The sequence below is a fragment of the Cupriavidus sp. UME77 genome, from assembly GCF_014170355.1.
Taxonomy (GTDB): Bacteria; Pseudomonadota; Gammaproteobacteria; order Burkholderiales; family Burkholderiaceae; genus Cupriavidus; species Cupriavidus basilensis.
On the sequence record NZ_LZZU01000058.1, the window covers coordinates 1 to 57136 of the forward strand.

Genomic DNA, 57136 nt, shown 5'->3' on the forward strand with positions numbered 1-57136 from the left:
CTCCGGCCCCGCCCCCTCCGGCTCCCACGGCGCCGCCGTTGCCGTTTGCCTATGTGGGCGCGCTGGGTGCGGACGCATCGAAGGAGCAAATGTTCCTGAGTAGTGGCGACCGTTTGTTGATCGTATCGCTGGGGGATGTGATTGACGGGCAATACCGCCTTGAGGCGATTACGGCAACAGGTGCGACCTTTACCTATCTGCCGCTTAACGTGAAACAGGTCATGTCCACCCAGGGCGAAGGAAAGTAAATGAAATCCCGGTGCAGATCGGACGCTGCCTGCAGAGTAGAGCGCTGCGACGCGTCCCTCAGGTCAATAGCCGCGTCAGGTTGCACGGCCCCTCGCGCGTGTTATGCCAGCTACCACGCGCGTCGATTCAGTGCGGCGCTGATCGCGATGGTCCTCGGTGGCTGCGCGGTGGAGCCAGGCGCGCTGCGTAACGCGAGCGTTCGCCACCCCACCGATGCGGAGATGCAGCTGAACTACATGCACGAACGCAATGGCCAGATGAACGCGATGCTGGATGAGGTGGATCGGCTGCGGGCCAGTTACCAGTTTCATGAAGCGGCGCTGAAGCTCGATGAGGCGAGCAGGATCGATCCCACCAGCGAGCGAGGGCGGAAGCTGGGCGCGGCGCTGCAGATCGATCTACGAGATCTTGTCATCCTGGCGGAGGTCCAGCGGATGCTTGAACGCGGCTCATATGACAGTGCGGCGGAACGTGTGCGCGACGTGCTTGCGGAGAATCCGACCAACGTCCAGGCACAGCAGATGATGAGGCTGATCGAAGACAAGCGGCGGCAGCTGCGGGCCGCGCGCGAGGAAAAGAGCGCGGCCGCGTCGATCATGCGCACGCCGGTGACGCTGCAGTTTCGCGACGCGAACGTGCGGATGGTCTTCGAAGCACTGTCGCGCACGTCGGGCTTGAATGTCATCTTTGACCGTGATGTGCGCACCGACCTCAAGACGACGATCTTCGTGACCAATGCCGCGATCGAGGATGCGGTCAATCTGATCTTGTTGCAAAACCAACTGGACAAGAAGGTCCTGAATGCGAACACGCTCTTCATCTATCCCGCCACGCCAAACAAGCAACTGGAGTACCAGGAGCTGAAGGTCCGAACCTTCCAGTTGTCGAACATCGACGCCAAACAGGTGCAGGCCTTGTTGAAGAGCTTGTTGAAGATCAAGGAGATCGTGATCGACGAACATGCCAACACCCTGTCGATTCGCGGAACGCCCGACACCATCCGGCTCGCGGAACAGCTGATCGCCGCACAGGATCTTCCCGAACCCGAGGTCATGCTGGAGGTTCAGGTCCTGGAGGTCTCGCATGAACGGCTGACGGACCTGGGAATTGCATGGCCCAACAGCTTCACGATGGCCACGCCAAGTACGGCGTCCACGTGGGGCGCCCTGCACACGCTGCCGATCAACCAGCTGGTGGTCAGCGGGCTGTCGGCAACCGCCAACTTCAAGCTGACGGATACCGATGCGAACCTGCTTGCGAGTCCTCGCATCCGCACCCGTAACAAGGAAAAGGCAAAGATCCTGATCGGCGACAAGGTGCCGGTGATATCGAGCTCGAGCACCCCGAGCACCAGTGGTCCTTCCTATGCGCAAAATATCCAGTACCTGGATGTCGGTATCAAGCTCGAGGTTGAACCGCAGGTCTACCGCGACGACGATGTCGGCATCAAGATCAGCCTCGAGGTCAGCAATATCACGAAGACAATATCGAGCAGCAACGCACAGACCGGCCTCAGCTCGCTGGCTTACCAGATCGGCACACGCAGCGCATCGACCAGTCTGCGTCTCAGGGACGGCGAGACACAGGTCCTCGGCGGGCTGATTTCGGATGCCGATCGCACCACGGCGGACAAGGTGCCTGGCTTGGGCCAGTTGCCGGTTCTCGGGCGCTTGTTTTCGGATCACAACGGCGACCACGTCAAGACGGAAATCGTCTTGCAGATTACCCCGCACATCATCCGTCCTCAACGCATCGCGGATGCCGATACGCGTGAAATCTGGTCCGGCACGGACACCAATGTGCGTACCGAGCAGTTGCGTCTCGATGCCACCAGCGCCGAAGCTCCGGTTGCCGCGCCCGGCACGCCTTTCAAGCCGGGCCGGGTTGGGGGCGGGACCGTCGCCCCGGTAGTTCCCGTGGCACCCGTCGCGCCGGCGAGTGTCGACGGGGCCGCCGTTGGAGGCAATGCAAAGGCTGCGGCGGCCGGTAGCGCGGTGCCGCCCGCACCCCTTGCAGTACCTCCGAGAGGCTCGCTGGGCCAGCCACCCGCGGCGCCGCGGACGACCCCGCCGCCCGATCCGTTCGCGGCGCGGTTCCCGGCCATCCAGTCCGCGCCGCCGGCGCCTGCCGCTTCCGCCGCGCCCGACACGGGCGCCGCAGCGCCGGACGCAACCGCCGCGGCTGTCGTGACGCCGGTGCCGGCGCCCTCGGTGGCGCCCGCACAGCCGCCCACGCCCATGGTGACGATGCCGTCGAACGGTATGGCAACCGAGAACCCGCTCTATCCGATCCCGGGAGCGCGCTGAGCTATGACGCCCACGATCAGGACAACGCATTGCCGCGGCCGCTGGAGCCTGTATGGCCGCGGCTTCACCCTGATAGAGCTGGTGGTGACGCTGGCGCTGGTGGGCATTGTTGCGCTGGCGATCGTGCCATTCTCCGAGTTGATGGTGCAGCGCGAAAAGGAGCAGGATCTGAGGCTGGCGCTGCGCCAGATCCGTACCGCCCTGGACGCCTACAAGGATGCCGGTGACTTCGGGTCGATCGAGAAGGAGGCGGGGGCATCGGGCTATCCGCCGTCGCTGACCGTGCTGGTAACCGGTGTCAAGGATGCCAAGGACCCGAAGGCCGGGCTGCTGATGTTCCTGCGTAGTGTGCCGCGCGATCCGTTCTTTACCGGCGACGCCACCACGCCGGCGGAGCAGACGTGGAACCTGCGTGCCTATGGCAGCACGCAGAGCAGTCCGCAAGGCGGTAATGACGTGTTTGACGTGTCTTCCAGGGCGGAACGCCTGGGTCTCAACGGCATTCCCTACAAAGAATGGTGAGGCGCATGAAAAAGCCCGCTCGCGGCCATTGGCTCCATGGGTTTACCTTGATCGAACTGGTGGTCGTGATGGCGATCATCGGTTTGCTGCTGACGATCGCGCTGCCGCGCTACCTGCGCAGCATCGACCACGGCAAGGAGCAGGTGCAGCGGCAGAACCTGGCCGTGATGCGGGACGCGATCGATAAATACTACGGCGACAACGGCCAGTATCCGGAGAGCCTGGACGAACTGGTGCAAAAGCACTATCTGCGTGGTGTTCCCGAAGATCCCGTCATGGGCGGTACCGCATGGACAGTGATTGCCTCGCCGGATGCTGACAAGACGGGGGTCTATGACGTTGCGCCGGCCAGCGAAGCGGCGGCTGTTCCGGTTGCTGCGGCGGCACCCGAAAAATGACCCGCGCCCGCCGGCAGCGTTGTCCGATCCGTCATCGCCAGGGCAATGGCGCCCATGGCTTGGTGTTGCTGGCATTGCTGATCGCCCTGATCCTTGTTTCGGTGGCATTGATGGGTGCGCTCGATGTCTGGTCATTGCAACGGCAGCGGCTGCAGGAAGAGGAGTTGCTGTTCGTCGGCAACCAGTACCGGCTGGCCATTCAGCGCTACTATCAGGCGGGCCGGACGCTGCCGGGATCGATCGATGATCTGTTGGAGGACAAGCGCTTCCCCGTGCCGCTGCACCATCTGCGGCGAGCCTATCCGGACCCGGTGACCGGCAAGAACGACTGGCTGCTCCTTCACGACGGCGACCGCATCTACGGTGTCTATAGCCGCTCCACGGCGCTGGCTATCAAGCACGCGAATTTTCCCAGGCTCTACGCGGATTTCGCCAATGCGAAAACCTACGCCGAGTGGCAATTCTATTATCTGCCTCCGGGTCGCCGAAGCCGCGCCAGCCTCGATCTTCCGACTACGCAAAGCCCGACCGCACCGGCCGACACGCCAGCCCGGCGCGCCGGCGTTGGCAACCTGTCGCCGAACACGTCCCCGAACACGTCCCCGTTCAGTCTCAATGGGCTGTCCAGATGATGCCGCCGGAGCTCGAGCGCTCTCGATGGATTGCCCTACCGCATCAGTAGGGTGTTGACCCATGCAAACCTGCATCGGCGTTCACCACAATACAAGCGTGGAGAGAGACGTGCCGAAGGGGTTCCGGAGCGAAGCGGACGAAGGGGCCATCGGGCTTCCCCGTTCAGCGGGCCGGGACCAGGGCAAGGGAGTTCGCGGGTCTTCGGGTATCCGGTTCTCCCAGCGCCGGTGGCGCGATGGCATGGCAGTGAGATGAGCGGCAGCGACGGGTGTGGCTGGCGCAGGCGTGGAACTTGATGTCCTACGGGTCGCGCTGATAGGCCCGCAGGAAGGAGGTCATATGTTCTGTACTCGCATATATCGCGGCGGCGTGTCTGCGCTGTTGTTGCTTCTCTTCGCGATGCCCGCGCTTGCCCAGTCCTTTCGGGTGCAATGCCCGGACAATACGGCGCTTCATCCGAAGTCGGCCACGGGCGTGGTCAGCGACGGCATCAAGTGCCAGCAGATCTCGGGTGGCGACGGCTACTCGACGATGGCCAACGGCACGCAGACGTATATGTTCTCCTTCGGTCCGCTGTCCGGGCTAGCGGATATCAAGCAAGGCCTTCCCGGCACGCAGCCGGCATCGGTATTCAATACGGTCTGGCCCTATCCGATCAATGACGGGCAACACGACGTCACCACCTTCAATGGCGCGATCGGCCTCGTCCCGGACCCGGAAGCGGGCAACGCGATCACGGGCCACGTCGATCCACGGCCGATCATGGATGTCGGTGTGATGAACGGCAATATACCGGCCCCCACCATGGCAATCGACGAGGATGACGAGTTCTTCCTCACCCTGACCAACGTCGGGATGATCATGCGGCCCGACCTGTTCGAGAAGCACACGGTGCACTTCCATGGCTACCCGAACGCCTCCTCGTTCTACGATGGCGTGCCGGACGCTTCCGTGGCCATCAATATCGGCGGCAGCTTCACCTACTACTACCTGGCGCCGGACGCCGGCACCTACTTCTGGCACTGCCACATCACCCCGCCCGAGCATCTGCAGATGGGCATGGTCGGCCAGATCTACGTGCGGCCGCGCCAGAACCGCGTCCCCAGCGGCGCGTCGCTGTACGCCGCCCTGCAGGCACAGCAGGCCGATCCGCGCACGCGGTGCGGCACCGACATCCTGTGCTCGACGCCGCTGCCGCGCGTGAACAATGGTGTCACCCATCAGCTCAACAAGAGCAACTCGCCGACGCTGTACGCGTACAACGACGGCGATGGCTCGACCGCCTACGACGTCGAGTATCCGATCCAGATCCACGGTTTCGATCCGAACTTCCACTTCGTCGGCATGACCTTCAACCCGGAGCCGTTCACCGACATGAGGGACAAGTACTTTCTGTTAAATGGGCGGAGCTATCCCGACACGGTGACGCAAGGGCCCATGAGTACGCAGGCGTCCGACGGTACCCCGCATTTCTCGCAGCCGCTGCCGACGCTGATCAACATCCCGCTGGGTGGCAAGGCGTTGCTGCGGATTTCGGATCTCGATGTCACCGAGTACCAGACCCTGGCCTCTCTCGGCATCCCGATGCACGTGGTCGGCATCAATGCGCGCTTGTTGCGCGACATGGCGGGCAACGACATGACCTACTACACGAACTCGATCACGCTGGCCGGCGGCGAGTCGATCGATGTGATTCTGGACGCAAGCGACATGAACCGCTACCCGGCGGGATCGACGTATTACCTGTACACGCCGAACCTGGATCACCTTTCGAACGACGCCGAGAACTTCGGTGGCTTGATGACCGAGGTCCACATCTGCAATACGGTGGACCCGATCACCAAGGTTTGCACCAACTAGTGGGAGAAGAGCCGTGGGCCACATCACCAGAAACACGTGGATCGCGAGCCTTGCGTGGCTTGCGGCGGTTGTCCTTGCCGCGTTGCTCTGCATGCCGGCCCGAGCCGCCGCGCCGGGCATTACCGGAACCAGTTTCGATCTGACCGCGGAGGCGGCCCGTATCAGCCAGCCCGATGGATCGAGCGTCTACTCCTGGGGATACGGCTGCCGGACTGGCGGCACCGCGCCGGCCGGCTTTTCGCCCGCGGCCATCCCCGGCGCCGCCTGTCCGAGCATGCAGATACCCGGGCCGACGCTGATCGTCAGGAAGGGCGACACCGTGACAGTAAAGCTCACCAACAATCTGCCCGCGGCCGCTGGCAATACGTCGATTCTCTTCCCCGGATTCCAGGTCGCCACGTCGAACGGCGCGCCGGGCCTGCTTGCCGGGGAAGCCACGCACGGCGGCTCGGTGACGTACACCTTCGTCGCGACGACGGAGGGTACCCATGGCTACTACAGCGGCACGCAGAGCGACCTGCAGATAGAAATGGGGCTGTATGGCGCGATCATTGTCCTGCCGGCCACCGTGCCGGCTGGGTGCCGTGCCGTCGGCAGCACGCTGCCGGACGGCCAGACTGACTTCCGCAATGCCGCGGCGGCATTTAGCAACAGTGCCGCGTGCTACGACCGCGAGTACCTGTTCCAGTTCTCCGAGATGGACCCGCGCATCCATTCCCAGGCGGAACAGCAGGTCGGCACGGCGGCAGGCAAGGCGTGCACACGGCCCACCGGGTGCATGACCGTCGAGACCGAGCCCTACCATCCGGCCTATTTCATGGTCAACGGCCGCTCGATGCCCGACGACATGGATTCGAACTACGCGGTGCAATATCCGCACCAGCCGTACAACGGCAATCCCCACATGCATCCGGGCGAACTCGTGCTGTTGAGAATCATCGGCACCGGCCGCTGGCAGCATCCCTTCCATGAGCACGGCAATCACGTTCGCGTGCTGGCCCGCGATGGCAATCTGCTGCTCAGCCAGACCGACAACACGTCGCCTGCCGGGCCGCTGCTGTTCACCACGACCACAACGCCCGGCGTGGCGATGGATGGCATCTTCTACTGGACGGGCAGGGGACTCAACTGGGACGTGTATGGCCATGTCGAAGGCGGCGTGTACACCGATCCGGCGTTCCCCGCCTACCTCGGCAAGCCGGTGGTCTGTACCCCGGATGCGAACGGCTACTACACGGCCGACCCAAAGGCGCCGAACTACTACGAATGGTGCCAGGACCATAACAAGGGCCTGGAAGCCCATCCGTTCGGTCAAGTCGCCAGCGGTGGCCCGGCAACGCTGCCGGACGCGAACATCCTGACGAAGGGTGTCTGGTACGGAGGCAGTCCTTATCTCGGGCCCGACGCGACCGTTCGTGCAGTCGGCCCCACGGGAACGATCCCGCCCTCGGGCACGGTTGCCAACCCCCCGACCAGCGAGGCAGGTTTTGCCTTCATGTGGCACTCGCACAATGAGCGGGAGATCACCACGAACAATATCTTCCCGGGCGGGATGATGATGATGATGCTTGTCGATCCGCAAGCCTTCACGATTAACGAATCCAATTAGAGGCCAGGGGAAACGCGATGAGATCCAATCAGTTGAGGGCGAGCCTCTTCGACCTGGTCAAGGCGGGCCTCGCGGCATCGATACTCTGCATGGCAAGCGGCGCGTCCTTCGCGCAGAGCGTCAGCCTGACTGCGAGCGCGACCAGCGCCGTGCTTCCCGACGGGCAGGCTGTGCCGATGTGGGGCTACACCTGCACGGGCGCGAGCAACGGCGCCACTTGCAAGGGCCTGAACCCGAATGCCGGAACCGGCTGGTCGCCGGTGGTGATCACCGTCCCGTCTTCCGGCAATCTGACAATCAACCTCAAGAACAATCTGCCGGTGCCTCCGGGTGCCACCTCGGGCATCCCTACGTCGCTGGTGATCGTTGGGCAACTGGGCGGCGGCCTGGGCACCATGCGCAAAACCGTGCCCAGCCCGGCTCATGCGGTCCAGAGCGTTACCTGGCCCGTCGCCGGGAACAGCAATGGCGCTACCTTCAATCCACCCGCGCAGGGGGACCGCGTCCAGTCGTTCGCAACCGAGGTGACGACTGGAAGCGGAAGCTCGACGGCGTTGACCTGGAACAACCTCAGGCCCGGGACCTACCTGATCGAATCGGGAACCCATCCCTCCATCCAGGGGCCAATGGGTCTGTATGGCGTCCTGGTCGTCACGGCCGCGCCGGCAGCGCCCTCGCTGGGCGTCGCCTATGCGGGCGTGACCTACAACGCGGAAGTCCCATTGCTGTTCAGTGAAATCGATGCCGTGCAGAATGCCGCCGTGGCGGCGGCTGTTTCGAGCGCGAACTTCAGCGAAACGTCCTCCCGCGTGCTCAGGGATGCGCTCAGCTCGGTGTCGCCGGCGCTCGACTCCGGCGGCAACGCGCTTGCTGGCACCGGCTATCACGTCAATGACCCTGTGACATTCTCCGGCGGCGGCGCTTCGGTGGCGGCGACCGCGCACGTCGCAAGCGTGGATGGCAACGGCGCAATCACCGCAATCGCGGTCGATAGCGGCGGTACCGGCTATTACTCCGTTCCTGCCGTAGCGGTGACGAGAACGTCGGGCACTGGCACCGACGCGCAGCTCGTGGCGGCATTGACGACCAAGGGCATGCTTTGCAGTGACGGCGCCGCGGCGTGTTATCCGCCGGCCGTCAATTATGATCCACGCTATTACATGATCAATGGCGTCGCCTTCGACAGGAGCAAGGCGGCAAACTCACTGTTCGCCACGACCCCTGCGTCGCCCACGGGCACTGTCCTGGTGCGCCTGGTGAATGCCGGCCTGCGCATGCATGTACCCTCCATCGTGGGAGCGCAGACCACCGACAGCAGCTCAGGGACGCCGAAGGTGACCTCGGGGCTTTCGCTGATCGCCGAAGACGGCAACCTCCTCCCCGGGAACCGGCGCATCCAGAATGAAGTTTTCCTGGCGGCGGGCAAGACCTACGATGTCATGATCAATGCGCCGGCACCCGTGGCGCCGGCGACCGCGCCCGCAGCCCTGGCGGTGTTCGACCGCCAGCTGAGCCTGTCCACCAACAACCAGCGCGATGGCGGCATGCTGGCCTACATCGGTGCCAGTGGCGCCACGCTGCCCGCAAGCGGCGTGACCGTGAAGGCCAACCCCGACTCCTACGCCCTGGTTGCGGGCAGCAACCTGATGGTCACGGACCCCGCCAAGGGCGTGATTGCCAACGATATCGGCGTCTACGGCGTCCAGCTGCTGATCGCGCCGACGGGCGGCACAGTGACCCTGAACGCTGATGGCACGTTTACCTATGCGCCGAATTCCGGCACGACGTCCGACACCTTTACCTATCAGGCGAACGGCAATCCCGCGCTCAAGGCGACGGTGACGTTGACCGCCTGTGGCAAAGGATGCATCGGGAAGGCGCCCACGGCTATCGCTGACAGCTACACCAGCAACGTGGCGTCGCAGTTGCACATTGCGCCTCCCGGCGTGCTCGCGAACGACAGGGACCCTTCCGGGCTTCCATTGACAGCCTCGCTGGTGGGCGGCAGCGTCAAGAACGGCACAGTCACGCTGAACGCGGACGGCTCGTTTACTGTCGTGCCGACGACTCCGCCGGGCGCGGGGGCAAGTGTCAATGTGAGTTTCCAGTATCGGGCGATGAATTCGCAGAAGACACCTAGCAACAGCGCGAGCGCCACGGTGACCTTCCGGGGCGGCAGCGGGCTGGTAGTCAACGTACTCGACGGGCCGAGCACCCTGCCGGGCATGAAGCCGGTGAAGATCACCGACTACCGCTGGATCATCGAGGAGGACCGTACCTTCCAGATCGACCCGGCATGCCAGGTGAACTCCGTCAAGCGGCCGGCCAATTGCCCGCCGCTGCCGGTGCCGAGCCTGGGCACGAGCTTCCATACCAGCTATATGCCGGTGGTTGCCTCGGGCTGTGTCGGCCGTGCCGCTTGCGAGGGCGGGCAGACCGTGTTCGACCCGGTGAGCCAGTCGCACATGCCGGCCGTATGCGATATCGGCAACGGTGTCTGCCGTACGGATGCCGTGCAACAATCTCCAGTCGACCCAAGCCAGGTAGCGCTCGACCCGACCAAGCACTACTACATTTCGATCTTGCCTGGCGATGCCGGCAATACATTCACTTCCGCCGCCGGCGCGCCCAAGCCCGATCCGACCAGCAAGACAGGGGCCAAGAGGCCCTTCAGCATTGCGCTGGATTGCCCGTCCGGCCCCGGCGGCCCGGACTTCGCGCCGGGAACGGGAACCTGCGGCCACACCATGGGCGGCGCACCGATCGCGCCGGCGCAGACGGCGGTCAACGTGCTGCTGCCGCAGACGCCGCTGCCCACGGCGAAGGTCTCCGTGTTCGTGTTCGAGGATGACGCGCCGCTCAATGGCGAGGTAGACGTCAGCGGTGGAACCGACACCTTCGGCACGGCCCGGGAGCCGGGACTGGGCGGATTTGAGATCAAGCTCTGGGACGACGCCGGCGGCACGGGCGATCCGACCGGCCAGATGAGCTACGACATGTTCAACATGCCGCTGTCCAATGCCTTGCAGGGGACGATCGATCCTGTCACGCACCTGAATGCGTGCCCGATTTCGACGACGACGAACGACGGGCTGGTCGGCATGATTCCCACCTGCCCGAAATATGAATCGGACGGCAAGACACCCTCGCCGCTGGTCGGCCAGGCCATCATTGCCAACCTGATGCCCGGCAGGTACGGGGTGGTGGCAACTCCGGCGGCCGACAGGATTGCCAAGGGTGAGGAGTGGCTGCAGACGAATACGCTGGATGGCCAGAAGGCGCATGACGCCTTCGTCAAGGTAGGCGGACCGGCCTACTTCCAGGAATTCGGGCCGGCTGGCTTCCACGTCTCGGTTGGCTTCGCCAATGCGAAGATCATCAATGACCGCAGGACCAATGCCTCGAAGTCGGGGCTGTGCGATCTGCCCGGCTCCTCGTGCCTCAACTCGGTCAGCGGCAGGATTACCAACTTGCACTACAGCCGCCCGCCCAACCAGCATCTCTATGGCAGCGGCTCGCGCGATTCCCTGGCCTTCACGCAGTGCTTCGTGAGCATGGGCGATCCGGACGGCGAGGATATCGCGTTCACCAAGTGCAATGACAAGGGTGAGTTCAGCTTTTCCAAACTTCCCGATGGCACGTTCAGGCTGACGGTCTTCGACCAGTGGAACGACCAGATCGTTGATGGCCTTGCCACGGCGGTAAAGCTTGGACCCAATGCAAGGAGTGTCAATGTCGGGGATCTTGCGGTCCTGCAATGGCACACGAATCTGTATACCCGGACCTTCATGGATCTGAACCGCGACGGTGTCTCGCAACCCGACGAGCCGGGCCTGACACTGGTGCCGACCAATATCCGCTTCCGTGACGGCAGCTATTCCAATTTCAACAACACAGACCTCAACGGCTACGCTCCCTTCAACGAGGTCTTCCCGCTGTTCAACTGGTATGTGGTGGATGCCGATACCACCCGCTTCAAGCAGACGGGCGTGCACGTAGTCTATGACGCAGGCGGCCCCCCGGACGGCACTCCCGGTGGAGGGAGCTCGACCATTGCCAAGAACTTCGCCAACACGACGGAATCGGCGACCGCGCATCTTCCGTCCAACCTGCGGGTACCCGGCGCGGTGTATTGCGACAATGCAGACTGCAAGGGCTTTTCGATCCTGAACGGCCCGGGCAGCAGCGCGTCAAATCCTTCGACCGGCCGGATTGATCCCCCGTCGGTCACCACGCTTGGCTGGCAAGGCTTCTCCGGCCAGAGCTCGTTCATCGAGTTCGGCAAGACGCCGTTTGCCACGAACGAGAATGGCGGCATCAGGGGGGAAGTGATCTATGCCTCCACACGCCCGTTCGACGATCCCGCGCTGCTCATCCACACGAAGTGGACGCCTAACGTGCCGAACGTGACCGTCAACCTGTATCAAGAAGGCACCGCTGCGGACGGAACCGCCAGCCTGACGCTGGTGGACACCACCAAGACCAGCAGCTGGGACGATTGGGCGCAGGGCTTCCGCTCCGACGGCATGCCCAATATGAACTGTCCGGGCCAGGAAACTTCCGATCCGTACTTCTTCACATTGCAGAAGAGCACCCAATGGCTCGATCCGCAACAGCGGGCGCTGCCGGCCAAATCCCAGTTCAAGTGCTACGACGGCATGCACGCGTTCAATCAAGTGCAACCGGCGCCCTATGACGGGATGTACCAGTTCCCCAGCGTAACCGGGACGAATCCGAGGACCGGGAAGCCCACGGGCACCAATTGCACCATCTGTGTGCGAAACCCCGCGACCGGCGGAGGCGAGGAGAGCGGCACTCCCATGCTGCCCCCTGGCAAGTACGTGGTCGAGGTGATCGTGCCGCCGGGCTACGAACTGGTGAAGGAGGAAGACAAGAACATCCTCATCGGCGACAACTACATCGCGCCCGTGACGCAGCAGTTCGGCGGCATCGGCAATATCTTCATCCTGCCCGACCAGGCAGCGGTGAACGCCACGTATAACCCGAACAACCCGCAGAACCCGACCACGGATCTGGGCTCCTCGCCCAGGCACGAGGGAGACACCGGCAGTATCGAATCGTTCTGGCCCTGCGTGGGTGCCTTGCGCATCGTTCCCGACTATATCAGCCTGTTCCCGGGCTCGCAGGAAGTGGCGCCGTTCGCCGGTGCGTCGCGGCACCTGTGCGATCGCAAGGAGGTTACGCTTACCGATCAGATGACGGTGCTGGCGAAATTCTGGGTGTTCAGCTCGACCCATGTCTCGGCGCATTACACCGGCTTCATGCTCGACGATTTCTCTTCGGAGTTCGACCCGTATTCGCCGCAGTTCGGCGAGAAGTTCGCCGTTCCCAACGTGCCGGTGTCGATGAAGGATTTCTCCGGCAACGAGGTCGCCCGCGTGTACACCGACCAGTGGGGCATCTTCAATGGCCTGAACTATTCGACCTGGCAGGTCAACCCGCCAAATCCGACCGGCTATGCGCCGACCATGATGGTCGCCTGCATGAACGACCCGGATATGCCGGATCCCGCGCACCCAGGGCAGACCATCAAGGATCCGCTGTACAACCCAGCGTACAGCCAGTTCTGCTATGAGATTCCCTTCATGCCGGGACAGACCCAGTACATGGACACGCCGGTGGTGCCGGTGCAGGCCTTCGCGGACGGCTACAACCAGCCTGACTGCGCGTATCCGGATGCCACTCCCGCGATCTCGATGGTGGTGGGCGATACCAGCAACGGTGGTGCCGGTCCTTGGGTCAGCGCCGCGGGCCACAGCCTGACCATCAGTGCGCTGGGCGACCAGCAGGTGATCAACCATGCCTACAGCGGGCCAGGGGCGACCAAGGCGCCGTACAACCAGAAGTTCATCCCGCGCCATTACGGTTTCGGTAGCCAGTGCACCACCGTCGGTGGCGCCTGCACCGTGCTGTCGAGCGTGAGCATCGGTGGCGTGCCGGCGCAGATCACGTCCTGGACCGACCAGTCGATCACGGTCACGGTGCCGACGCTGTCGACCGATCACGGCGAACTGGTGATCACGGCAGGCAATGGCAAGAAGTCCGTCGACACGGTCAGCGTCAGCATCGGCGGGAAGGCGCCGGCGTACGTCGCTGGCGAGAACGCCACCAGCAACGCCATCCAGACTGCGATCGACCGCGCTACCCCAGGCGACCTGATCATCGTGGGCCCGGGTGTCTACAAGGAGATGCTGCTGATGTGGAAACCGGTCCGGCTGCAAGGCGTTGGCGCTGCGTCGGTGACGGTCAATGCGAATACGCACCCTTCAGGCAAGATGGATCCGTGGCGTGCGCAGGTCAGCTGCCTGTTCGGCGTGTCCCGCAACGGTGGAGCGATCTCGTCGTCGAATCCCTTCGATCCCACCAACACCTACAGTTGCCCGTCAACCATGCAGCGGAAGATCGACCCCATACCATTGGAGCCGACCGTCGGGTGGGACAACACGCTCAACGGCAACCTGGGAGAGCTACTGATCGAGCCGACGCTGATGGGGGCGTACGAAGGTGCGGCGATTACGGTGCTGGCCAAAGGCGTGCAGGACGTCAACGGGCAGCCCGACCCCAACTGCGTCGCAAACGGCATCTGCACGCCGCTGACGGCAAGCGCCGCGGATTGCGCTAATAATCCCGGCAATTTCCTCTGCAACCCGTCGCGCATCGATGGCATTACCTTCACCAACAGCTCGCAAGGCGGTGGTGGCATCTTCCTGCACGGCTGGAACCACAACATGGAGGTCTCGAACAACCGGGTCTTCGGCAACGCCGGCACGCTCACGGGCGGGATCACGATCGGCCAGGTCGAGGTGCCGGACGGCACCATCGGCGCCGACGGCGTGACCCAGATTCCGTTCGGCTACAACATGAACGTGAATGTGCACCACAACTCGGTGACCGCCAACGCTTCCTACGGCGATGAGATCAATTCGACCACGCCGTCGTCGGCGGGTGGTGTGACCTTCTGTTCGGGGGCCGACAACTACCGTTTCAATTACAACTGGGTGTGCGGCAATATGAGCAGTGGCGACGGCGGCGGTGTTGCCCACTTCGGTTTCAGCTATAACGGCGATATCTCGCACAACGTGGTGCTGTTCAACCAGAGCAACAATCCGACGTTACCTACCTACGGGGGCGGCGTCATCGCCCAGGGGGTACCGCCGGACGGAACGTTCTGCGAGAACCAGACCGTCGACGTCGATTGCGCGCCGCAGCTGTCCGATGGCGTCGGCCCGGGCCTGACGATTGATGGCAACCTGCTTATCGGCAACACGGCGGAAAGCGGTAAAGGCGGTGGGCTGCGCCTGCAGAACGTCAATGGTACCGATGTACAGCGCAGTCCAAAGGACTCGTCGAAGTGGTACCGGGTCTCCGTCACCAACAACATCATCGCGAATAACGTCGCGGGCTGGGCAGGCGGTGGCGTATCCATCCAGGACGCGGTGGGGGTGAACTTCATCAACAACACGGTCGTTTCCAACGATGCGACTGCGTCGGCGGGCGTACTCTTCAATACGCCCGCGGCCACCCAGGCCAATGTGCCGCCGCCGACGAACTGCACCACGGTGGGCGCGGAGACCACCTGCGACCCGATCACGACCTCGGCCTACCAGCCGGCCGGACTGGAGACGGCGCGCCACACGCCGAACTTCATCGCCGCGTTCGGCAACGCCGCGGTGACTTGCCCGGCAGGGACGGACCCGGGTGCGACCCATGTATGTAAGACGTTCTCGAACCCGGTGCTGTCCAACAATCTTTTCTGGCAGAACCGCTCGTTCTACATCACGGTGGGTGGACCCAATGCCAAGATCCCCGGCTTGCAGAACCTGGTGACCCTGAACCCCACGCTGAGCCAGACGGGCAAGACAACAGGCTATTGCGATCCCAAGGCGGTCTACTGGGACGTCGGGGCCTTTGGCGACTCCGCTCCGAACAAGCATGAGTCGGGCCTGACGCTTACCCCTCTGTACTCGATCCTGACCGACGCCGGGGACTACCAGGGGGCAAACAACCAGGGCTCCGACCCAGCCGTGATCAGCCAGTACTGCAATGGCTCGCGCGTGCCGCCGGAAGGTGGCGGGATTGGGTTTGCCGTGCCTCCGGGCATTGCGGACGCGGTGCTCCCCAACCCGCTCTTCGGCCTGATGCCGACGGCGACCCCGGATGAAGGCAACCAGTGGATCAATATGTCCTACGGACCGCTCTCCCTGTTCAATGCCAGCATCTCGTCGGGCAGCCCGGGCTACAACGTGCCGCTTGGCAACTATGCGATCACGTCGGGGTCGCCGGCAATCGACACCGCCACTGACGCGAGTGCCCCGAATCACGACTTCTTCGGTACCGTCCGGCCGCAAGGCGCGAAGTTCGATATCGGCGCGGTCGAGTTCGTGGCAAGCGCCGCATCCGGCGTGACCCTGACGCCGCCAACCCAGGACTTCGGCAGCGTCGAGCGGGGCGAGGCAGGGCCGGTCCATGTCTTTACGCTGAAGAATACGGGAGGCGTACCGTTGACAGGCATTGCGAACCCGGCGATCACGGTGGATGGCGCGAACTTCGTCATCGTTGCACAGCAGACGACTTGCGGCACCGTCAACCCGAACGCGGGTAGCAGGATCACCAGCCTGGCTCCGAACGGCACCTGTGCCATCGCCGTGCGGTTCAGGCCTAGCGGCCGCGACACAGCGAACTCGGCGCAGAAGGGGACGCTCAGCATTTCCGATAGCGCCGGTACGCAGAGCGCGGCCTTGACTGGCGTGGCAACACGTTAGGAGAAGGGGGAGAGCGCGAGGTGGAAAAGGGGGGAGGGGAGCGGCTCTGGGCGCCCCCTCCGGCATCGAGGAGCCAGGAACAGGTGAGCGCCAGGGGTGACATAAGAAGATGTCCAGCCATGCCAGAATTTTGATGACGATCGCGATGTTGCTCGCCGGTGGCGTCTGGGCGGGTAGGGCCCTGGCGGACTCGGCCTTCCCGCAGGAAGCGCCTTCGGCGGCGCTGACACATGCGCCTTCGCCGTCCGCCAGGACCTCACCCTATACGCCGGTGAAGCTGCCAAAGCACGCGAAGGCCTACTACGATCTCTACGGCGGTGTCGAGGATCTGCACGTACGCCAGACCGCATCGGGCAACCTGATCCGCTTTAGCTATCGCGTGACCGACCCCAGGATCGCCCAGATGCTGGGCGACAAGAATGCGACGCCCTACCTGCTCGGGCAAAGGAGTCGGGCACTTCTGCAGATTCCGGTCATGGACAAGATCGGTCAGCTGCGGCAATCGGGCCCGCTGGCGGCTGGCCAGGAATACTGGATGGTGTTTTCCAACAAAGGCAACCTGATTAAAACCGGGGACCGCGTCAACGTGATGATCGGTTCCTTTCATTTCGACGGCCTGGTGGTTGAATGATCGCGCGTGGGCGCGATCTGTGAGGCATGGATTGAGGGGGGGTGTGCTCATGAACCGAATTCTCTTCCTGGCATTGGGGCTGGTGTCCCTGGCGGGGTCTGCCGGCGCGGCGACGGAAAGCGCATCGGGGAGCCGGCTGACGGCCGCTCAGATCGCCGACAGGAACGTGGCGGCTCGCGGCGGGCTTGAAGCCTGGCGGGCGGTAAGCAGTCTGACCATGTCGGGCCAGATCGATGTCGGCGGCAAGAAGGACGTGATGCTGCCGTACGTTGCCACGATGAAGCGGCCGCACAAGAGCCGCTTCGAGCTTCGCTTCCAGGACCAGACGGCCGTGCAGGTGTACGACGGGGCGCAAGGATGGAAGGTCAGGCCCTTCCTGGGGCGCGATGAGGTCGAGCCGTACAGCGCGGCCGAGGCCAAGATTGCCGCGCAAGCCGCGGAGCTGGATGGCCCGTTGGTCGACTACGCCAGGAAAGGCACCAAGGTCGAATTGCTGGGGATGGAGTCCGTGGAGGGGCACCAGGCCTACAAGCTCAAGCTGACGATGAAAGACCGCGTGGAGCGGCACTTGTGGGTGGACGCAACGAGTTTTCTCGAACTGAAGATGGAGGGCGAGCCGCGCAAGCTGGACGGCAGGATGCATGGCGTTGCCATCTACTACCGGGATTACAAGAGCGAGGGTGGCCTGAAGATGCCGCATGTCATGGAGACCGCCGTCGAAGGCGTCAAGAAGGCCCACCGGATGACCGTCGAGCACGTGGCGATGAACAAGCCGGTGGACGATGCAGTGTTTGCGAAACCGCAGTTGGCGTCGGCCAGGTTACCCGGCAAGTAAGGGGGGGCTATGACTACAAGACGGATCGCCCTCGGGGTTCTCGCCGCTTGTGTCTCACTGGCGGTGCTGCCGGCGCTGCCATCGACGTCGCCCGATCTGAGCGTGGCCCAGATTGTGGAGAAGAACGCCGTCGCACGGGGAGGGCTTGAGGCCTGGCGCAAGATCCAGACCGTGGTCTGGGTCGGACACGTGGAGAGCGCGAATGCGCCTGCACGTTTTTTGCTGGCAATGAAGCGTCCCAACAAGACACGCTTCGAGATCACCGCGCTCAATCAGATGGCTGTGCGCGTCTTTGATGGCAGCCATGGCTGGAAGCTTCACCCGACCCAGGGCGGCAAGCCGAATCTGCAGCCCTACTCGATGGAAGAGGTGAAGTTTGCGCATGACGAGCAGGTGATCGACGGGCCGCTCATGGACTACGAGGCCAAGGGTATCACCGTGACGCTCGATGGCGTCGATGAAGTCGAAGGGCACAAGGCATATCGCCTTGGCATCCGGCTACCCTCGGGCGGGAGCCGCCGCCTGTGGATCGACGCGAAGACATTCCTGGAACTCAAATACGACCGCGAATCTCGCAATGTCCTGGGACAGTCGCACACAGTCACGGTCTTCTATCGCGACTACAGGACAATCGACGGGCTCCAGATACCGTGCACGATCGAGAGCGGCGTTGCGACGGCTCAGGCAACGGACAAGCTCGTGATCGACGAAGTCTCGTTCAACCCCGCGCTGGGCGACTGGATGTTCGCCAAGCCCGGCACGCCGCGGCAGGACAAGCCGGTTTCGATCGATGCCCAGGCGCGGCCAGGGTCGGGCGATGTGGTCCGGCCGGCGCCATAGCGATGAGCCGGGGACTATCCGCCCTGCGGGCGCTCGTCGCGTGCTTCGCCGCCGCCGCCATGATGGCGTTCGGCGGCCAGGCCAGTGGCGCCTCGGCCACGGAAGCCGGCGAAGCGATTTTCCAGCGCGGCGAGCTGCCTTCGGGGGCGCCGCTCGATGCGATCCGCGATGGCGGCATGCGGATGCAGGGGGCCGCCGCGGCCTGCGTCAATTGCCATCGGCGCAGCGGCCTCGGCGCCAAGGAGGGCTTTGGCACCGTGCCGCCGATCACCGGGCGCTATCTCTTTCACCCGCGCGCCAAGAGCCTCGAGGACCTCGACCTCCCCTACGTCGAGGGCATGCGGGCGGATCGCGATCCGTATACCGATGACACGATTGCCAGAGCCATCCGCGAAGGCCTGGACTCGGAAGGCAGGCCACTCAATTACCTGATGCCGCAATTCGCGCTGAACGACGCCGACATGGCCGCACTGATCGCATACCTGAAGCGGATGGACCAACGCAGGCCGCCGGGGGTCACGGAGACGGTACTCCATTTCGCTACCATCATCACGCCGGATGCGGATCCCGTGAAGCGCCGCGGCATGCTGGATGTGCTGGACCACTACTTCGCCGACAAGAACACGTTTCCGCTCGGGCCGACCCCTGCGCTGCGTGCATCGCGCAAGATGATGTTCATGGTCAATCGCCGCTGGCAGCTGCATGTCTGGGAACTCACCGGCCCGGAAGCGACCTGGCTGGATCAACTCAAGCGGCATCTGGCGGCGGAGCCTGTCCTTGCCGTGGTGTCGGGGCTCGGTGGCAGGAACTGGGCGCCGGTCCATGCATTCTGCGAGCAGGAATCCGTGCCATGCCTGTTTCCGAATATCGAGGTGCCAGTCAAAAGCGATACCGACTTCTATTCCCTGTATTTCTCCAGCGGCGTGCTGCTGGAAGCGGACCTGGTCGCGAAGAAGATCCTGGATGCGGGCAGTGGCAAGGTGGCGAAGTCGGTGCACCAGATCTATCGTGCCGGCGACAGCGGGGAGCCGGCGGCCAAGGCGCTCGCCGTCAAGCTGAAAGGGCACGGTGTCGTGGTATCCAGCCACGTTCTCGCCAACGGCGAGAGCGTGGCTCAAGCGCTGCGCGGCGCAGCGGGCGCGGATGCGCTCATGCTGTGGCTGCGGCCGGGCGACATCGCCGCGCTTGGCAGCGTGCCGGCGCCGCGCGCTGACGTGTTCATGTCAGGCCTGATGGGCGGGCTCGAGCGCACGCCGTTGCCTGCGGGCTGGCGCGGCGTGACTCGCCTCGCCTATCCCGTCGACCTGCCAGAGCGGCGGCGTGTGCGCGTGGACTATGCGCTGGGCTGGTTTGCAATCCGGCATATCCCGGTCGTCGCCGAGCAGACGCAGGCGGACACGTTTCTTGCCTGTGGCCTGCTGGCTGAGACGCTGAGCCACATGGTCGACGCGTTTGCGCGCGACTATCTGGTGGAGCGCATGGACGACATGATAGAGCGCCGCATCATCACCGGCTACTATCCACGCCTGACCCTTGGGCCGGGTCAGCGTTTCGCTTCCAAAGGGGGGTACATCGTCCGGTTTGCGGAGCCTGAGCGCACACGGCTGGCCGCAGACGGGGAGTGGACGGTGCCGTAGGGAAGCATCCAGGTGAAGGTCCATCCGGAGGGATGGGCGGAATGCCAAGATCCGCTCACGCGGCGTGTCGACAATTGCTGAAGGAGGTTTCCATGAACGCGTTCAAAGTACGATGGGGCAGGGCGCTGGTATCGGCCCTTGTGGCCGGGAGCACGATCGCGGCGGTGATGCCGTATGCGCTGGCGCACGACGGCGCCGATCCGCATGCGCATCACCACATGATGCGGGACACGCGCACATCCACCGCGGCCTACTCACTGCCATCCGTGACGCTGGTACGAGACGATGGCCGTGCCGTCTCCCTGAAGGATGAACTGGACGACGGCCGCCCCGTGGTCCTGACGTTCATCTATACCACTTGCACTTCCGTTTGCCCGGTGATCAGTCAGACGCTCTCGCAATTGCAGGGCGAGCTTGGGCCGAACAGGGACAAGGTGCACATGGTGTCGATCTCGATCGACCCGGAGCAGGACACGCCATCGCGCCTGCGGGAGTACGCGACGAAGTTCGGAGCGGGTCCCGAATGGCAGCACTACACCGGCGCTGTTGCCGCGAGCGTCGCCACGCAGCGCGCGTTCAACGTCTATCACGAGGACAAGATGAACCACAGTCCCGTGGTATTCCTGCGTGCGGCGCCGGGTAATCCATGGCTGCGGATCGATGGCTTTGCTACCGCGGACGAGTTGTTCCTTGCGTATCAGAAGCTGGTCGCAGCTAACTGACTGGAGCATGATCTGGCTTCTGGAGCTTTGCAGGGATCTCCGTCAGGGCCTTGCAACGCTCCGGATGTCGACAGAAGATGCTTCGCTGGTCGGCAAGGCGGATGCCGGACGTCCCGTCTCAGCACTCTGCATGCACCGCCGGGCTAGCCGCCATCACCGCCGGGGCCACCATCTGCGCGAGCAAGCGCAACACGGCCACTTCGCTCTGCGTCCACGCGCTGCGCGCCGCAAGGAAGTTGAACGTCCCCACGCATTGTCCGCGCTCGCATACCGGTACATTGACCACTGCCGAAAGCGCAAGCCCGCGAATCGTCGAGATATCGTCGAACACGGCCTCAAGCGCCGCGTCCCCTTCGCCCACGAAGACCTCGCCCTGATGCAGCACCCTGCGTGTCCACGGCGTGTCAGCCTTGTACTTGCGACCGCCCACGGGGTAGGCGGCGGTGTCGGAGGACCATAGCCGCACCACTTCGGAGCTGGCGCGCAGGTAGGCATTGATGGTGAGCAGCCCCGGGCCCAGCAGCGCGGCAGTGGCGCTGCCGATCGCATCGAAGGCGTTGGCGGGCTTGGCTGCGCGCGCCAGCGTGTCGCATAGCGAGGCTAGCAACGCCACAGGCAAGGTCACGACGGAGGGCGCGGCATCATTCACGATATCGGTCACGGCTTCACTCTCCCTTGATGCCCAGGTCCCGAATCAACTTGCCATAGCGGTCCGCGTCGCGGCGCAGGATGGTGCCGAACTGCTGGGGCGTGGAGGTGGCGGTTTCCACGCCGATGGCGTTCATCTTTTCCCTCACGTCCGGCAGCGACATGATGCGGTTGATCTCCTGGTTCAGGCGTGCCACCAGCGCTGGCTGCATGCCGGCCGGGCCGAAGGCGCCGTACCACACGGACAGCTCGTAGCCGGGCACGGTCTCGGCCACGGTGGGCACGTTGGGCAGCAGCGGCGAGCGCTTGGCTTCGGTCACGGCGAGCAGGCGCAGCTTGTTGGCCTTGACGTGGGGCAGGGTCTGCGTGCCGGCGGAGAACAGCAATTGCGTTTGCCCGGCCACGGTATCGACCACGGCGGGCGCACCGCCCTTGTAGGGCACATGCAGCATCTGCACGCCGGCCATCTTTTCGAACAGCACCGCGCTCAGGTGGTTGGTGGAGCCAGGGCCGGCGCTGGCATAGGCCAGCTTGCCGGGGTTGGCGCGCGCGTAGGCGATCAGCTCCTTGACGTTGTGCGCGGGCACCGATGGGTTGACCACCATGGTGTTGGTGACAAAGGCCAGCAGGCCCAGCGGGGTGAAGTCCTCCACGCCGCGAAAGGGCATGTTGGGCATCAGCGCGGGGTTCATTGCGTGCGTGCTCATGGAGCCGACCAGCAGCGTGTAGCCGTCGGGCTTGGCGCGCGCCACCATGGCAGAGCCGATGTTGCCGGAGGCGCCGGGCTTGTTGTCGACGATCACCGGCTGGCCGAGAGAGCGGGTCAGGTGCTCTGACAGCACGCGGGCAAGGATGTCGGTGGAGCCGCCGGCGGCCCACGGCACGATCAGCGTGATGGGCTTTTGCGGGAAGGGATCGGCGGCGCCGGCGCCCGAGGCGGCGGCAAACAGCGAGAACGTGGCAAGGCCCAGCAGGCAGCGCTTCAAAACGGCTTTCATCTCTTTCCTTCTCCGATGGCTATGCGAACCGCACGGTGCGATCCGGTTTGATTCGATCCTGCAAGTCGGGTCCAGCAGACCAATGCACCAATGCACCGTCAGCGGCCCACGGCATATCCCTGCATGCCACGCGCATTGGCGCCGGCGCGCAGCACCAGCCGCCCCTGCGCATCGCGCTCCCGCGTGCAGGCGGACATCCGCCCCTCCGACCAGGGCTCGCCTACCTTGACCTCATGGCCGCGCGCGCGCAGCGCCGCGATGGTGTCCTCGGGCAGCCGGGACTCCACGCTGAGCCGGTTGAGCACCACCGAGCGCGGCCAGAACGAGCCGGGGAAATGATCGACATGCCAGGCCGGCGCATCGATGGCTTCCTGCAGGTTCATGCCGTGCACGGCGTGGCGCAGGAAGAAAGCGACGGACCATTGGTCCTGCTGGTCGCCGCCGGGGGTGCCGAAGACCATATAAGGCTCGCCGTCGCGCAGCGCGAGCGAGGGCGACAGCGTGGTGCACGGGCGCTTGCCCGGCGCTAGCGTGTTGGGTAGGCCCGGCTCCAGCCAGGTCATCTGCAGGCGGGTATTGAGCGCGAAGCCCAGCTCGGGAATCACCGGGCTGGACGACAGCCAGCCGCCCGATGGCGTGGCCGCGACCATGTTGCCCTCGCGGTCGATCACGTCGATGTGGCAGGTGTCGCCGACGAAGATCTCGCGCTCGGCCCATTCCGCTACCGGCGGCATGGCCGCAAAGGTGGGCTCGCCCACGCCGAAGCGCACATCGGCGTGGCGCAGCGTGCGCTCCGCCGCGCCGAGGTCAGGCAGGCGTGGCGCGCGGCCGCCGACCGTGCCCGGCAGGATGTCGAGCGAGGCGCGTTCGCCGATCTGGCGCGCGCGCGCGGCAAGGTAGCCGGGATCGAGCAGGCCGGCCAGCGGCGCATCGCCAAAACCGGGGTCGCCGTACCACGCCAGGCGGTCGGCCATGGCCAGCTTGGCCGCCTCGGCAATGCGGTGCACGAACTCGGGCGAGGTGGGTGCGTGCGCGGCGAGATCGGCGTGGCGCAGCATGCCGAGTTGCTGCAGGAACGCCGGGCCTTGGCTCCAGATGCCGCACTTGGCCACCGTATAGCGGCCAAAGTCCAGCGTGGCGGGCGCTTCCACGGTGGGCGTCCAGCGCGCCATGTCTTCATGGCGCAGCAGTCCTTTATGCCGCTCGCCGGTGGTGTCGCGCACCGCCTGGGTACGGCAGAAGCTGTCGATTTCCTTGGCGACGAAGCCCCGGTACCAGCCATCCAGCGCGGCGTCGATCTGCTGCTCGCGCGTGCCGCCGGCGGCTTCGGCCGTCTCGACGATGCGGGTATAGGTGCGTGCCACGCCAGGCACCGTATGCAGGCTGCCCGGGCGGGGCACGCGGCCATCAGGCAGCCAGACGGCCGCCGAGCTGTGCCATTCGTTCTGGAACAGTTCGCGCACCGCCACGATCGCTTGCGAGATGCGCGGCACCAGCGGGAAGCCGTCGCGCGCATAGCCGATGGCGGGGGCCAGTACATCCGCCAGCGTCCAGGTGCCATGGTCGCGCAGCATAGTCAGCCACGCGCCGAAGGCGCCGGGCACCGTGGCGGGCAGCAGGCCGATGCCGGGCACCAGGTCCAGTCCCATGGCGCGCATCGCGGCCGGGTCGGCCAACGCGGGCGCGGGGCCTTGCCCGCAGATGGAGCGCACCGCGCGTTCGCGCTCGCTCCACAGCAGGATGGGCACCTCCCCGCCCGGTCCATTCAGGTGCGGCTCCACCACCTGCAGCACAAAGCCGCCGGCAACGGCCGCGTCGAACGCGTTGCCGCCGCGCTCCAGCACGCTCATGGCGGTTTGCGAGGCCAGCCAGTGGGTGGACGAGGCCACGCCAAAGGTACCGACGATTTCCGGGCGGGTGGTGAACATGGAGACTCCGTGGCGGATCGGGCAGGGTGGCGAAACGCGCTGGCGCCCAAGCGCGCAACGCAAGCCGAATTGGGGTTGGTGCCTGGGAGTATAAGGTCACCGGATAACTGTTTTTGGTCAAAAAATTATTGTTGCATAACGAATTGGTTATGCATGGCGCGGGTCATGGCCGCACTCGGACTAGCCCTTCGCCAACGCGAAGAGCAGAAGCAGGACATTCACAACAATTAACGCGTACAACACCAGCATGGGTGCCGGCGTGCTCCGGCACTGCGCAACCACTTTGCGCAAGCGCCCGTCCCGTCCGCGTTTGAGCAGGTAGGCCAGGCTCATGCCGAGCGCGCTAAACCAGGCCAGGTTGCCAAGCGTGCCCTTGGGGCCGGAAGCCGGCTTCTTGGCGAGTGGGGGCGCAGCGGCGACCGCGGGCGAAGTGAGGAACGATACGTCCGTGGTGGTGGCGGTCATGGCTGGTGGCGCGTTGTGCAGAGCGGCCATCGGCTGCGCCGGTGCTGGCGGATTCTGTCTGAGCGGCATTGGCCTTGCTGCTTCGCCGCGTCGTGGGCTGTTATGCGCTTCCAGCTTCTCGTGCTGCTTGCCGGAGCGATTGGCGTCCCGGGCTGACTTCGGCCTGGCATCGTGCTGCGGCCATTGTGCGAAGACACCGTCAAGACAGTGCACGGAGTCGCAAGCATCCCGCTTCTTGCGCCAGGCTATGACGTCTGCTTTGCGAATTGCACCTGCGTGTAGCAGCCGTTGCTGCTCGGCATAGATGCGCTCATAGCCAATCGACAGAAGGGCGTAATCGCAGATGAGCCGCGCCGCGCGTGGGCGATGGTCTGTTTGCCGCGCGCATGCCTCGTGGCTTGCGGCCGGGCCTTGGCAGCCGGCAGGGGCCGTACGGGGCGCTGTTTGACAGACGATGTCGGACGCCTGTGCACCAGGAATGACAAACGGGCTCAATGCGAGGAGGACGGCCAGGTGGCCTGTGACCCTGTTCATCGTGTCTTCTCATAGAAGTGACGATTTCGGCGCTGAGGTCCAGCCGGGATCCGCCAGACATTGTGCTACAACGTCACGACCGCGGTCCGCGCGCTACCGCACGTACGCTGCCGGTGCCTGTCCCGGTGGTTCAAAAGTGCTCTAGTAAAATCAAAGGCTTGCAACGCGCTCAGGCCCAGGACTTTCATTGCCTTCACCAGTCGACAAACTCCAGCACAACCTCATCTCGCGCCTGCGCCTGAAGCACCTCGCGCTGCTCCTGGCGCTGGACCGCCAGCGCTCGGTCTCGCGCGTGGCGGCCGAGATGGACCTGACCCAGCCTGCCGTGACCAAGGCGCTGCGGGAGATCGAGGAGATCTTCATGGTGCCGCTGTTCGTGCGTTCGCGCCGGGGACTGGAGCCCACGGGCACCGGCGCGGCGGTATTAGCGCATGCGCGGCTGGCCATGGCGGATACGGAGGCGCTGGGGCGGGAGCTGGCGGTGATCGGCGCCGGACTGCATGGCCGGCTGCGCATCGGCGTGATTCCCTATGTGGCGCCGGTGGTGCTGGACGCGGCCTGCTCGCACGGCCTGCAGCAGCAGCCGCGCGTGGCGGTGCTGGTGCGCGAGGGCACCACGGATGAACTGGTGGCGGCGCTGCGCGCGCACGAGCTCGATTGCGTCGTCGCGCGGTCCTTCTACGCGCCGGGCGACGACATCGCGCAGACGCCGCTCTACCGCGAGGAACCGGCGCTGGTGGTACCTGTGGACGCCGCTGCGAGGCTAGCGCGCGGCAAGCTGGACTGGCAGCGCCTGGCGGCGCTGGACTGGATCCTGCCGCCCGCGCACACGCCGATCCGGCGCACCATCAACACGTTGTTCGCCACCGCCGGCGCGGTGCCGCCCACGCCAATGGTGGAAACCTATTCGATCAAGACCATCGCCACGCTGATGCGCAACCAGCCACGCGCCATCACCATCGTGCCGCGCGCGGTGGCGGCCGAACTCGCGGCCACCGGCAGCGCGGCTGTGTTGCCGCATACGCTCACGTGGGACTTGCCCGCGGTGGGCGCGATGTGGTTGCGGCGCACGGAGCATAGCGAGCCGCTGCAGGCGCTGGTACGGGCGTTGCTGCAGGCGGTGGCGGTGAAGGCGGGAGGGTGAAGGGGAGGCGGCCAGCACAGGGTCAATGCGCACGCCTAGGGGCTGATCGATCCATGGATCCGTGGCTATCGCACGCCGCCACGGCCTGTCGTGTTGGGCCACCGTCGCGCGGCATGCAATACACGCAATATCTCCACGCTATCGTCCGCAATGCGGTAGGCCATGATGTAGTTCGATCTCACCACGCACTCTCTGGTGCCGCCGACTCTGCCAGCCTTGTACAACTCTGGCCGCTGCCGGACCTGATCCGCGAGGGCTTCAAAAGCTTCATCCAACTCCACCGCGGCAGCAGGATTGTCTTCACCGATGTAATCCATGATTGCCGCTCGATCTTCAAGCGCCGCTGGCTGCCAGCGTAGCCGCATCACCCGGTAGCCTTGGTCCTGCGAAGCAGCGCGTCACGACGCTTCGCGAAAATCCGGCGAGCCTCATCGTCTTCGATGCTTGGACGCGCGTCTTCAAGACTGGCCTGCACCTCCTTGCGGAACCAAGCGTCATGGTCAGCCGCCTCGTCCTGGCTGCGCTTGACATAGTCGCGCATGAAATCACGAAGCAACAATGATGCGGGCCGGTCATGGGCCTTCGCAGCCTCGGTGAAAAGTGCTTTTAGCGTATCGTCAACGCGGAAGGTGAAGGTGGTTTCGGACATGAGCGACGATCTCCATGCAGATACTGGGTATGTATTTTGCACTAACAGTGCACTGCAAACAAACCGAATCGAACAACTATGTCGTGGCCGCATCGGACACAGCGCACTTTTGATGCGCGCTAGTGCGCGCACAATGATGTCCGGTGGGCCATCGTGTGGATGGCCTGCCGCCCTATAGCGCTCGCCTGGCGGTTTGCTGCACCATGTCGCGAAGCACTTTGGCCGTGGGCGAGAGCGGTACGCTGTGCCGGGTGATCAGGCCCAGGGTCCGCGATACCTCGGGCTCGACCAGCGGGATGCCGCGCAATGTGGCATGCGCCTTCACGGGCAGGGCCAGGCGCGGCACCGCGGCGACGCCCAGCCCGGCTTCGACCAGCCCGAGCAGCGTCGACACATGCGCCACCTCGAAAAAGCTTGTCGGCCTGCGTTCGCAGTTTGCCAAGGCAGAGTCAATCAGTACGCGATTGCCGCTGGAGCGATCGACAGTCATGAACCGCTCGTCGGCCAGCTCCGACCACCTTACGCTTTTGCGGCGCGCAAGCGGATGCGTATGGCAAACAGCCAACACAAACTTTTCGCTGAAGATCCCTTCGAAGGCGACGTCCGGCTCCTGCGTTCCGATGAAGTTGATGCCGAAGTCCGCGCGCCCGGTGATGACGGCATTCAGCACGGTGTTGGCGCTCTCATCCAGTACACGGACCCGGATGCGCGGGTAGCGCTGCGCGAATCGCAGGATTACCGATGGCAGGAAGTAGTACGCGGCGGACGGCACGCAGGCCACCGTCACCAGGCCGCTGCGTTGCGCGGCAAGGTCCGTGATGTTCAGCACCCCTCCCTCAAGCTCCTCGAGTGCCGCCCGTGCGTGATCCAGGAACAGGCGTCCGACGTTCGTCAATGCAACGTGACGCGTGCTGCGTTCGAATAGCTTGACCCCCAGGATGCCTTCGAGCTTTTCAATGCGCCGGCTCAGTGCCGGCGGCGAAAGGTGGAGGTCGTCCGCGGCCGCACGGAATGACAGCCGGTCCGCTACGGCCACGAATGCCTGCAGTTCCTGCAAATCGAAATTGATGCGTGCCATGCAACGATGTCTCCCGGGATTGCAATATACAAATTATTACCTGAAGGACATCATAAATGCATGAGCAAAGACATTCCCTGTGTATTGATGCGTGGCGGTACTTCCCGCGGACCCTTGTTCCGTGCGGACTGGCTGCCCGATGACCCGGCCAGGCGGGATCAGGTATTGCTATCGGCGATGGGCTCGCCCCATGCGTTGCAGGTCGATGGGCTTGGTGGTGGCAGTTCGCTGACCAGCAAGGCGGCGATCGTATCGCGCTCGCATCGGCCAGGATGCGACATAGATTATCTGTTTGCGCAGGTTGCGGTCGACAGGAGTCGGGTCGACACCCGTCCCAACTGTGGAAACATGCTAGCCGCCGTGGCGCCATTTGCCATCGAGGAGGGCTTGGTGCAGGCTGGCCAGTGCGCGACCACCATCCGCATCTTCAACGTCAATACCTCGTCAGTCGTCGAAGCCGTGGTCCAGACCCCGGGCGGCCAGGTGACCTATGCCGGCGATACGCGGATTGACGGGGTTGCCGGGACCGCGGCCCCGATCATGCTGAACTTCCTGGATGCATGGGGGCGCGTGACCGGCGCCATGTTCCCGACCGGGAACACGATCGACGTGATCGACGAGGTCATGGTTACCTGCATCGATGCCGCCATGCCTCTCGTTGTCGTTCATGCGGCCTCGCTTGGCGTGCGTGGCGACGAAACAGCCGCGGCGCTCGATGCCAATCAGGCGATGCTCGCGCGGCTGGAGTCGTTGCGCAGGGAGGCGGGTCGCCGGATGGGGCTGGGCGACGTCAGCAACAGCGTCATTCCGAAGCCTGTTCTCGTCAGCCGCCACGGCGGGGCGAATGAGATCACGTCGCGCTATTTCACCCCTTCGCATTGCCACGTGGCACACGCCGTGACAGGTGCCGTCGGCATTGCGGCGGCCTATTGCGTGCCAGGGACCGTAGCCAACGGGCTCGCTTCGACGCCCTCGCCGGAAGGCCGCATCGTGGTGCATCACCCCGCCGGCAGCATCGAAGTCAACGTCGAGCTGGAGCGCGATGGCGGCCCGTCGCCCTTGCGCCGCATCGGGCTCGTGCGCACCGCCAGACGCATCATGAAAGGCATGCTGTCCGTTCCCGACGAAGTGCTGGGCTGACGTCCAGGGTGCTTCGATCTGCTTCGCATCACGACAAAAAACATCAGGAGACCATCATGATTTGTACCTTCAGGCATGCCTGTGCCATCGCGCTGGCCCTCACCGTCGGCGTGGCGCACGCGTTCCCCGACAAGAACATTACGATCGTCGTTCCAACCTCGGCGGGTGGCGCCAACGATGCCATGGCGCGCGTGATCGCCCAGCGCATGAGCGTGTCGCTCGGCAAGCCCGTGGTGGTGGAAAACCGTGCCGGCGCCAACGGCGCGATCGCATCCGAGTATGTTGCGCGGGCCAGGCCGGACGGGCATACCATCCTGTTCGGATACATCGCGACGCATGGGATCAACCCGGCGCTCCAGAAACTGCGCTACGACCCCGTCAAGGACTTCGCGCCGATCGGCATGGTCGCCAATTCCCCCACCCTGGTTGTCGTCAACCCCATGGTGAAAGCCGGCGATATGCGGCAACTGATCGACCTGGCACGCGACAAGAATGCAAACCTGAACTATGCCTCCGCGGGCAACGGCACCGCTCCCCATGCCACGGCGGAACTATTCAGGCTCGCCACGCAGACGCAGATGGTGCACGTGCCTTACAAAGGCTCGGCGCCTGCGCTGGTCGACACGATTGCCGGCAATACGCAGATCATGTTCCCGAGCTTGTTCACCGCCTACCCGCAGATCCGCAACGGCAAGGTTCGCGTTCTCGCCGTGGCCAGCAGCAAGCGCACGCCGTTGCTGAGGGACACACCGACACTGAACGAACTGGGGATCGATGTCTCGGTGGATCAATGGTATGCCATGTTCTCCCCGGCGGGAACGCCCCCGGAAATCGTCGCCAGGCTGAATGCCGAGCTCAATGCAGCGCTGCGCGACCAGGCGGTCGCGGACAAGATCGCGGAGCAGGGCGCCTACGTGCAGACCAGCACGCCACAGGAACTCGGCGCGCTCGTGAGCGCCGATGTCGCCAAATGGAAGCGAGTGGTTCAGGCGTCCGGCATGACCGCCGACTGACTCCGCCAACTCCCGGTGCGCGGCGCCAGCCCCGGCACATCGGTGCATCGCACGATTCGCGCACCTCCTTGCCTCACAGCATGGCCTTGCAACATGGCCTTACAAAACCTGACCACGGGGGACAAATGAACCAATACCGGCTCGCCATGCGCGTCGCAAGACACACGTCGCTCGGTGCGATCTCGACACTGATGGCGTGCGCCGCGCATGCCCAATCCAGCGTGACGCTGTACGGCGTCGTCGACGCCGGCATCCGGTACGCGACCAACGCCAATACGGCCAGGGACGGCAAGCTCGAACTATCGGAGGGCGCGCTGAACGGGTCGCGATTCGGACTGCGGGGCGCAGAGGATCTCGGCGGAGGGACTGCAGTGGTCTACGTGCTGGAAGGGGGCTTTGACCTCGGCACGGGAACTGCCCTGCAGTCATCCGTCGCGGGCTATGGTCAAGCGTCATCTGGTGGCACGGGCCGCTTGTTCGGCCGGCAGGCGTTTGTCGGCATGCAAAGCCGTTACGGCGCGATCACCCTGGGCCGTCAGTATGGCGTGGCCTATCAGGCGATGGCAGGCGCGCAGATCTTCGGCAACCCGAACCTGGACACGCTGGCGATTGCTCGCGTCTATACCGGTAGCCGGCAAGACAATGCGCTCAAATACGAAGGAAAGGCCGGCAGCTGGAAGCTGGCCGCGCACCACGCCTTTGGTGAAATGCCCGGCAACACGCGCGCCAACGCCAGCACCGGGATCAGCCTTGGCTACGATGACAAGAAATTCCAGGCGAGTGCGTTTTACCAGCAGGCCCGAAGTGCCAATGGCGTGCAGGCAAGAAAGACCGTGGGCGCTACGGCCGGATACGCGAGCGGCCGCCTGAAAGCGACTGCCGGATACCTCTCCAACCGCTACAGCGCCACTGGCACGCGAAACGAAGTCATCATCGGGGGCGTCAGCTATCAGTTGTCACCCGCCTGGCTAGTCGGCCTGGGCGCATTCCATGATGAGCAGAAGGATCCGGGCGGCCGGCGCTCGGCCGTCTATCTTTTCGCCGGCTACCGCTTCTCCAAGCGCACGGATGTCTATCTCGAAGCCGACTACAACCGCATGACGCTCGGATACCCGCTGATCAAGTCGCAAGGAAGAGCGGGTGGCAAGGTGGGCGCGATGGTCGGGCTTCGGCATGTCTTCTGACGCATCGTTCGCAACAGCGGCTTGCCGGAGCGCGCAAGCCGTTTGTCCGATGCGATCGGGCGCCGCTCAGACGGCTTCGTCCTCACTCAATAATCTCGAACTCCCCGAAATACTCCTCGTTCAACGTCAGCCCCAACCCCGGCAAGTTATCGTCCAGTTGCAGATACCCCCTGTCCGGCGCCGGCTCGCCCTTGAAGATGTAGTAGAACAGCTCATTGCCCACTTCCACGTCGTGCACCGGGAAGAACTCGGACATCGGCGAAGCGGTCGAGGCCATGGTGAGGTGGTAGTTGTGCATCTGGCCCGCGTGCGGGATGACCGGCACGGACCAGGCCTCGGCCATGGCGTTGATCTTCTGCGCGGCGGTGATGCCGCCAACCCGGTTGGTGTCGTACTGGATCACGTCCACCGCGCGGCGCTCCAGCAGGTCCTTGAAGCCGTAGGAGGTGAACTCGTGCTCGCCGCCGGAGATGGGGAAGGGGCTCATCTTCTTGAGTTCGGCGTAGCCTTCGATGTCGTCGGCAATCACCGGTTCTTCCAGCCAGCGCGGGTTGAATTCGGCCAGGCGCGGAATCATGCGGCGGGCGTACTCCAGCGTCCAGCCCATATAGCACTCCAGCATGATGTCAACGCTGTCGCCCACCAGCTCGCGCAGCAGGCGCACTTGCTCGATGTTCTTCTGCATGCCGGCGGGGCCATCCTTCGGGCCGTAGCCGAAGCGCATCTTCATCGCCGTGAAGCCCTGGTCGAGATAGCTCTGCGCCTCGGCCAGGAAGGCGTCGCGGTCATCGTTGTTGTAGAGCTTGGAGGCGTAGCACCAGATCTTTTCCTTGGTGCGCCCGCCCAGCAGCTTGAACACCGGCTTGCCCACGGCCTTGCCCATCAGGTCCCACAGCGCGATGTCCACTGCCGAGATCGCTGCCATGCCGATGCCCTTGCGGCCCCAGGCGTGGGTGCGGCGATACATCTTCTGCCACAGGTATTCATTGTCAAAGGGGTCCTGGCCGAGCACGATCGGGGCCAGGTACTGGTCGATGATTTCCTTGGCCACGCGCGGCGCCAGCGCGCAGTTGCCGATGCCGACGTGGCCCGTGTCGGTCTCGACCTCCACCACCAGCCAGCCGTGGAAGCGGAAGGAGCCCATGGCGTCGCCGCGCTCGAACAGGATGTCGGTGGCGTTGGTGCAGAAGTGGGCCTGCGGGGGCACGGTCTTGCCCTTCCATTCAAAGACGCGGGCGCGGATGTTGGTGATTTTCAAGAGAGTCTCCGTGGGTTTGGTTGCCAGTGGCGAATGGGCGGCGGACTTAGTGGGCTTGGTGGGCTTAGTCGGCTCTGCGGGCCGCGCGGCTGCTGCCCATCTGGCAGGCGATGCGGAAAGCCTGCAGCGTGGCGCCGAGGTCGGCGCGGCCCTGCTGCGTGATATCGAAGGCGGTGCCGTGGGCCGGCGTCGTGATCGGCACCGGCAGGCCGCCCTGCACGGTGACCCCGCGCGAGAAACCCATCAGCTTGATGCCGATCTGGCCCTGGTCGTGATACATCGTGACGATGGCGTCGAACTGCCGCTGCGCCGGGCCGCCCTGCACCTTGAGGAAGATGGTGTCGGCGGGGAACGGGCCATCGGCCGCCACGCCGCGCGCCTGTGCGTCGGCCACGGCCGGCGCGATGATGTCGATCTCCTCGCGTCCGAAGGCGCCGTTGTCGCCGTTGTGCGGGTTCAGGCCACACACGGCAATGCGCGGGCGGGCCATGCCGGCGCCGCGCAGGGCCTGGTCGATCAGGTCGATGGCGTCGCCCACGCTGGCTCGGTTGATCATGGCGGGCACGTCCTTGAGCGCCACGTGCGACGTCACGCGGGAGGTCCACAGGCCATCGAGCACATTGAACTCGCAGAATGCGCCCTGGTAGCCGAGCTTCTCGGCGAACCAGTGCAGTTCGTCGTTATGCCCCATGCCGGCGGCGTGCAGCGCGCTCTTGTTGAGCGGGCCGAACAGGATGGCATCGGCCTTGCCGGCGTCGGCCAGTTCCAGCGCCAGTGCCAGCGTGCCGAGGCTGTAGCGCCCGCCTTCGGCGCTGGCCATGCCGCGCTGGTAGGCGGGCTTGCCGTCGAGTTGCCAGTGGAACAGGCGCGCCGCGTTGTTGCTGTCATTGCCGGCGAACACCAGCGAATCGGTTTCGCGCAGTGCGATGTCAACACCGGCCACCTGCATGCCGTGACGCCATTCGTCGCGATCGGCAATCAGCAGGATATCGGCGCGTGCCGCGGTATCGGGGTCCGCGAGCAGCTTGGCGATCAGTTCGGGGCCGATGCCGGCGGGGTCGCCGAGCACCATGGCGATTCTAGGTCGTTGGGTCATGGGGTTCTCAGAGTGATCGGGAGATGTTGGTTCAGTCCAGCTTGACGCCGAGCTCGGCGATCATCTTGCCGTAGCGCGCATATTCGGCGCGCGAGAAGGCATCGAACTGGGCAGCATTGAGCGTGCCCGGCAGCGCGCCTACGTCGTTGAGGCGGCGCACGGTGTCGGGATCCTTGAGTACGGTGGCCAGCGCGGCGCCCAGCTTTTGCAGCGTGGCGGGCGGCGTGCCGGCGGGGGCGTAGACGCCGTACCAGGCATTGGTCTGGATGCCCGGCACGCCGGCTTCGGCCAGCGTGGGCACGTTGGGCAACAGCGCCGAGCGCTGCTCCGCGGTGACCGCCAGCGCGCGCAGCTTGCCGGCCTTGATGTGGTTGATGACGGACGGCATGGTCTCGAAGCTCATGTCGACCTGCCCGCCCATCAGGTCCACCAGCGCGCTGCTGCTGCTCTTGTAGGGCACGTGCAGCAACTTGCCATGGATCTGGTGCGCGAACGCCGCGCCGGCCAGGTGCTGGGTGCTGCCGACGCCGGAGGAGCTATAACGGAATTTGTCGGGATTGGCCTGGATCTGCGCCACCAGCGACTTGACGTCGCGCGCCGTCACCTGGTTGTTGACCACCAGCACATTGGGCACCGACGACACCAGCGCCACCGGCACCAGGTCCTTGAGCGGATTGAATTGCAGCTTGAGCAGGTGCGGCGCGATGGCTTGCGAGGTGACCACACCCATCAGCAGCGTGTTGCCATCGGGCGCGGACTTGGCGGTCATGTCGGCGGCAATGGTGTTGGAAGCGCCGGGCCGGTTGTCCACCACCACGGGTTGCTTGAGGATGGCGGCGAGCTTGTCGGAGACGATGCGGGCCATGACGTCGGTGCCGCCGCCGGGCGCGGCACCCACCATCAACCGTACCGGGCGGGTGTCTTGCGCGTAGGCGCCGGTCATGGCGGTGGCAATTCCCAGCAAGCCGGCGAGTGCGCCGGACATCCATCGTTTCATCGTTGTCTCCATCATTGTTATGGGCCTGCGCTGATGTGCTGATGCGCGGATAGCCAGACTATAAGGATGGGAGTGATATCTGACTAATGATGTTTATTGAATGGGTGATTACCTATGGGAATACATGGGGAAGTCCCCTGGTGTGTCTTGCACGCCCTGCGGCCGGCCTGGAACGCCCTTTCAGGCTGGCGAGCACCCGGCACGCAGCAGCTTGATCAGCTGGCCGGCCGCGGCGGACAGCGTGCCCCCGCGCCGGGTCACGATGCCGAAGGTCTGTTGCCGGGACTGCATCCGCACCGGCAGGATCCGCAGCAGCTTTTGCCGGGCAAACAGCTCCGCCACGTTGGTCGGCAGCAGCGATACCAGCCTGGCGCTGCGCTGCAGCATGGCCACCGTGACAAAGGTGGACGAGGTGGAGATCGCATTGGGCGGCATGCCCAGTCCCGCCATGTCCAGCTCCCGCTGCAGCAGGGCATGCATGGGCATCTGGCCGGGATAAACGATCCAGCGGTAGCCGGCAAGGTCGGCAAAGCCCAGCTCCCGGCCGCGCGGCGCCGCGTGGGCATAGCCAACCACCACGGAGATCGGCTCGTCGCCCAGTGGCTCGTAGTGATAACTGGCGGGCTGCTCGCTGACCAGCGCACGACCGATGACAAGGTCCAGCCGACCATCGTCGAGCAGCGTCAGCATGCGCAGGCTGGTGTCCTCGACGATCTCGATGGACAGGTTCGGCTGGTCGGCCTGCATGGCATCGAGCGCCGGTACCAGCACCTGCGGCACCGCGCCCATGATGGTGCCCACGGCCAGGTGCCCGCCACGGCCCGAGCGGATCTCGGCCATGTCCTGGCATAGCGACGTCAGGTCCGTTGCCAGCAGGCGGGCATAGCGGATCACGCAGTGGCCGAACTGGTTCGGCCGCATGCCGGTCCTGGAGCGCTCGAACAGCGGCGCATCGAGCATGCCTTCCAGTTCCTGCAAGGCCTTGCTGGCCGCGGACTGCGTCATGGCCATGGCCGACGCGGCCTGGTGCAGCGATTTGTGGTCGTCCAGCGCGATCAGCAATTGCAGCTGCTTCATGCGCAGGCGGGACATCAGCACGTCCAGCGTGGCTTTCATGTGCGTTCGGGTTCCGGAAGGATGATGGCCATGTGAGTCGTAAAAGCGATCACGAGATGGAAAGGTTTCAATATACAGCGCGGCATGGCGCGCCGTATATTCATTCCCTGCCGCAAGTTGCCGAGCCATAACAAGGAGAGAGACACCATGCCCGATACCCATCCCGCCTACCGTGGCGTATTCCCGGTGGCCCCCACCATCTTCGACGAGCAGGGTGGCCTCGACCTCGACGGCCAGCGCCGCTGCATCGATTTCATGATCGATGCCGGCTCCAACGGCATCTGCATCCTGGCGAACTTCTCCGAGCAGTTCGTCCTCACCGACGATGAGCGCAGCCTGCTGATGACCACGGTGCTTGAGCACGTGGCCGGCCGCGTTCCGGTGATCGTCACCACCACGCATTTCAGCTCGCGCATCTGCGCCGAGCGCAGCCGTGCCGCGCAGGATGCCGGTGCCGCCATGGTGATGGTGATGCCGCCGTACCACGGCGCCACCATCCGCGTGCCCGAGCGCGCCATCTACGACTTCTTCGCGACCGTCTCGGCGGCGATCGATATCCCCATCATGATCCAGGACGCGCCTGTCAGCGGCACCACGCTGTCGGCCCCGTTCCTGGCGCGCATGGCCAAGGAGGTTGCCAACGTCTCGTACTTCAAGATCGAGGTGCCGCAAGCCGCGGTAAAGCTGCGCGAGCTGATCGCGCTTGGCGGCGACGCCATCGTCGGCCCGTGGGATGGCGAGGAAGCCATCACGCTGATGGCCGACCTCGATGCCGGCGCCACCGGCGCGATGACCGGCGCGGGCTTCCCCGATGGCATCCGCAAGATCGTGGATGCCTACCAGGCCGGCGACACGGAGCTGGCCGCGCAGCATTACCAGCAATGGCTGCCGCTGATCAACTATGAGAACCGGCAAGGCTGGCTGGCAACCGCAAAGGCGCTGATGAAGGAGGGCGGCGTGATTGCCTCCGACGCGCTGCGCCATCCCTTGCAGCCCATGCACCCGGCCACGCGTGCCGGCTTGCTGCAGATCGCGCGCCGGCTGGATCCGATGGTGCTGCGCTGGGGCAAGTGAGGCAAGCCGTGGCTGACGCGAGCGGCTAACCCCTAGCCCCTAGCCCCTATCTCCTATCTCCTAACCCATATCGAACGACTGGCGGCGCCGCTGACGCGCCGCTTTTTCATTTCAAGGACCCAAGATGAACCTCACAGGCGAACTGCTCATTGGCCGCCAGTCCGTGCGTGGCACCCATGGCGAGATCCGGGCCGTCGATCCCGCATCCGGCGAGACCCTGGCGCCGGCTTTTGGCGGCGCCACGCGCTCGCAGCTGGACCAGGCTTGCGCGCTGGCCGCGCAGGCGTTCGATGTGTATCGCGAAACGCCGCTCGAGCAACGCGCCGCGTTCCTCGAGAAGATCGCCGCCAATATCCTGGAGCTCGGCGACGCACTGATCGCGCGCTGCGTCAGCGAGAGCGGCCTGCCGCGCGCCCGCATCGAAGGCGAGCGGGGGCGCACCGTGGGCCAGTTGCGGCTGTTTGCCGGCGTGGTGCGGCAGGGCGACTTCCTCGGCCTGCGCATCGATCCCGCGCAGCCGGAGCGCAAGCCGCTGCCGCGCGTGGACCTGCGCCTGCACCACATCGCGCTGGGCCCGGTGGCCGTGTTCGGCGCCAGCAATTTCCCGCTGGCGTTCTCGGTGGCGGGTGGCGACACGGCGTCGGCGCTTGCCGCCGGCTGCCCGGTCGTGGTCAAGGCGCACCCGGCGCATCCCGGTACCTCGGAGCTGGTCGGCCGTGCGATCCAGAAGGCGGTGGAAGAACTTGGCTTGCCCGAGGGCACGTTCTCGCTGCTGTTCGACTCCGGGCTGGAGATCGCGCAGGGGCTGGTCAGCGATCATCGCATCAAGGCGGTCGGCTTCACCGGCTCGCGCGCCGGCGGCACCGCGCTGATGCAGCTCGCCGCGGCCCGCAGCGAGCCGATTCCCGTCTACGCGGAAATGAGCAGCATCAACCCGGTCCTGCTGTTCCCGCACGCGCTGGGCAACCGCGCTGATGCCATCGGCAAGGCATTCGCTGCCTCGCTGACGCTGGGCGCCGGCCAGTTCTGCACCAATCCCGGCTTGATCCTTGCCGTGGACGGCCCGGATCTGGAGCGCTTCCTCGCAGCCGCCGAAGCGGCGATCGCGCAGATCCCGGCTTCAACCATGCTCACGCCCGGCATTCACCGCGCTTACGGCGCGGGGGTGGAAACCATTGGCCGCCATCCGCAGGTGAGCACGGTGGCGCGTGGCCAGGCGGGTGTGCAATACCAGGGGCAGGCCGCATTGTTCTCCACGACCGCGCAAGCGTTCCTTGAACACGAGGCCCTGCGCGCGGAAATCTTCGGCGCGGCGTCGCTGGTGGTGCGTTGCCCGGACCTGGCCAGCATGCAGCGCGTGGTGGAATCCCTCGAAGGGCAATTGACCGCCGCCATCCACATCGATGAAGCCGACTACGATACTGCGCGCAGCTTCCTGCCAGCCTTGGAGCGGCGCGTGGGCCGGATCTTGGTGAACGGTTTCGCCACGGGTGTGGAAGTCAGCCACGCCATGGTGCACGGCGGCCCATATCCGTCCACGTCGGACGGGCGTTCCACCTCCGTTGGCTCGCTGGCAATCGCGCGCTTCCTGCGTCCGGTCTGCTACCAGGACATGCCTGCGGCTTTGCTGCCGCAAGCGCTGGGCGCAGGCAATCCGCTGGGCCTCGCGGTGCGGGTGGACGGCGAAATGCAATCCAGCCGTTAGCCGCTATCCACTAGCCCTTAGCTCACCTGTTCCATCTTGCTTCAAGGCAAAGCGCGCGGCGCGGCTGTCAGCCGGCACCGCGCGCGGTGAAACCTCTTGCTAACGGATGCATCAGGCGTTGGCGCCTTCGGTGAAGACATCGACCTTACCGCTGCGGGCGCCGTCAGTGTAGGCATCGACGCTGCGGGCCGGCGTAGCCGATACGCCGGTGCGATCCAGGCCGGCAACCAGCGCGCCATCGGTGTACGGGTCAAACTTGCCGGCACGTGCACCGTCGGTGTAGGCATCGAAGCTGCGAGCCGGCGAAGCCGAAACCCCCGAGCGATCCAGGCCAGCGATGCGGGCGCCTTCGGTGAAGGTATCCAGCTTGCCGCTGCGTGCGCCGTCGGTGAAGGTGTCGGTTGCGCGGAAGTCGTAGCCGTACTTGTCGGCGGGGACCGAGGTGCGGAACTCATAGCCGTACTTGTCGCCGGCGAGAGTGTCCCTGGCGGAAGCGGCCTGGGCGGCGCCGATGGCGGCGAGTGAGAGCACGAGGGTGGAAGCGAGCTTGAGGGCGAAGGTCTTGGTCATGATGTTCTCCAGTATCTTAAAATTCGTTGAATTTCGTTGATTGTTCGCTGCGACTGCCAGAACGTTGCTTTGTTTGTGCGCGCTGTCCATGTAACGAACTATAGGAGAGTCATCGGTGCGTTAGACCCGTCTTATCCGGATATATTGTTCAGAATTTTTGAATATGCGGGCAGGCGGCACGGCGCGGTGCTGACACCGCTTCGGCGGTGGGGAGCGATTAGGGCGCGGCCATGGACAGCCGCATGTGGCGCGGTCCGATGCTTCAAACAACCCAAAACATGCCGTATCTACGATGTAGATACAGAATTTGACGTCAGAGGCTGGTGTATCTACAATGGATATACGCTAACGGAGCCTGTTATGGAACTGTCGATTCAGAAGTGGGGCAACAGTGCGGCTGTACGTTTGCCCGCTACGTTGCTTGAGCAACTCAAGGTTGCTCTGGGCGACAAGCTCGCCGTCGACGTGCGCCCGGAGGGGATCATGCTCAAGCCGGCGCGGCACAAGTATGCGCTTGATGAGCTGGTCGCGCAGTGCGATGCCAATGCGCCGATGCCCGCAGATCTGACCTCGTGGAACAACCTCGAGCCGGTCGGACGTGAAGCATGGTGAGGCGCGTCAAGTTTGATCGGGGTGACATCGTGCGGGTGAACCTGAACCCGACTGCGGGCCGCGAACAGCAGGGCGATTTCCGCCCTGCGCTTGTGCTGTCACCCGCAGCGTTCAACGCGCTCGGCGTCGCGCTGGTTGCACCGATCACGCAGGGTGGTGACTTCGCCCGTTTCGCCGGCTTCGCCGTGCCGCTGTCCGGTTCCGGTACCGAGACCCAGGGGGCCGCACTGGTGAACATGGTTCGCACGCTGGATCTTGAAGCGCGTGGCGCAAGGAAGGTCGAGCGGGCGCCGGCCGAAGTGGTAGACGACGCGCTGGCCCGTTTGCAAACGATCTTGGACTGATTGGGAGAGGACAGGGAGAGGACAGGGAGAGGACATCGGGGCGAGCGCCAACTTGGTATCAACTTCCCCAAACAAGGACGCATTGAATCCATGAGCTTGCAATCCGTAATGGCCTTCCTGACGCAACTCGCGCCCGAGTGCTAAAGGTCTTTGTCCTCATCCGTGGCGCCAAAGCGTGGCGGATAGAGCGGATAGCGCAGCGCCGCGTACACCAGCGCGACGGTGGCGATGGCGGTGATCCAGTCGATCAGGTCTTTCATGGATTCCCTGTTTCATCCCTGGTTTGCTAGCGCCGGACCAGTCCAAGCAGCGCGTGGCTGCCGTCCTGCGCGGCGGTGGATGTGCGGCCGCTGCCCCAGCCTATTGCCGCGCGGTAGCTGCCGGCGTGGCGGGGCTGCGTGGAGGCTGCGCCGTCCGCCGGCTGGCAGGCGTCGGCCAGCGGCGCCACGAAGAGCGCGTCTTCGGGGCAGTACAGCTCGCACATGAAGCAGGTCTGGCAGTCATGCTGGCGCGCGATCGCCGGCGGCTGGCCGGGCACGATGGCGAAGACATTGGTGGGGCATACGCGCACGCAAATATTGCAGCCGGTGCCGGTCCCGATGGATGTCATTCGGCGATTCCTCCCGGCAGTGGCGATTGGCATATCGAATGATCGAATGACAGTAGCCAACTGGCGCGGGCCGCGCAACGAAGCTTTGGTGCAATCCATATACGCTCGCCGCAGCGGGCCCCTGTCTTGCCGCTGCGTCTGCGCCAGGCTCGCGCTATCGCCTGGACTTATCGGAGCCGTGCCGCCCGTGAGGGAGTGTTTGAATGATCACAGCCTGCGCTTTACGCATCGGCACGAAACCCAGTCTGGTCCGGCATTGCCATGCGGTGCGGGCGGCAATGGACAAGGGCGCTGGCTTGCGGCCGTGATGAGATTTACGCGGACATAGCCTGCCGCAGTGCCAGGAAGGTGCCATCCGGCTGGTAGAAGATGACTGCGTCCGCGATGTCTGGCGAGGGACGGCGAAACGCGACCCGATACCCCTGGAGGCCTTCCAGGTCAAAGGTCCGCCCGTCAAATGGCCGCAGTGGCCAACTCTGCTGCCCGCTGATGCGCAGCGATAGCTGGCCTGCCGCGTCGAGCGTGACGCTGATCTCCTGCGCGCCGTGCAGGAAGCTGCCAGCGCAGAGTGCGCGGAACGCCGGGTCGAGCACGTCGCCGCCCGCCGCGCGGCGAAATACGATATCCGCCACCATCGGTTCCAAAGGCGTGCAGATCCGGTCGATGTTGCCTTCCCGGTCATAGCCGAAGCTCAGTGCAAGGTTATCGGGATGGATCTCAGCCGGCTTGTCGGGGGTAGTGAACACATCGTAGTGGCGGTGTTCGAGCTGGCCCGACATGCCGCGCCAGCGCCATGCCAGAGCGTTGTTTTCTTTGGTGATGCCGATCCGCCCGTAAGCCGGGTGTTCGTACTCGCCCGCATAGTCGTCGAGCGGATGGCTCGGCGTTGTGCCGGTCCGGCGCAATTCGCTGCGCGCCTGTTGGTCGACCTTCTGCTGAGCAAGCGCCTGGCGGCGCATGGTGAGGAACCGGTCGAACCAGTCGATCGGCTTGTGGCCGCAAAGCTGATCGAGCGCGGTGTAGGTCAGCAGTTCGGTGACGGCACTTGGGGCGCGATTGGTCAGCACCGCGACGCCGATCCGGCGTTCCGGCAGCATCGCCATTGAGTTGGCCCAGCCGACCCAGCTGCCGGTGTGGGAGATCTTCCGTTCGCCGCGATAGTGTTCCAGCGACAGGCCGAGCCCGTAGTGGAACTCACCCACCTCTTTGAACACGGAGCGGCCCACGTGCACGCGCGGAGTCATCATTTGCCGGACGATGGCTGCCGACAGCAGCGGCTTGCCGTCCACGGAGCCTTCATCGATTAGCAAGCGCATCCACTTCGCCAGGTCCGACACGCAGGCATTGAGCCCGCCGGCGGGCAGAGCACGGATAGGCGTCAGCATCGCACGCTGGCTTTCGTCGCCTTGCATGATGTGCGGATGCGCATGGTTCAGCGCGGCGGCGAGCGCTTCGATGGATAGCCCGAAGTGCGCGAAGCCCAGCGGACGGAGCAGGCGCTCGGTGGTGAAATCCTCCCAGCGCTGCCCGCTGATGCGCTCCGCGATATGCCCAGCCACGAGATACCCCAGGTTCTGGTACTGGTAGGCCTCGCGCACGTCCCGGCTCGGCTCCAGATGGCGCAAGGCCGCCAGGATCTGCGCCATGGACAGGTCGCCCGGCGAGTGGATCCAGTCGTGGCGCGGCACGCCGCTGTGATGGCAAAGCAAGTCCCGCACGGTCACGCGCTCGGTCGCAACTGCATCGTGCAGCCGAAACTCCGGTATGTAGTCGCGCACGGGCCGGGTCCAGTCGAGCTTGCGCTCGTCCACCAGCAGGCCAAGCCCGGCGGCGGTGAAAGACTTGGTGAGCGAGCACAGCAGGAACTGGGTGTCCGCCGTCACGGGCGCCGGCGCTTCGGTGTCGCGCACGCCATAGCCTTTTACCAGCACCGTTTCGCCATCCCGGATCACGGCGAGCGCAAGGCCCGGCACCTTCCATTCTTGCATCGACGCCTGAACGAGATCATCGAAATCACTAAGCATGGTGCGGGGTCCTTGTCTGTGCAACGGCATGGCTTATTGGAAGTCGGCGCGGTTTGCGTTGTGCGTTGCGCGCCGGATTGCCCGCGGGAATCGCAGCGTGCGCCAGACGTTAGCACCGCCCCGGCAATCTGCTATCGCCACCAAGGAGGGTGTGTTGTGGCGGCGCGACGGGCAGGAAGCGGCGCGATCCTGCGAGGCTCCCGGCCGGATTGATTTACCGACAGGATCGCGCTACGATATTATTGAACGTCGTTCAATAATATTCGTCGTTTACTTATATGGATAAGATGGTCGCCCCCGACATGCCGGGCCGCCGCGCCCGAAAGCGCGCGCAAACGCTGGATCTCCTTGCCCGGACCGCCATGGGCCTGTTCGAGGCGCAAGGGTATGACGCCGTGACGATGGAGCAGATCGCGGCCGGGGCCGACGTTGCCAAGGGAACGCTCTACAACCATTTTCCAACCAAGGAATCCGTGCTGGCGCACTGGGTCCACATGCAATTGGCCGCCGATCTGGCGCATCTGCAGCCCGAGGTCGAACAGCAGTCAAGCTTCCGGCCGGCGATCTCGCTGCTGCTCGATGCCTCGGCCGCCTGGTGCGAGGCGCATCGCGCCTACCTTTCGCCCTATCTTCGCTTTCGTTTCCTGAGCCTGGAAGCTGCGCCACCGCCGGAAGAGGCCGTGCAGGCCAGCGACATGACCGATGTGTTCGGGCTGCTGATCGCCCTGGGCCAGCGCTCGGGCGAACTGCGGGACGATCTCGACGCGGCGCATCTGGCGTCGCTCTTCCACCACCTTTATCTCGGCGCGCTGATGCGCTGGCTGACCTTGCCGGGGCGCACGCTGCGCGAGGAGTTCGGGGTGGTGGTGACACTGTTCGTGGAGGGAAGCGCCCGCCCGCTGGCGCCGCACGCAAGGAGCCGCAAGACGCCATGAAATTCATCGTCGCAACCTATGGCACGGAGGGAGACGCCCGCCCGTTGGCCGCACTGTGCCGCGCATTGATGGATGCCGGCCACCAGGCCCGGCTACTTGCCGATGGAGCAACGTTTGGCACGGCCAGAGCCCTTGGTGTTCCGACAACCGCGCTGGCGGGGGACATCAGGGGCGCGTTGCAGCCAGAGTTTGCGATCTCCGGCGTGGTGGCGCGCAATAGCGGCTTCACCAGCACGGCGAACGCGCTGGCGCGCATTGCCAATGCCAATGCCGAAGCATGGCTGAGGGAGATCGTGGCGGCGGCGGGCGAAGGCTGCGATGCCATCATCGTCTCCGGCCTGGCGGCCTTCGCCGGCCTGTCGGCTGCCGAGCATCTGGGCGTGAAGGCGATCGGCACCGGGCTGATCCCGATCACGCCGACGGCGGACTTTGCCTCGCCGTTCCTGGCGCAGGCGCGGCTGCCGGGCTGGCTGAATCGCACGAGCCACCACTTCGTCAACGGGATGCTGTGGCGGGCGTTTCGCAAGCAGACCAATGCCGCGCGCGCGGCCGTATGCGGGCTGCCGCCGCGGCGGCAGCTGTGGACCCGGCATCCGATGCTATACGGGGTTTCGCCCAGCCTGTTGCCGCGGCCGGCGGACTGGCCGGGCAATGCGCGTGTCTGCGGCCAATGGATCGCGCCGTCACCGGACTGGACCGCGCCGCAGCCGCTAGCGGATTTCCTCGACGCGGGGGAGCCGCCGATGTACTTCGGCTTCGGGAGCATGGCGGGGTTCGACCGGCAGAAGATGCTGGACGCGGTGATCACGGCGTGCGCAGGACGGCGGGCGCTGTTCTATCCCGGGTGGAGCGGGGTGGACACCGCCGGGCTGCCGGCGAATGTGCATGTGGTTGGCGACACGCCGCACGACTGGCTGTTTCCCCGGACATCGCTTGTTGTCCATCACGGCGGCTCCGGCACGACCCATTGCGCCGCGCGGGCGGGCGTGCCATCGGTGGTGGTGCCGTTCGCGGGTGACCAGTTCTTCTGGGCGGACCGGCTCAGGCAGGCCGGCGTGGCCGGCGCTGCCGTGAGCGGAAGGCACCCGCAAGCTTCGGCTCTAGCGCGTGCCATCGCGTTCGCCCAGGGCGCCGAGGCCCGTTCCCGGGCGCGCGCGCTCGGCGCCAGGATGGCGGGCGAAAACGGACTGGCCGATGCGGTATCGGCCATCGAGGCCATGATGCGGGATGGCACCTGATGTTACCGGGGGCCGCGGGCGGCCAGGTATCGGGGTTTTTCCGTGTCTGCCAATTTCCGGATCGCTGGCGGGCACGACTAGAATGGATTGTCCGGAGCGAGGCGCTTCGCACTGAAGTGCCCGCCACGTCCCACGTCCCAAGTCCCACGTCGCTCGCGTTGCTCACACCGTTCACACCAGAGGAGCCGCCCATGTCCCTGCCTCATCTAGCTTCCGGCCAGGTGGCCAGCGTGCTGCCGCTAGGCGAGCGTCTCACGAAGACACCCACTACCGCCTTCTTCAAGGAAAGCCGCCTGGAGGTCATGCGCCTGGTGCTGACCGCCGGCAAGCATATGCCGGCCCATGCGGTAGCCGGGCCAATCACGGTGCAGTGCCTGGAAGGGGAGGTCGATATCGGCGTGGAGGGCGCGCACCGGCTGTTGCGCCAGGGCGACCTGGTCTATCTGGAATCCAACGTGATGCATGATGTGACGGCGATCAGCAATGCATCGCTGCTGGTGACGCTGGTGCTGCTGTAGCCGGTGCTGCCAGCAAAGGCTCAATGCTTTGCCGGGCGCGCGTGCAATAGCCAGAGGACTTCAAATTCCTCCGGTGTCATCGCCGTGCCGTCGAACTCCGGATCCGCGTTGATCTCGGCAAGGCCGGGAACCGGCACCAGCCCGAGATTGGTGCTGCCCGTTGCCGCGCCGGTGCTTGCGAAGCCTACGGTTCCATCCCGGAAGAATTCCAGCTTCCTGGTCTCGAAGCGTGCGCCGTCAAGCTCCGACACGAGCCGAACCGGCTCCGAGGGAAGCTCGTGCCGCCAGATGACGTCGATGTATTCCATCGGGGTCTCCCTTCAAGCCGCGTGTCGCCAAACAAAAACCTAGTCCTTGGATAGCTCGCAGAACCGCAGGCGGTTGCCAAACGGATCCGCGACTTGCAACTGCCGTCCCCAGCCCACCACGTCGATGCCCGGTTTTGCATAGCGATACTGCCTGGCATCCAGTTCGCGATGCAGGGCATCGATATCCTCCACGGGGACGAACACCGTCGAACCCGGCGTGGCGTCGCCATGGTGCTCGCTCAGGTGCAGCGTCAGGCCGGATCGCCTTACCTGGGCGTAGAGCGGAAATTCCTCACCGAAACGATGCTCCCAATCGAGGGAAAAGCCAAGATAGTCCAGATAGAATTCCTTGGCCTTCTCGACCGAGAAGATCCGGAAGATGGGGATGGCGGGGGACAGGTTCATGGCGTTGTGCCTGCGGCTTACGCTTCGACCAGGTTGGGAATCTCCACGGCAGGATTGACGTCGGCCGCATAGTCCACGCCGTCGATGCCGAACCCGAACAGGCGCAGGAACTCCGCCTTGTAGCCCGCAAAATCGGTGAGCGCGTAGATATTGTCATCGGTGACCTGGTCCCACAACTGCGTCACGCGGGCCTGGACATCCGGGCTGAGTTCCTTGTCATCCGTGCGCAGGCGGCCTTCCGTATCCTGGCGTGGCGACTGGCTGTACAAGCAGTCCTGGTAGAGCGAGTAGACCTGCTCGATGCAGCCTTCGTGGGTGCCGGTTTCCTTCATGACCTTGAACAGCAGCGACAGGTACAGGGGCATCACAGGGATGGCGGAGCTGGCCTGGGTCACCACGGCCTTGAGCACCGCGACGCGGGCGTCGCCGCCGGTGGCGGCCAGCTTGGCGCGCAGGTCCAGCACCTTCTGGTCCAGGTCTTTCTTGGCGGCGCCGATGGAGCCGTTCCAGTAGATGTCGTGGGTGACCTTCTCGCCCAGGTAGGTGAACGCGGTGGTCTTTGCATTGTCGGCGAGCACGCCGGCGGCGAGCAGGGCGTCGATCCACATTTGCCAGTCTTCGCCGCCCATCACGGCGACCGTGTGATCGATCTCTTCCTGCGTTGCCGGTTGCAGGGCGATTTCCTTGATGACCTCTTTGTCGGTGTCCAGGCCGCGCTGCCGGATTTCCTTGCCAATGGGCTTGAGCGTGGAATTGAAGATCTCCCCCGTCTTCGGGTGCTTTCGCCGCGGCGCAGCAAGGCTGTAGACGACCAGGTCGACCTGGCCAAGATCGCGCTTGATGATGTCAATGGTCTGCTGCTTGATCTCGTCGGAGAAGCCGTCGCCATTGATGCTCATGGCATAGCGGCCCGCGGCCGTTGCCGCCTTGTGAAACGCCGCCGTGTTGTACCAGCCCGCGGTGCCAGGCTTGCTCTCGGTGCCGGCGCGCTCGAAGAACACGCCGAGCGTGTCGGCGCCGCAGCCGAACGTTGCCGTGATGCGAGCGGCAAGCCCATAGCCCGTGGAGGCGCCGATGACCAGGACCTTCTTGGGTCCGTTGGCGACCGGGCCGTGTGCCTTCACGTAGGCGATCTGCTGGTTGACGTTGGCTTCGCAGCCGGCGGGGTGGGCGGTGACACACATAAAGCCGCGCACGCGGGGTCCGATGATCATGGTGGTTCCTTGCAATTTTGGTGGATTGTAATGGAACCCCGGCGGAATCCCGGCCTTCGGCATGCGCCAGCTTGTATGGGCGTCAGTATCAATCGTCCCGTGTCAGCACTTCCAGCAGCTCGATCTCGAAGACCAGGTTGGAGTTTGGCTTGATATGGGCGCCGACCTGCCGCTCGCCATAGGCAAGGTGGGCTGGGACATGGAGCTTGCGCTTGCCGCCGACTTTCATGCCCATCAGCCCCAGGTCCCAGCCTTTGATCACGCGCCCGGTGCCGATCACGCACTGGAAGGGCTTGCCGCGATCGTAGGAGGAGTCGAACCTGGTGCCGTCCTCCAGGTAGCCGCTGTACTGGGTGGTGATCAAGGCGCCTTTGACCACGGCCTTGCCGTCGCCGAGTTGAATGTCTTCAACCTGTAGTTCGTTGCTCATCCGCTGCTCTTCTTTCATGGTCATGGGTGCATTGACCGAGGAAGCAGAGTTTACATCCCGTGGCAGTGCCGCCAGAAGGGGCGCGGGCGGATTTTTGCCATCGGGCCGGCTATCGCTGCTCGGGAGGAAGCCCGCGAATGGCGGCTGAGAATTGCGCATGCGTGGCCGGATCCACCGGCCGGTGCTTGGTTTTCGTGCTTGCCGGATCGTTGCCCAGGAAGTTGTTGCCCTTCCAGTTGCGCGACGGCCGGATCGGCCTTGGCATGAAGCCGCCCCCACAATTCGGGCAGACATTGCCCAGGACATCGCCCACGCATGAGGCACAGAATGTGCATTCATAGCTACAGATGCGCGCTTCCAGCGACGCCGGCGGGAGCGCCTTGTTGCAGTGCTCGCAGCTTGGCCTGAGTTCCAGCATGTTCAGTCTCCTCCGCTCTGGCATGTCATATCAGTAAATTCCCTGCCATACTAATCACAAGGGAATATCGCAGCAATTCGAAAATATGACAGGTATGGTAAAAATCATGCCATCCGAAGATGAACGATCGGGGGCAACGATGAAGCGCATCTTCCTTGTGCTGCCGCCGCAGGTGCACATGCTGGATCTTGGCGGACCGATGCAGGTGCTGGGCGCCGTGGCCGCGCTCGGGATCTCGCCACTGGCGCTTCACTGTGTCGGGCCGCTGCAGGCGCTGACAAGCTTTCAAGGCCTAGCCTTGAGCGGGGTACAGGCCTTGCCGGCACGGCTGGCGCCCGGCGACGTGGTGATCGTGGTTGGTTTCAAGCTCGTGCTCAGCGCGCTGTCCACGCCGGAGCACCGGAAGATCGTTGACTGGCTCCAGGCCGTGGTGCGGCCCCGCCTTGGCGAGGTGACGCTGGCCAGCGTCTGCACCGGGGCATTCCTGCTTGGCGCGGCCGGCCTGCTCGACGGGCGCAGCTGCACGACCCACCACGAGCACCTGGCGCGGTTGCAGCAACGCCATCCGCACGCCCGGGTGCTGGCCGGCCGGGTGCTGGTCGAAGATGGCGCGCTGATCACCTCGGCCGGTGTGACGGCGGGCATCGACCTCGCGCTGCACCTCATCCGGCACGCGTTCGGTGCCCCGGCCGCGATCCAGGTCGCGCGCGAGAACGTCGTGCCGTTCCGCAGGCTGGGCCAGGATCCGGCGCTCGATGCGCAGCTGCGCTACCGCGATCATCATCATCCGGTCATCCACGCCGTGCAGGATTTCCTGACCAGGCAGCCAGCCTGCGAATTGTCGTACAGCGAGCTGGCCGGCCGCTTCGCGCTGAGCTATCGGCATCTGGCGCGGCTGTTCCAGCAGGAGTGCGGCGTCACGCTCAAGCAGTACCAGCAGCAATTGCGGCTGGATCTGGCACGCAGGTTGCTGAAGGACAGCGACTGGGCAGTCGAGCTGGTTGCGCAGCGCTGCGGCTTTGCCAGCCCGCAGGCGTTGCGCGCCGCGTGGCGGCGGGAAGAGGCCGTGCCGCCGTCGCGCTGGCGGTCACAGGCTTGAACGCTTCAGCGGCGCCTAATGCGGGATCGCCGCATAGAGTGCCTTGACGGCGTTGGCGAATGCCGCCGGAGATTCGGCCGGCCGGCGCTGGGTCGAGCCGGCGGACGTGGCGTTGGCGCTGGTGGGCCGCGGCGCGGTGTCGGGGCTCGACGAGAACTTGACGATGGTCAGCGCCTTCTTCGGGTTGATGTAGATCTTCTGGCCAAAGCGCCCGCTTGCCTCGATCGATCCGTCGCCATCGTTGACCTGGTACCAGTAGTCGCGGTAGGCGTAGTTGGCTCTGCCGGCTGCCAGGTTCCCGGTGGCAAACAGCGCCTGGTTGTCATTGGGCTTCAGCGCGAGGCGAACGGCTTTGCCGGCGATGGCGCCCGGGTTCTCGCCTGAGCTGGCCTTGCGAATCGCTTCGGCAAAGCGGGCGGCATCGCGCAGCGTGCTGTTCATGCCGCCACTGGCCATTTCCGTGCCGAGCTGGTCGACCTGGATATAGGCATCGTCCTCGGCAAAGCGGGACCAGATGCGCTGCGCAACCAGCTCGCTCCACGATTGGCCGGTGATCCTGCGCAGCGCCCAGGCAAGTGCCTCCGGGGAACCGTTCTGGTAGTACCAGACATTGGTCCCGGCAGCTGGCTGCGGGACCTGGGCGGCCTTCAGGAAGTCGTAGATATTGTCGGGCGCGCCGTCGCGGCGCGCAATCAGGCCAACGGCGCCAAACAGGCCCAGATCGGGCGGCAGGCTTGCCGGGTAGCTGACGGCTACCTCCATGTCCAGGTTCTTCTGGATCGTGGCTTCGCCGAACGGGTTGCCAGCCAGCTCCGGCACGTAGCTGGCCAGTTTCGCATTGGGATCTAGCTTGCCTTCGTCGATCAGCATGGCGGCAAGCAAGCCGGTGATCGACTTGGTCATCGAAGCCCAGATATGAGGCTGCCGGGGACCAAAGGAATCGAAGTAGCGCTCGTAGATGACTTGTCCCTTGTGCAGGACGATAAAGCCGTCGGTGTACGTATCGTGCAGGTAGCTCGACAATTTGACCTGTTGCCCCTCGAGGTCGAACGTCACATCGTCAAGGCGCGCAACCGGCGCAGCCGGCAACGCGTGCGGCGACGCGGCGCGCGTGATGCCGGCGGTGGGCGAGGTCTCCCGCGCATGGCGGAACGCCCATCGCAGGTTGGGGAGCTGGAACGCGTTCGCCTTGGTCACGCGCTTGTCCGGCGCGGGTGGAAAGCCCTGCATGATGCCAAGCCTGACCGGGTCGGTGGTCTCGGGCGGGTTTGGCGTTTGCGCGCCAGCCAGGGGGGATGCGGATGCGAGCATCGCGGCGATGGCGATCGATGCGCCGTAACGCGCCGCGCTGGCGCCATGCCTGCTTCCAGGATGCATGCCTGTCTCCATGTTCTATCGTTTGGCCTGAAGTGCTACCCGTTGTGTTCGCCAAGCGCGGAAACGTGATCGTCGCTTGCTGGCAGCCCAAGGGAAAACCTGACCGGGAAGCTCAGCGCGATGGCGTTCTCCGCAGGCACCTCGCGCACCATGTTTCGCGCCTTGACGTGCGGGTCCGCGAATAGCTCCTGCGCGCTGAGCGCGGGAGAGAACGGCAGGTCGTAGGGCGCGAAGACTTCCGCCCATTGCGCGAGGGACCGCGACCGGAAGATCCCCTTGAGCAGGCCGTTTACTTCCGGCTTGTGCTGCTGGCGGCCGGGCCGCGACGTGAACCGGGCATCGCGCAGCGCTGGATAATCCGCACCGATCGCTTCGCACAGGTTGAGCCAGAACTTGTTTTCCAGGATGCCCATGGCGAGATGGCGGCCATCGCTGGTCTCGAAGATATCGTTGTCCGGCATGACGGTTGGCGATTCGTGCGGGAGATCTTCGTACCCGCGCGCGGCCCAGGCGCCATGCGCGGTCCACGACAGGATGGCGTCATGGATCGACACATCCAGATGCTGGCCGCGTCCATGCTGCCGCGCGCTCATGACCGCCACGGCCAGCGCCAGCGCCGCATAGCCCGAGGCCGCGTAGTCGGAAACGCGCACGCGCGGCCGGGACACCTTGTCGTCCACCTGCACCGGCACGGACCAGTAACCTGCCAGCGCGAGATAGTTCAGGTCGTGCCCGGCATGGTCCGCATACGGGCCGGTCTGGCCGAACCCGGACACGGAGCACAGCACGATGGCCGGGTTCACTTGCGCGAGCGCGTCATAGCCCAGGCCGAGGCGTTGCATCACACCGGGCCGGAAGCCTTCGACAACGGCGTCCGCCTCGGTCACCAGGCGCAGGAATGCCGCGCGGCCCTCGTCGGATTTCAGGTCGAGCGCGACGGATTGCTTGCCGCGATTGAACTGCGCGAACACGGCAGGCCCGAGCTGGCGGGAGGTGTCGCCCGTGCCCGGCTGTTCCACCTTGATCACGTCCGCGCCCAGTTGCATGAGCAGGGTCGTGGCGTGCGGGCCGGGCAGGAGCTGGCTGAGATCAATGATCTTGACGTCCTTCAGGCAGGACCACTCAGGTTTCATTGCCGGCTCCCGGTGCTTTAGCTGACGTCGCCGTTCATGCCGATCGACTGGATCAGCTTGCCGTACCGGGCGGTATCCGCGGCCACCATGCCGTTGAACTGCGACGGCGAAGCACTGCGGCGCAATTCCCCCGCGTTGGCCTTCAACTGCGCATCCAGGCGCCCGCTGGCCTGCAACTCCGTGACCGCGGCAAAGAGCCGCTGGGTGAGTTCGGCGGGCAGGTGTGCGGGCGCGAACAGGCCGCTCCAGTTGTCCAGCACCAGGCCGGGGGGCAGGACCTCGGCAAGCGTCGGCACCTCCGGGAAATAGACGGAGCGTGTGGATGACGACACCGCCAGTGCCCGCACCTGGCCATTGCGCAGGTACTGGGTCGCGGTGCCCAGCACCGGCATGCCGAACTGGGTCTGGCCGCTGAGCATGGAGGTGATGATCTCCGTCGCGCCCTTGTAGGGGATGTGCACGGCATCGGTGCCCGTCTGGTGCAGCAAGGCCTCCACCGCCAGATGCGCGATGCTGCCTTTGCCGCCCGAGCCGTAGTTGAGCTTGCCCGGCGCGCGCTTGAGCGCGGCAATCAGGTCCCCGGCGGTTTTGTATGGCGCATCGGCAGGCACGATGAGAGCGGTAGGGCCGCCGGAAATCGCCGCGATGGCGGTGAAATCGTGCGCGGGATCGTACGGCATGTTCCGGTACATATGCACGTTGATCACATGCGTGTTCGCCAGAATGCCCAGCGTGTAGCCGTCCGCGGCGGCGCGCTTCAAGGCGCTCGCGCCGATCACGCCGCCCGCGCCGGGCATGTTCTCAACGACCAGCGGCTGGCCAAGCGTGCGGCCCAGTTCGGCCGACAGTGTGCGCGCGATGTTATCCGGTGCGCTGCCCGCCAGGAACGGGACGATCAGGCGCACGGGACGATTGGGATAGGGCGCGGCGGCGCGCACCGGCGTGAGCATGCTGCTAAGTGCGGCAGCGCCCGCGGTGGCGAGCCAGGTTCGGCGTTTCATAGGGGTGTCTCCAGTTCTTGGCTGCGCAGTTTGCCTGCGTCGGTCTGATCAATCGCTGACGGCTCAGGCTTTCGCCTGCATGGGTTCAAGAATCGCGCGGGCGATGGTATTGCGCTGGATCTCGCTGGTGCCGGTGAAAATCCGGAACATGCGCAGCTTGCGGAAAGCCTGCTCCACCGGATGTCCTCGCGTCACGCCCACATTGCCGTGGATCTGTACGGCTTTGTCGGCTACCTCGAAACAGCGCTCGGAGATGAACAGCTTGCATGCCGCGGCCTTCACCCGAAGATCGGCGCCACTGTCCGCCAGCGCGGCGGTTTGCGCGATCATGCTCTCGCAAGCCCACAGCGCGGCGGCCATGTCCGCCAGCATGTGCTGGATGGCCTGGAAGCGCGCAATGGGCCCGCCGAACTGGCGGCGCTGGCCGGCGTACTCCAGCGAGGACGCATAGGCCTTGGTAGCCAGACCCAGCATGGTGGGGCAGTGCAGCAGCCGGTTGACGTTGATGCGCGACATGCCGAGCTTGAAGCCGTTGCCTTCGCCGCCAAAGATATTGGCGCGCGGCACCCGCACATTGACGAACTCGATGTCCCCATCGATATGCTGGCCCGACATCGGCACGTACTCGGTGCTGACCTTGACGCCGGGCAGGTCCAGGTCGATCAGCACGGCCGTGATGGCCGGCGGCGAAGCGGTGGCATCGGTGACGCACATGACAATGGCAAAGTCGGCAAACGGCGCGCCGCTGATGTAGTGCTTGCGGCCGTTGATGACAAGGTCATCGCCGTCCACCACGGCCGTGGTGGAGATGCTCTGGGCATCCGAGCCGGAATGCGGCTCGGTCAGGGCGAAGCAGGTGGATTTCTCGCCCCGGATGACCGGCTGGAAGTAGCGCGCAAGCTGGTCCGGCGTGGCGTACTTGAGCATGTTGCCCACGCGCGGCGGGCCGCCCAGGTCGCCCAGCACGTGCGGCGCCAGCACCGCGCCGCTGGCGGCAAGGTCGGCCTTGAGCGCGCATTGCTCGGCGATGTTCAGGCCCTTGCCGCCGAGCTCGACGGGCAGGCAGGCGGCATAGAGCCCCAGCTCGCTGGAGCGGCGCCACACGCCGCGCAGCACATCGCGCGGCCAGGCATCTTCGGACCCCAGGCCGAGCTCGCGCTCCAGTGGCAGCAGTTCCTCGTGGATGTAGCGCTGGATGCTGGCGCGGGTCTCGACCAGCACGGGATTGGTCAGGTTGTCGAACATGGTGGTTCTCCTCAATTCACGCGACGGGATACGCCTTGCCAGTACGGCTCGCGCACCAGTTTGCGAGCGAGCTTCCCGCTCGCGTTCTTAGGCAGCTCGGTGACGAAGTCGATGGTTCGCGGCGACTTGTAATCGGCAATGCGCGCGCGGCAGTGCGCGATGAGATCTTCCGCGGTGCCTTGCCGGCCGGGCCGCAGGGCAACGACGGCCTTGACGCTTTCGCCCCAGGTGTCGTCGGGCACGCTGATCACGCAGGCTTCCATCACGTCTGGATGCTGGTAAAGCGCGGCCTCGACCTCGGTCGGATACACATTGAAGCCGCCGGAGATGATCATGTCTTTCTTGCGGTCGACCAGGTAGATGTAGCCTTCTTCATCCACCCGGGCCAGGTCGCCGGTGCGCAGCCATCCGTCCACCAGCACTTCGCGCGTCAGCTCCGGCTCGCCCCAGTACCCGTGGAAGACATCCTCGCCGCGGATCACCAGTTCGCCGATGTCGTCGCCGGCCACTTCGCGGCCCTGCTCGTCGACCACGCGCACCTCCGTTTCGCCAAGCGCCCGTCCGCACGACGCCAGCCGCTCGGGCCGGTGCGCCAGGGCGTCGGCATGATCGGCGGTGGACAGGCGGGTCACGCCTGAGGTGGACTCGCTCGCGCCATAGCCTTGCGACAGGATGGGGCCGATGCGCTCCCACGCCTCGCGGATGCGCGCGGGGGCCATCGGCGCGGCGCCGTAGGCCAGGGTCTTGAGGCTGCTCAGGTCCGCGCTGGCCAGGCTTGGCTCGGTCAGCAGCATATTGATCATGGCCGGCACCATGAACACATGGGTGAGGCGCAGCCTGGCCACCTCCGCCAGGAAATGCGCGGGCTCGAACTTGTCGAACAGCACCAGCGTTGCGCCGGTGTACAGATACGGCTGCATCAGCATGCCGGAGGCGTGGGTGATGGGCCCGATCAGTGCCAGGCGGTCACCGGGCCGAGCCGGGTTGTCCATGCTCAGCAGCATCTTGCGCAGCGCAGCCAGGCGGTTGCCGTAGCTCTGCATGGCGGCCTTGATCTTGCCCGTGGAACCCGAGGAAAAATGCAGGACGGCGAGGTCGTCGGGCTGCGGCGTGAGGTCGAGCGGCGCTGGGCTCGCGGCTGCGAGCAGGGTCTCGTAATCGCCGTAGCCGTCGGCGGGTTTGCCAATCGCGATGAACGTTTGCACGGATCCAAAGCCTGCGGTTTCGGGCGAGTAGCCGGTATAGCCGGGGCCGGCAAACAGGATGCGCGGCGTGCAGTTCTCGGCCACATCCGATGCCTCCGCCGCCGTGAAGCGCGGATTGAGTGCGGCCTTGACGAGCCCGGCCTTGTACAGGGCGCACTCGATCTCGACCAGCTCGGGGCGGTTGCGTGATTGAATCGCCACGCGAGCGCCCCGGGTGAGGCCGAGGGCCAGCAGCGCATTGGCGAGGCGGTTCGAGCGCTCGTCCAGTTCGCGATAGGTCAGCACGCGGTCGTTGTAAAGCACGGCGGCGTGATCCCCCCAATAGCGCGCCGCGCGGCGCAGGAAGAAAGCGAATCCCATGGGTTGTCTCCTTGATGGTTCTTCGCCGTAGTCTGTAAGATGCAGGGCATCACTACAATGCTGTACCGGCTATAAAGACATAACCAGCGGGAATGTCGCGATGGAGACGAGAGATCTTGAATACGTGCTGGCCGTGGATGCGCACGGCGGCATCGGCCGCGCCGCGGAGTCGCTGGGCATCAGCCAGCCGGCGCTGACCAAGGCGGTGCAGCGCGTGGAAGCGCAGATCGGCCTGCCCTTGTTCGAACGCACCGCCCATGGCATGACCCCGACGCAGGCGGGCATGCAATTCATGGTGCGGGCGCGCCGCATGCGGCTGGAGTTCGACGACGCGCTCAAGGAGATGCAAGGCATCCGCACGGGCGAGCAGGGCATGTTGCGCCTGGGCTATTCGCCTTCGATCCCCAATGCCCTGGTGCTTGACGCCTGCCGTCAGCTGCTGCGGGAGCGGCCCGTTGCCCGGTTGCGGCTGCGCCGGCTGCTGGCACGGGACCTCATGGAGTTGCTGCTGGCGGGCGAGCTTGACCTTGCCATTGCCCCCACACCAAGGGAGCGCGCCAGCGAGTTCGCGGTGGAAGAACTGTTCGACGACCGGCTGATGGTGGTGGCCGATGAAGCGCACCCGCTGCAGCGCCGCCGCAAGCTGACCCTTGCGGATCTGGTGGGCCAGGACTGGCTGCTGCCCGGGCCGCATATCATCTTGCGCCAGCAGGTAGACGCAGCGTTCCGCAAGCAAGGGCTGGCCGCCCCGAACCTGCGCATCGAGACCGATTTTGGCAGCTCCTCGCTCTTCGACCTGATGCGCGGCACGCTGATGCTGAGCATATCGGGCACAAATTCCGATGCGATGATGACCGGGCTGCGCCCGCTCAACCTGGGGCTTGAAGAACTGGACCTGCGCCGGCGCGTGGGCGTGATCACCCGGGCCGGCGCCTATCTCTCGCCGCTTGCGCAGCGCATGACGGCGCTGGTGCGGGAGCAAGGCGCCTGACCTGCCGGGCTATGCGCCACCGTCTGGGCCCAGCGGGGCCAGCGGGG

The 57136-nt window shown here is 65.0% G+C and carries 49 protein-coding genes and 1 pseudogene; 26 read left to right on the forward strand and 24 right to left on the reverse strand.

The features are described from left to right. From A9975_RS23320 to A9975_RS23380, 13 genes and pseudogenes are all read left to right on the forward strand, one after another. Positions 1-248, forward strand: a pseudogene (locus tag A9975_RS23320) (secretion system X translation initiation factor); the annotation flags it as partial. Next, on the forward strand, positions 249-2555 hold the full coding sequence (locus A9975_RS23325; protein ID WP_183034885.1) for a type IV pilus secretin PilQ: 2307 nt from the start codon (positions 249-251) through the stop codon (positions 2553-2555). Positions 2556-2558: 3 nt separating this feature from the next. Next, complete coding sequence (locus tag A9975_RS23330) at positions 2559-3077, forward strand: type II secretion system protein (protein WP_183034886.1); 519 nt, start codon at positions 2559-2561, stop codon at positions 3075-3077. Positions 3078-3082: 5 nt separating this feature from the next. Further along, entirely contained in the window at positions 3083-3475 is a 393-nt protein-coding gene (locus tag A9975_RS23335; protein ID WP_255503397.1) for a type II secretion system protein, read from the forward strand. Continuing rightward, entirely contained in the window at positions 3472-4107 is a 636-nt protein-coding gene (locus tag A9975_RS23340) for a type II secretion system protein (RefSeq protein ID WP_370565324.1), read from the forward strand. The genes A9975_RS23335 and A9975_RS23340 overlap by 4 nt, the downstream gene beginning before the upstream one ends. A 340-nt stretch (positions 4108-4447) precedes the next feature. Further along, positions 4448-5968, forward strand: a complete 1521-nt coding sequence (locus A9975_RS23345; protein ID WP_183034888.1) for a multicopper oxidase family protein — start codon at positions 4448-4450, stop codon at positions 5966-5968. Positions 5969-5981: 13 nt separating this feature from the next. Beyond that, positions 5982-7577 (forward strand): multicopper oxidase family protein, encoded by a 1596-nt coding sequence (locus A9975_RS23350; protein ID WP_183034889.1) that lies wholly within the window; start codon positions 5982-5984, stop codon positions 7575-7577. 17 nt (positions 7578-7594) lie between these two features. After that, positions 7595-16360 carry an Ig-like domain-containing protein gene (locus tag A9975_RS23355; RefSeq protein WP_255503398.1) on the forward strand — a complete coding sequence of 2922 codons (8766 nt, stop codon included), beginning with the start codon at positions 7595-7597 and terminating at the stop codon, positions 16358-16360. Positions 16361-16469: 109 nt separating this feature from the next. After that, positions 16470-16991 carry a hypothetical protein gene (locus tag A9975_RS23360; RefSeq protein ID WP_183034890.1) on the forward strand — a complete coding sequence of 174 codons (522 nt, stop codon included), beginning with the start codon at positions 16470-16472 and terminating at the stop codon, positions 16989-16991. 49 nt (positions 16992-17040) lie between these two features. Next, positions 17041-17826 carry an outer membrane lipoprotein-sorting protein gene (locus tag A9975_RS23365; protein ID WP_183034891.1) on the forward strand — a complete coding sequence of 262 codons (786 nt, stop codon included), beginning with the start codon at positions 17041-17043 and terminating at the stop codon, positions 17824-17826. 9 nt (positions 17827-17835) lie between these two features. Then, a complete protein-coding gene (locus A9975_RS23370) occupies positions 17836-18666 on the forward strand; it encodes a hypothetical protein (protein ID WP_255503399.1) in 831 nt (276 codons plus the stop codon). A 62-nt stretch (positions 18667-18728) separates the two neighbouring features. Further along, positions 18729-20303 carry a c-type cytochrome gene (locus tag A9975_RS23375; protein WP_183034944.1) on the forward strand — a complete coding sequence of 525 codons (1575 nt, stop codon included), beginning with the start codon at positions 18729-18731 and terminating at the stop codon, positions 20301-20303. A 92-nt stretch (positions 20304-20395) separates the two neighbouring features. Next, positions 20396-21025, forward strand: a complete 630-nt coding sequence (locus tag A9975_RS23380) for an SCO family protein (protein WP_255503400.1) — start codon at positions 20396-20398, stop codon at positions 21023-21025. Positions 21026-21143: 118 nt separating this feature from the next. Here the strand turns inward: A9975_RS23380 and A9975_RS23385 are convergent, their stop codons facing one another. The 4 genes from A9975_RS23385 to A9975_RS23400 form a co-directional block, all read right to left on the reverse strand. Next, positions 21144-21686, reverse strand: a complete 543-nt coding sequence (locus A9975_RS23385) for a GAF domain-containing protein (RefSeq protein WP_183034892.1) — start codon at positions 21684-21686, stop codon at positions 21144-21146. Positions 21687-21690: 4 nt separating this feature from the next. Next, complete coding sequence (locus tag A9975_RS23390) at positions 21691-22671, reverse strand: tripartite tricarboxylate transporter substrate binding protein (RefSeq protein WP_183034893.1); 981 nt, start codon at positions 22669-22671, stop codon at positions 21691-21693. 98 nt (positions 22672-22769) lie between these two features. Further along, positions 22770-24599, reverse strand: coding sequence for a gamma-glutamyltransferase family protein (locus A9975_RS23395; protein WP_183034894.1), 1830 nt, complete (start codon positions 24597-24599; stop codon positions 22770-22772). A gap of 180 nt (positions 24600-24779) precedes the next feature. After that, positions 24780-25598, reverse strand: a complete 819-nt coding sequence (locus A9975_RS23400) for a hypothetical protein (RefSeq protein ID WP_183034895.1) — start codon at positions 25596-25598, stop codon at positions 24780-24782. A gap of 187 nt (positions 25599-25785) precedes the next feature. On the opposite strand from A9975_RS23400, the gene A9975_RS23405 reads away from it, so the two are divergent. Further along, positions 25786-26742: a LysR family transcriptional regulator gene (locus A9975_RS23405; protein WP_183034896.1), complete on the forward strand. Its 957-nt coding sequence runs from the start codon at positions 25786-25788 to the stop codon at positions 26740-26742. A 65-nt stretch (positions 26743-26807) separates the two neighbouring features. Here the strand turns inward: A9975_RS23405 and A9975_RS23410 are convergent, their stop codons facing one another. The 3 genes from A9975_RS23410 to A9975_RS23420 all read right to left on the reverse strand — a co-directional run bounded on the left by A9975_RS23410 (position 26808) and on the right by A9975_RS23420 (position 28469). After that, positions 26808-27107, reverse strand: coding sequence for a type II toxin-antitoxin system RelE/ParE family toxin (locus A9975_RS23410; protein ID WP_183034897.1), 300 nt, complete (start codon positions 27105-27107; stop codon positions 26808-26810). Continuing rightward, the gene (locus tag A9975_RS23415) at positions 27107-27391 is read right to left on the reverse strand and encodes a hypothetical protein (RefSeq protein WP_183034898.1); all 285 of its coding nucleotides are present in this window, start codon (positions 27389-27391) and stop codon (positions 27107-27109) included. The genes A9975_RS23410 and A9975_RS23415 overlap by 1 nt, the downstream gene beginning before the upstream one ends. A 172-nt stretch (positions 27392-27563) precedes the next feature. After that, complete coding sequence (locus A9975_RS23420) at positions 27564-28469, reverse strand: LysR family transcriptional regulator (RefSeq protein ID WP_183034899.1); 906 nt, start codon at positions 28467-28469, stop codon at positions 27564-27566. Positions 28470-28529: 60 nt separating this feature from the next. Here A9975_RS23420 and A9975_RS23425 point away from each other — a divergent pair, with 60 nt between their 5' ends. The 3 genes from A9975_RS23425 to A9975_RS23435 all read left to right on the forward strand — a co-directional run bounded on the left by A9975_RS23425 (position 28530) and on the right by A9975_RS23435 (position 31806). After that, positions 28530-29609 carry a 4-oxalomesaconate tautomerase gene (locus tag A9975_RS23425; protein WP_183034900.1) on the forward strand — a complete coding sequence of 360 codons (1080 nt, stop codon included), beginning with the start codon at positions 28530-28532 and terminating at the stop codon, positions 29607-29609. A 56-nt stretch (positions 29610-29665) separates the two neighbouring features. Further along, complete coding sequence (locus tag A9975_RS23430) at positions 29666-30622, forward strand: tripartite tricarboxylate transporter substrate binding protein (protein WP_183034901.1); 957 nt, start codon at positions 29666-29668, stop codon at positions 30620-30622. Between the two features lie 125 nt (positions 30623-30747). Next, positions 30748-31806, forward strand: coding sequence for a porin (locus tag A9975_RS23435; RefSeq protein ID WP_183034902.1), 1059 nt, complete (start codon positions 30748-30750; stop codon positions 31804-31806). Positions 31807-31888: 82 nt separating this feature from the next. Here the strand turns inward: A9975_RS23435 and A9975_RS23440 are convergent, their stop codons facing one another. The 4 genes from A9975_RS23440 to A9975_RS23455 all read right to left on the reverse strand — a co-directional run bounded on the left by A9975_RS23440 (position 31889) and on the right by A9975_RS23455 (position 36273). Continuing rightward, positions 31889-33064 carry an L-rhamnonate dehydratase gene (locus A9975_RS23440; protein WP_183034903.1) on the reverse strand — a complete coding sequence of 392 codons (1176 nt, stop codon included), beginning with the start codon at positions 33062-33064 and terminating at the stop codon, positions 31889-31891. A 64-nt stretch (positions 33065-33128) separates the two neighbouring features. Further along, on the reverse strand, positions 33129-34160 hold the full coding sequence (locus tag A9975_RS23445) for a 4-hydroxythreonine-4-phosphate dehydrogenase PdxA (protein WP_183034904.1): 1032 nt from the start codon (positions 34158-34160) through the stop codon (positions 33129-33131). A gap of 31 nt (positions 34161-34191) precedes the next feature. Next, positions 34192-35157 (reverse strand): tripartite tricarboxylate transporter substrate binding protein, encoded by a 966-nt coding sequence (locus tag A9975_RS23450; protein WP_183034905.1) that lies wholly within the window; start codon positions 35155-35157, stop codon positions 34192-34194. Positions 35158-35337: 180 nt separating this feature from the next. Next, a complete protein-coding gene (locus tag A9975_RS23455) occupies positions 35338-36273 on the reverse strand; it encodes a LysR family transcriptional regulator (protein WP_183034906.1) in 936 nt (311 codons plus the stop codon). Between the two features lie 147 nt (positions 36274-36420). Here A9975_RS23455 and A9975_RS23460 point away from each other — a divergent pair, with 147 nt between their 5' ends. Together A9975_RS23460 and A9975_RS23465 are read left to right on the forward strand one after the other, a co-directional pair. After that, on the forward strand, positions 36421-37347 hold the full coding sequence (locus A9975_RS23460) for a dihydrodipicolinate synthase family protein (RefSeq protein WP_183034907.1): 927 nt from the start codon (positions 36421-36423) through the stop codon (positions 37345-37347). A gap of 124 nt (positions 37348-37471) precedes the next feature. Beyond that, complete coding sequence (locus A9975_RS23465; protein ID WP_183034908.1) at positions 37472-39052, forward strand: aldehyde dehydrogenase (NADP(+)); 1581 nt, start codon at positions 37472-37474, stop codon at positions 39050-39052. A gap of 111 nt (positions 39053-39163) precedes the next feature. Here A9975_RS23465 and A9975_RS23470 read toward each other — a convergent pair whose 3' ends face one another. Then, positions 39164-39622, reverse strand: a complete 459-nt coding sequence (locus A9975_RS23470) for a hypothetical protein (protein WP_183034909.1) — start codon at positions 39620-39622, stop codon at positions 39164-39166. 360 nt (positions 39623-39982) lie between these two features. Between A9975_RS23470 and A9975_RS23475 the strand changes: the two genes are divergently transcribed. Together A9975_RS23475 and A9975_RS23480 are read left to right on the forward strand one after the other, a co-directional pair. Further along, positions 39983-40234 (forward strand): AbrB/MazE/SpoVT family DNA-binding domain-containing protein, encoded by a 252-nt coding sequence (locus A9975_RS23475; protein ID WP_183034910.1) that lies wholly within the window; start codon positions 39983-39985, stop codon positions 40232-40234. Then, positions 40228-40578, forward strand: coding sequence for a type II toxin-antitoxin system ChpB family toxin (locus A9975_RS23480; RefSeq protein ID WP_183034911.1), 351 nt, complete (start codon positions 40228-40230; stop codon positions 40576-40578). The genes A9975_RS23475 and A9975_RS23480 overlap by 7 nt, the downstream gene beginning before the upstream one ends. Before the next feature lie 286 nt (positions 40579-40864). Here A9975_RS23480 and A9975_RS23485 read toward each other — a convergent pair whose 3' ends face one another. Together A9975_RS23485 and A9975_RS23490 are read right to left on the reverse strand one after the other, a co-directional pair. Further along, positions 40865-41188: a ferredoxin family protein gene (locus tag A9975_RS23485; RefSeq protein WP_183034912.1), complete on the reverse strand. Its 324-nt coding sequence runs from the start codon at positions 41186-41188 to the stop codon at positions 40865-40867. Positions 41189-41502: 314 nt separating this feature from the next. After that, positions 41503-43212: a serine hydrolase gene (locus A9975_RS23490; RefSeq protein WP_183034913.1), complete on the reverse strand. Its 1710-nt coding sequence runs from the start codon at positions 43210-43212 to the stop codon at positions 41503-41505. A gap of 287 nt (positions 43213-43499) precedes the next feature. Here A9975_RS23490 and A9975_RS23495 point away from each other — a divergent pair, with 287 nt between their 5' ends. From A9975_RS23495 to A9975_RS23505, 3 genes are all read left to right on the forward strand, one after another. Next, positions 43500-44147, forward strand: coding sequence for a TetR/AcrR family transcriptional regulator (locus A9975_RS23495; protein WP_183034914.1), 648 nt, complete (start codon positions 43500-43502; stop codon positions 44145-44147). Then, a complete protein-coding gene (locus A9975_RS23500; RefSeq protein ID WP_183034915.1) occupies positions 44144-45385 on the forward strand; it encodes a glycosyltransferase in 1242 nt (413 codons plus the stop codon). Before A9975_RS23495 ends, A9975_RS23500 begins: the two co-directional genes overlap by 4 nt. A 191-nt stretch (positions 45386-45576) precedes the next feature. Continuing rightward, on the forward strand, positions 45577-45903 hold the full coding sequence (locus A9975_RS23505) for a cupin domain-containing protein (RefSeq protein WP_174424843.1): 327 nt from the start codon (positions 45577-45579) through the stop codon (positions 45901-45903). Positions 45904-45923: 20 nt separating this feature from the next. Here the strand turns inward: A9975_RS23505 and A9975_RS23510 are convergent, their stop codons facing one another. The 5 genes from A9975_RS23510 to A9975_RS23530 form a co-directional block, all read right to left on the reverse strand. Further along, positions 45924-46211: a hypothetical protein gene (locus A9975_RS23510; RefSeq protein ID WP_150984935.1), complete on the reverse strand. Its 288-nt coding sequence runs from the start codon at positions 46209-46211 to the stop codon at positions 45924-45926. Between the two features lie 39 nt (positions 46212-46250). After that, complete coding sequence (locus A9975_RS23515) at positions 46251-46616, reverse strand: glyoxalase superfamily protein (protein WP_043353348.1); 366 nt, start codon at positions 46614-46616, stop codon at positions 46251-46253. A gap of 17 nt (positions 46617-46633) precedes the next feature. Further along, a complete protein-coding gene (gene fabV / locus A9975_RS23520) occupies positions 46634-47830 on the reverse strand; it encodes an enoyl-ACP reductase FabV (RefSeq protein ID WP_183034916.1) in 1197 nt (398 codons plus the stop codon). 88 nt (positions 47831-47918) lie between these two features. Continuing rightward, a complete protein-coding gene (locus A9975_RS23525; RefSeq protein ID WP_043353352.1) occupies positions 47919-48260 on the reverse strand; it encodes an FKBP-type peptidyl-prolyl cis-trans isomerase in 342 nt (113 codons plus the stop codon). Between the two features lie 109 nt (positions 48261-48369). Then, entirely contained in the window at positions 48370-48678 is a 309-nt protein-coding gene (locus tag A9975_RS23530; protein WP_183034917.1) for a DUF1272 domain-containing protein, read from the reverse strand. A gap of 106 nt (positions 48679-48784) precedes the next feature. Between A9975_RS23530 and A9975_RS23535 the strand changes: the two genes are divergently transcribed. Next, positions 48785-49777 (forward strand): GlxA family transcriptional regulator, encoded by a 993-nt coding sequence (locus tag A9975_RS23535; RefSeq protein WP_370565339.1) that lies wholly within the window; start codon positions 48785-48787, stop codon positions 49775-49777. 15 nt (positions 49778-49792) lie between these two features. On the opposite strand, the gene A9975_RS23540 is transcribed toward A9975_RS23535, so the two are convergent. From A9975_RS23540 to A9975_RS23560, 5 genes are all read right to left on the reverse strand, one after another. Next, positions 49793-51154 carry a serine hydrolase gene (locus A9975_RS23540; protein WP_183034918.1) on the reverse strand — a complete coding sequence of 454 codons (1362 nt, stop codon included), beginning with the start codon at positions 51152-51154 and terminating at the stop codon, positions 49793-49795. 35 nt (positions 51155-51189) lie between these two features. After that, positions 51190-52287 carry a CaiB/BaiF CoA-transferase family protein gene (locus A9975_RS23545; RefSeq protein ID WP_183034919.1) on the reverse strand — a complete coding sequence of 366 codons (1098 nt, stop codon included), beginning with the start codon at positions 52285-52287 and terminating at the stop codon, positions 51190-51192. A 17-nt stretch (positions 52288-52304) separates the two neighbouring features. Beyond that, on the reverse strand, positions 52305-53288 hold the full coding sequence (locus A9975_RS23550) for a tripartite tricarboxylate transporter substrate binding protein (protein ID WP_183034920.1): 984 nt from the start codon (positions 53286-53288) through the stop codon (positions 52305-52307). A 63-nt stretch (positions 53289-53351) separates the two neighbouring features. Continuing rightward, a complete protein-coding gene (locus A9975_RS23555; RefSeq protein WP_183034921.1) occupies positions 53352-54533 on the reverse strand; it encodes an acyl-CoA dehydrogenase family protein in 1182 nt (393 codons plus the stop codon). An 11-nt stretch (positions 54534-54544) separates the two neighbouring features. Further along, positions 54545-56098, reverse strand: coding sequence for an AMP-binding protein (locus tag A9975_RS23560; RefSeq protein WP_183034922.1), 1554 nt, complete (start codon positions 56096-56098; stop codon positions 54545-54547). Positions 56099-56198: 100 nt separating this feature from the next. Between A9975_RS23560 and A9975_RS23565 the strand changes: the two genes are divergently transcribed. Further along, positions 56199-57089, forward strand: coding sequence for a LysR substrate-binding domain-containing protein (locus tag A9975_RS23565; RefSeq protein WP_183034923.1), 891 nt, complete (start codon positions 56199-56201; stop codon positions 57087-57089). The last annotated feature ends 47 nt before the right edge of the window (positions 57090-57136 follow it).

What these genes read in the sequence shown, in the direction of transcription:
- fabV (WP_183034916.1), bottom strand. Translation starts at nt 47,830, where the DNA reads ATGATCATCGGACCCCGCGTGCGCGGCTTTATGTGTGTCACCGCCCAC.
- A9975_RS23325 (WP_183034885.1), top strand. Translation starts at nt 249, where the DNA reads ATGAAATCCCGGTGCAGATCGGACGCTGCCTGCAGAGTAGAGCGCTGC.
- A9975_RS23470 (WP_183034909.1), bottom strand. Translation starts at nt 39,622, where the DNA reads ATGACCAAGACCTTCGCCCTCAAGCTCGCTTCCACCCTCGTGCTCTCA.
- A9975_RS23555 (WP_183034921.1), bottom strand. Translation starts at nt 54,533, where the DNA reads ATGTTCGACAACCTGACCAATCCCGTGCTGGTCGAGACCCGCGCCAGC.
- A9975_RS23460 (WP_183034907.1), top strand. Translation starts at nt 36,421, where the DNA reads ATGCCCGATACCCATCCCGCCTACCGTGGCGTATTCCCGGTGGCCCCC.
- A9975_RS23355 (WP_255503398.1), top strand. Translation starts at nt 7,595, where the DNA reads ATGAGATCCAATCAGTTGAGGGCGAGCCTCTTCGACCTGGTCAAGGCG.
- A9975_RS23565 (WP_183034923.1), top strand. Translation starts at nt 56,199, where the DNA reads ATGGAGACGAGAGATCTTGAATACGTGCTGGCCGTGGATGCGCACGGC.
- A9975_RS23525 (WP_043353352.1), bottom strand. Translation starts at nt 48,260, where the DNA reads ATGAGCAACGAACTACAGGTTGAAGACATTCAACTCGGCGACGGCAAG.
- A9975_RS23480 (WP_183034911.1), top strand. Translation starts at nt 40,228, where the DNA reads ATGGTGAGGCGCGTCAAGTTTGATCGGGGTGACATCGTGCGGGTGAAC.
- A9975_RS23340 (WP_370565324.1), top strand. Translation starts at nt 3,472, where the DNA reads ATGACCCGCGCCCGCCGGCAGCGTTGTCCGATCCGTCATCGCCAGGGC.
- A9975_RS23430 (WP_183034901.1), top strand. Translation starts at nt 29,666, where the DNA reads ATGATTTGTACCTTCAGGCATGCCTGTGCCATCGCGCTGGCCCTCACC.
- A9975_RS23560 (WP_183034922.1), bottom strand. Translation starts at nt 56,098, where the DNA reads ATGGGATTCGCTTTCTTCCTGCGCCGCGCGGCGCGCTATTGGGGGGAT.
- A9975_RS23380 (WP_255503400.1), top strand. Translation starts at nt 20,396, where the DNA reads ATGAACGCGTTCAAAGTACGATGGGGCAGGGCGCTGGTATCGGCCCTT.
- A9975_RS23485 (WP_183034912.1), bottom strand. Translation starts at nt 41,188, where the DNA reads ATGACATCCATCGGGACCGGCACCGGCTGCAATATTTGCGTGCGCGTA.
- A9975_RS23450 (WP_183034905.1), bottom strand. Translation starts at nt 35,157, where the DNA reads ATGAAACGATGGATGTCCGGCGCACTCGCCGGCTTGCTGGGAATTGCC.
- A9975_RS23330 (WP_183034886.1), top strand. Translation starts at nt 2,559, where the DNA reads ATGACGCCCACGATCAGGACAACGCATTGCCGCGGCCGCTGGAGCCTG.
- A9975_RS23420 (WP_183034899.1), bottom strand. Translation starts at nt 28,469, where the DNA reads ATGGCACGCATCAATTTCGATTTGCAGGAACTGCAGGCATTCGTGGCC.
- A9975_RS23500 (WP_183034915.1), top strand. Translation starts at nt 44,144, where the DNA reads ATGAAATTCATCGTCGCAACCTATGGCACGGAGGGAGACGCCCGCCCG.
- A9975_RS23395 (WP_183034894.1), bottom strand. Translation starts at nt 24,599, where the DNA reads ATGTTCACCACCCGCCCGGAAATCGTCGGTACCTTTGGCGTGGCCTCG.
- A9975_RS23475 (WP_183034910.1), top strand. Translation starts at nt 39,983, where the DNA reads ATGGAACTGTCGATTCAGAAGTGGGGCAACAGTGCGGCTGTACGTTTG.
- A9975_RS23410 (WP_183034897.1), bottom strand. Translation starts at nt 27,107, where the DNA reads ATGCGGCTACGCTGGCAGCCAGCGGCGCTTGAAGATCGAGCGGCAATC.
- A9975_RS23540 (WP_183034918.1), bottom strand. Translation starts at nt 51,154, where the DNA reads ATGCATCCTGGAAGCAGGCATGGCGCCAGCGCGGCGCGTTACGGCGCA.
- A9975_RS23495 (WP_183034914.1), top strand. Translation starts at nt 43,500, where the DNA reads ATGGTCGCCCCCGACATGCCGGGCCGCCGCGCCCGAAAGCGCGCGCAA.
- A9975_RS23390 (WP_183034893.1), bottom strand. Translation starts at nt 22,671, where the DNA reads ATGAAAGCCGTTTTGAAGCGCTGCCTGCTGGGCCTTGCCACGTTCTCG.
- A9975_RS23455 (WP_183034906.1), bottom strand. Translation starts at nt 36,273, where the DNA reads ATGAAAGCCACGCTGGACGTGCTGATGTCCCGCCTGCGCATGAAGCAG.
- A9975_RS23345 (WP_183034888.1), top strand. Translation starts at nt 4,448, where the DNA reads ATGTTCTGTACTCGCATATATCGCGGCGGCGTGTCTGCGCTGTTGTTG.
- A9975_RS23530 (WP_183034917.1), bottom strand. Translation starts at nt 48,678, where the DNA reads ATGCTGGAACTCAGGCCAAGCTGCGAGCACTGCAACAAGGCGCTCCCG.
- A9975_RS23425 (WP_183034900.1), top strand. Translation starts at nt 28,530, where the DNA reads ATGAGCAAAGACATTCCCTGTGTATTGATGCGTGGCGGTACTTCCCGC.
- A9975_RS23515 (WP_043353348.1), bottom strand. Translation starts at nt 46,616, where the DNA reads ATGAACCTGTCCCCCGCCATCCCCATCTTCCGGATCTTCTCGGTCGAG.
- A9975_RS23465 (WP_183034908.1), top strand. Translation starts at nt 37,472, where the DNA reads ATGAACCTCACAGGCGAACTGCTCATTGGCCGCCAGTCCGTGCGTGGC.
- A9975_RS23365 (WP_183034891.1), top strand. Translation starts at nt 17,041, where the DNA reads ATGAACCGAATTCTCTTCCTGGCATTGGGGCTGGTGTCCCTGGCGGGG.
- A9975_RS23545 (WP_183034919.1), bottom strand. Translation starts at nt 52,287, where the DNA reads ATGAAACCTGAGTGGTCCTGCCTGAAGGACGTCAAGATCATTGATCTC.
- A9975_RS23445 (WP_183034904.1), bottom strand. Translation starts at nt 34,160, where the DNA reads ATGACCCAACGACCTAGAATCGCCATGGTGCTCGGCGACCCCGCCGGC.
- A9975_RS23550 (WP_183034920.1), bottom strand. Translation starts at nt 53,288, where the DNA reads ATGAAACGCCGAACCTGGCTCGCCACCGCGGGCGCTGCCGCACTTAGC.
- A9975_RS23510 (WP_150984935.1), bottom strand. Translation starts at nt 46,211, where the DNA reads ATGGAATACATCGACGTCATCTGGCGGCACGAGCTTCCCTCGGAGCCG.
- A9975_RS23505 (WP_174424843.1), top strand. Translation starts at nt 45,577, where the DNA reads ATGTCCCTGCCTCATCTAGCTTCCGGCCAGGTGGCCAGCGTGCTGCCG.
- A9975_RS23370 (WP_255503399.1), top strand. Translation starts at nt 17,836, where the DNA reads ATGACTACAAGACGGATCGCCCTCGGGGTTCTCGCCGCTTGTGTCTCA.
- A9975_RS23415 (WP_183034898.1), bottom strand. Translation starts at nt 27,391, where the DNA reads ATGTCCGAAACCACCTTCACCTTCCGCGTTGACGATACGCTAAAAGCA.
- A9975_RS23535 (WP_370565339.1), top strand. Translation starts at nt 48,785, where the DNA reads ATGCCATCCGAAGATGAACGATCGGGGGCAACGATGAAGCGCATCTTC.
- A9975_RS23490 (WP_183034913.1), bottom strand. Translation starts at nt 43,212, where the DNA reads ATGCTTAGTGATTTCGATGATCTCGTTCAGGCGTCGATGCAAGAATGG.
- A9975_RS23360 (WP_183034890.1), top strand. Translation starts at nt 16,470, where the DNA reads ATGTCCAGCCATGCCAGAATTTTGATGACGATCGCGATGTTGCTCGCC.
- A9975_RS23375 (WP_183034944.1), top strand. Translation starts at nt 18,729, where the DNA reads ATGGCGTTCGGCGGCCAGGCCAGTGGCGCCTCGGCCACGGAAGCCGGC.
- A9975_RS23400 (WP_183034895.1), bottom strand. Translation starts at nt 25,598, where the DNA reads ATGAACAGGGTCACAGGCCACCTGGCCGTCCTCCTCGCATTGAGCCCG.
- A9975_RS23335 (WP_255503397.1), top strand. Translation starts at nt 3,083, where the DNA reads ATGAAAAAGCCCGCTCGCGGCCATTGGCTCCATGGGTTTACCTTGATC.
- A9975_RS23435 (WP_183034902.1), top strand. Translation starts at nt 30,748, where the DNA reads ATGAACCAATACCGGCTCGCCATGCGCGTCGCAAGACACACGTCGCTC.